This window comes from Lachnoclostridium sp. An118 (genome assembly GCF_002160985.1).
GTDB lineage: Bacteria > Bacillota > Clostridia > Lachnospirales > Lachnospiraceae > Claveliimonas > Claveliimonas stercoravium.
The window spans coordinates 1-56,503 of record NZ_NFLQ01000007.1; the positions used below are offsets into that span (position 1 = coordinate 1).

Genomic DNA, 56,503 nt, shown 5'->3' on the forward strand with positions numbered 1-56,503 from the left:
GGCGATAGACATTATACCAGAAAAGGGAGGTCAATGCTCTTTTTATTGAAGATTTCCCTAAAAATCAAGGTTTCTATAGAATTTAGATACAAAAAAACAGGTAGTATTTGACACTACCTAAACTTTTGAGGAGGTGAAGAAATGGAAAAACAAAGAAATACCATAGAATTTGAAGTGTATGGGGATTATGCGCTTTTTTCCGATCCCGTGACAAGGGTAGGAGGAGAGAAATCCAGCTATCATATACCGACATACGAAGCTCTGAAGGGGATCACAGAGAGCATCTACTGGAAACCAACGATCAAATGGATCGTGGATGCAGTTCGTGTGATGCGGCCAATCCAGACAGAGACAAAAGGTATGCGCCCTATCGGATACAACGGGGGAAATGAGCTTGCATACTATACCTATCTAAAAGACGTATGCTATCAGGTGCGGGCACATTTTGAGTTTAATCTCAATCATCCGGAGCTTGAAAAGGACCGAAATGAGAACAAGCACCACAATATTGCCAAACGGATGGTGGCAAGAGGCGGCAGGAGAGATGTGTTTTTAGGGACCAGAGAATGTCAGGCGTTTGTTGAACCGTGTGTGTTCGGCGAGGAGAAAAGCTATTACGATGACATGCCCGGAGAGGTGGCCTACGGCTTTATGTATCATGGTATCACCTATGCAGATGAAGCGGAACTTCCAGAGGAGAAGGATAAGATGACCGTGAATTTCTGGCGTCCGGTCATGCAAAAAGGCGGAATCATCGAATTCCTGCGTCCGGAACAATGCCCGGAAAAACGTTTTGTAAAAGAGATGAAGCGCACAGTATTCGGACAGGGAAATTTTACCGGACTTCAGGAATTTGAGGGAGAGGAGGTGACAGGTTGAGCTGGGAAGAGGAACTGATCCATTTATATGATAAAAATTATTCTGAGATTGGGCAAATCCGGCCCAAGACATTCCAGAAAAACGGGAAGACAGAGACGACTTTTTATGTGCTCCTGCCTCCTTTTCACACTACGGTGACCGCCCAGATTGAGGTGACGATTAATGCAGAGGGAGAATTTCTGGAGGCGGTGAAGGTGGGGAGTGAGGACAAGCTGACGATCATTCCGGTGACGGAGAAATCAGGCAGCAGGACTGCGGGAAAAGCGCCCCATCCTCTCTGTGACAACTTAAGATATCTGGCAGGTGATTATGGGGAATATGTGCAGGATAAAAAAGGGGACGTGGAAAGTTATCACGAATTGTACATGGAGGAGTTGGGAAAATGGCATCATTCCCCGTTTTCTCATGAAAAAGTGGATGCAATCTGGCTGTATCTGAAGAAAGGCACATTGATACGAGATTTACTACAGGAAAAAATCTTGCAGCAAAATGAAGAGGGATGGCTTTCCGATGAGGTTAAAATCGAGGGTGTTGCCCAAAACATGGCATTCATTCGGTTTATCGTAAGAGGAAGAAACGGGATGGATCACGGATTTGACGAGTGTTGGAAAGATTCTACCCTTTGGGATTGCTTTATCCGGTACTACCGTTCTGTGGAGGGAAAGAAAGATATGGATTATCTGACAGGAGAAATGCAGACCGTCTCCTATCTTCACTCCAAAAAGATCCGAAACGAGGGGGACGGGGCAAAACTGATTTCCTCCAATGATGAGGCTAACTTTACATTCCGCGGACGCTTTGCGACGAAGGAGCAGGCGTTTGCCATCGGAAATGAGACGTCCCAGAAAATGCATAATGCGCTCAAGTGGATCATCCGCAGACAGGGCAGGAGTTTTGACTCACTGACTATGGTTACATGGGAGTCCGATATGAAGCAAATGCCTCCGTGGGACGCGGACACAGAGGCGGTTAGTTCGGCAGCAGACGCGGACACTGTGATAGATGAAGGAACGGCAGAGTTTGGAGAGCTGTTCCGGGATGACCCTATGGATGGATGGGAAGAAAAAGAGGATTCCCTGGCATATGACGGTAATTTTATGACTGCACAGCAGTTTTACCGTGCGTTGGAAGGGTACAGAAGCCGGGTGGAGAATACTTCGCATATGATCCTGATGGCACTGGATGCGGCGACAACGGGCCGTTTGTCCGTGGCAGAGTTTAAGACGATGGACACGGCAAGATATCTGGACAATATACAAAAATGGCATGAGCAGTGCGGATGGCTGCAATCTAAATACAAAGAGGGACATAGGAAGATTTATTACGGTGTGCCAGGAGTGCGGGATATTGCAGAACTTCTATATGGCCTGGAGTCAAACGGCCGGATCATGATTGCTGATAAGAATGGGAAAAAGCTCTATGCGGAGCTTGGCCGGCGGCTTTTGCCCTGCATTTGGGATAACAGAAATCTTCCCTATGATCTGGTCATGACGGCTGTGAACCGGGCATCGATGCCGCAGGCATATAAAGAGCGTTATAATTGGGAGCGGGTATTGACGCTGGCCTGTTCATTTGTGAAAAAAAACAGATATGAAAGAGAGAAGGAGGAATGGGATGTGGCACTGAATAAGGAATGCAGAATCAGAGATTATCTGTACGGAAGACTTCTAGCGGTGGCAGACAGAGTCGAATACCGTACATTTGAGAAAGAAAAGGATACTTCGAGAGTGACAAATGCAAAGAGGTATATGAGTACCTTTTCCCAGAGGCCATTTGAGACATGGAAGATCATCGAAGAGAACCTTCAGCCATATTTTAATAAGCTTTCGATTGCGGAGAGAAGGTACTATGAAAACCTGATCGATAGTATCTGCCAGCTTTTTGACGTGGATGAGTTCCGAAAAAATGACAAGCTGGACGGGCTCTATCTGCTGGGATTCCACAGCCAGTCTTATGATCTGAAATATAATAGAAATAAAGAAAATGAGGGAGGAAATGATGATGAGTGAATTAAAAGGAAAAATTGATTTTACATTATTTGTGAGTGTATCTAATGCCAATCCAAACGGTGATCCTCTGAATGGGAATCGTCCCAGGATCAATCTGGACGGATACGGGGAGATTTCAGATGTATGTATCAAGAGAAAGATCAGGAACCGATTTCAGGATTTGGGGCTGAGAGTATTCGTACAGCCGGACGACAGGACAGATGACGGATTCCGCAGTTTAAAGGAACGCGCGGAAGGCTGTGAAGAACTGAACAAAGAAATCAGTAAGAAGAAAAAAGCAGACCGGGACCTCTGTGCCCGGATTGCATGTAAAGAATGGATTGATGTGAGAAGCTTTGGACAGGTATTTGCATTTAAAGGGGAAGATGTGTCCTTTGGCGTGCGCGGTCCTGTGTCCATCCATCAGGCGGTAAGTCTGTCTCCGGTGGACATCATCAGTATGCAGATTACCAAGAGTGTAAACAGTGAGGCGGGAAAAGAGAGCAAGGCGTCGGATACAATGGGAACCAAACACCGGATTGGGTATGCGGTTTATAAAATCATGGGAAGTGTCAATGTACAGCTTGCGGAAAAGACTGGATTTTCACAGGAAGATGCAGAGGTTCTGAAAGAAGCACTGAAAACATTATTTGAGAATGATGCTTCATCGGCGAGACCGGACGGAAGCATGGAAGTGCGCAGAATGTACTGGTGGCAGCACGGGGAAAAGATGCCGGCTGTCTCGAGCGGCAGGATACAGAGAAGTTTCAACATAAAGGAAGTGAGCAGACCGTCCAGGTTTGAAGACTATGATATTACGTGGGAGCTGGACGGGTGTGTGAAACCGGAGGTATTTGATTTTGTATGATGAAGAGGAGTTCCTGCAGCTTTCGGGTATCCAGCACTTTGCTTTCTGCCGGAGGCAGTGGGCTCTTGCTTACATTGAACTTCAGTGGCAGGAGAATGTAAGGACTGTGGAAGGACGGCTTCTCCATGAAAATGCTCATGATGCAGGGATAAAAGAGAAACGCGGTGACCTGCTCATTGTCAGAGCTATGCCGATACATTCAAGAGAACTGGGAGTCAGCGGCGAGTGTGATGTTGTAGAGTTCCACAGATCAGAGAGTGGTATCCCGATTTCCGGGCATGAGGGAAAATATACGGTAGTCCCGGTGGAATATAAGCGTGGAAGACCGAAAGCAAATGATGTGGATGCGCTGCAGGTGGCAGCGCAGGCCCTCTGTCTAGAAGAGATGTTGTGTTGTGATATCCCTTACGGGGCAGTTTATTATGGAGAAACACGCCACCGCGAGAAGATAGAGTTTACGAAGGAGCTGCGGTGCAAAGTGCAGGATATGTTTGCAGAGATGCACAAGTATTACAGACAAGGATATACGCCGAAAGTAAAATGGAGCAAAAGCTGTAATGCCTGTTCTCTGAAAGATATCTGTCTGCCTGTGCTGAATAAGAGCCTTTCTGTAAAAGACTATATTGACAGTAAAATGAAAGAGGAGGGGACGGAATGAAGCGATTATTAAATACCCTGTATGTGACAAGTGCAAACCGATACCTTTCTCTGGATGGGGAAAATGTAGTCGTGCTGGAAGACAGGGAAGAGATTGGACGGATTCCTCTGCATAATCTCCAGAGCATTGTGACCTTTGGATATACTGGAGCAAGTCCGGCTCTGATGGGGGAATGTGCCCGGAGAAATATCGACCTTACATTTATGTCCGGACACGGAAGATTTCTGGCGAGAGTGACAGGGGAAGTGAAAGGGAACGTTACCCTGAGGAAAGAGCAATATCGTGTCAGCGAGGACAGGGAGAAGAGTATCTGTATTGCACGAAATTTTGTTTTCGGGAAAGTATACAATGCAAGGTGGATTTTAGAGCGTGCAGCCCGTGACTATCCGATGCGGCTGGATGCAGACAAACTGAAAGAAAAATCAGCATTTCTCTATAACAGCCTCAGGGATATCAGAAACTGTGGGGACGCATCAAAGCTTCTGGGATTAGAAGGGGAAGCGGCGTCTGTGTATTTTTCTGTATTTGATCAGCTCATCTTACAACAGAAGGAGGACTTTTCTTTTCGAGAGCGCAGCAGAAGACCTCCGCTTGATCCTGTTAATGCGATGCTTTCCTTTGCCTACAGTCTTCTGGCTGGTATGTGTGGCTCAGCGTTGGAGGCTGTTGGACTTGACCCGTATGTGGGATTTTATCATACGGACAGACCCGGCAGGATATCGCTTGCGTTGGATGTGATGGAAGAGCTGCGCGGTGTCATGGCGGACCGGTTTGTTCTTACCCTGATCAATAAAAAAATCATGAAAAAGGAACATTTTATCCAAAAAGAAAACGGTGCGGTTCTGATGGACGACAGTGGCAGAAGGCATTTCCTGAGTGTATGGCAGGAGCGAAAACAGGATATGATAAAACATCCATTCCTAAACGAAAAGATTGAATGGGGGATGGTGCCCCATGCGCAGGCCATGCTTCTGGCCAGGTATCTGCGGGGAGATTTGGATGAATACCCTCCTTTTTTATGGAAGTAGGTGATTAGAATGCTTGTGCTTATCACATATGATGTGAACACGCAGACTGCTGCAGGCCGGAAACGCCTGCGGAAAGTGGCAAAGCAATGCGTAAATTATGGGCAGCGAGTGCAGAACTCCGTTTTTGAATGTCAGCTTGATGCGACAAAGTACCGGCAGGTAAAGGCAATCTTAGAGGATATCATTGACAAAGAGGCAGACAGCCTGCGGTTTTATAATTTGGGTGATAAATACAAAAGCAAAGTAGAACACATAGGAATTAAACCGAGCTTTGATGTAATGGAAACATTGATTTTCTAGTGCGGATGTGGAGTGCACAGAAAATACCAGGGGATTCGCACCGAAAAGGAAGGACATAAATAGTGAAGTGACAAGAAAATATCATTAAAAGGGAAAAACAGGGCCATTGTTTTGTGGATTATGAATAAAATATTTGCGTTTTTTCTTGAAAATTTTACGCAAATTTGCTGTCGACCTCCTTGTGAGGTCGTGAATTGAAAGTTGTCTGCTCCCCATATTGCACTGGATAGCCTCGTCGACCTCCTTGTGAGGTCGTGAATTGAAAGCGCTTTATGCGTGATTGTTTGGGGCGGATAATACCGTCGACCTCCTTGTGAGGTCGTGAATTGAAAGAAAGACAGCATGAAGGTGGCTGAAATGTTCATCGGTCGACCTCCTTGTGAGGTCGTGAATTGAAAGGTAAGAAAGCCAGATGGCGGAGGTGGCGGAACTGTCGACCTCCTTGTGAGGTCGTGAATTGAAAGCTATCCGGCGTACTCGGGGAATGTACGTGTTAACGTCGACCTCCTTGTGAGGTCGTGAATTGAAAGAACGCAGTACGCGGCAGGACGACAGGATACAGGCGGTCGACCTCCTTGTGAGGTCGTGAATTGAAAGATGTAATCGAAACCAGATATGCCTGCCGGAATTCGTCGACCTCCTTGTGAGGTCGTGAATTGAAAGCAATCCACCGCAGAACAATCCGCAACTGCATAGACGTCGACCTCCTTGTGAGGTCGTGAATTGAAAGGATGATGCGGTGGACTACATCAGGAATTGGATGCCGTCGACCTCCTTGTGAGGTCGTGAATTGAAAGAAACGGATATACCGATTTCGTAGACGTCCGGGAAGCGTCGACCTCCTTGTGAGGTCGTGAATTGAAAGATAATCTTCCAGCACCACACGTTCAAGAAGTTCGACGTCGACCTCCTTGTGAGGTCGTGAATTGAAAGGTGAAAACTCTCATCAGCTTTTCCAGGACCCGGGTCGACCTCCTTGTGAGGTCGTGAATTGAAAGGACTTATCCGACAACGAAATGCACATTGGGTATAGTCGACCTCCTTGTGAGGTCGTGAATTGAAAGGATACGAACGACTACGAGTTCGCTGACTGGGCAAGTCGACCTCCTTGTGAGGTCGTGAATTGAAAGACGCATGTTGCTGTAATTTCTATGTCGCTGGTAAGTCGACCTCCTTGTGAGGTCGTGAATTGAAAGGTCAAAACTCGCCGTTGTTTTGTAGTCGTTTCCGTCGACCTCCTTGTGAGGTCGTGAATTGAAAGATCACCAAGTTCTACAAGAGCGGTATCGGACAAGGGTCGACCTCCTTGTGAGGTCGTGAATTGAAAGACGAGAATACATTGGACATCGTAGTAGAACCGAGTCGACCTCCTTGTGAGGTCGTGAATTGAAAGGGCGTATCTCGTCCTGTGATAATGCCGGGGCTTGCGTCGACCTCCTTGTGAGGTCGTGAATTGAAAGTGAAATCAGGAAAAGCGACAGGGACTACAAGATTGGTCGACCTCCTTGTGAGGTCGTGAATTGAAAGGACACTCCTACCAATAAGCTAAAATTTAACAATGTCGACCTCCTTGTGAGGTCGTGAATTGAAAGAATGCATCTGGAATCGCCCAAAGAGATGCGGCAGGTCGACCTCCTTGTGAGGTCGTGAATTGAAAGACGATTGACATCCACCGAGGCACAGAGGGATATGTCGACCTCCTTGTGAGGTCGTGAATTGAAAGATCCCTGTGTGCAATTCCCTTCTTGAGGACACAGTCGACCTCCTTGTGAGGTCGTGAATTGAAAGATCGAAATCGGAAAGGCGATACATATTGACCTGGGTCGACCTCCTTGTGAGGTCGTGAATTGAAAGGCGAATATCATCAACGACAACTTCCCGGTTATCCGTCGACCTCCTTGTGAGGTCGTGAATTGAAAGATTTCTCGATATGGATTCCCCTGTAACCGGAAACGTGTCGACCTCCTTGTGAGGTCGTGAATTGAAAGATCAGTAACGCCACGGATGTGAGCATTTTCAACTCGTCGACCTCCTTGTGAGGTCGTGAATTGAAAGATCAGTGGAACAGCTATGATTACGTTTCACAGGACGTCGACCTCCTTGTGAGGTCGTGAATTGAAAGATTTTGAAAAGGAGAGATGAGACTATGAAATTAGTCGACCTCCTTGTGAGGTCGTGAATTGAAAGAACATCCTGACCGGTAAAGGCGAGAAGGGGCAGTGGTCGACCTCCTTGTGAGGTCGTGAATTGAAAGGTCGTATATCTCCTTCATGTTGTCTATGAACATCTCAGTCGACCTCCTTGTGAGGTCGTGAATTGAAAGGCATCTTGATAAAGTTATTAAAGTTAGGACAAATCGTCGACCTCCTTGTGAGGTCGTGAATTGAAAGATCACGTCACTCCCCGGAAAAGCAGTGGCGTGGGGTCGACCTCCTTGTGAGGTCGTGAATTGAAAGGTCCAAAAGAGGGTACAAGGATGCGGCTAATCAGTCGACCTCCTTGTGAGGTCGTGAATTGAAAGGTAATCCATTCAGCCAGGTCTCGGATAGTTGGTATGTCGACCTCCTTGTGAGGTCGTGAATTGAAAGTTCAAGGAGTGCGATGATCCGCAAAAGCTGCAGGGTCGACCTCCTTGTGAGGTCGTGAATTGAAAGAAAACGTACAGCAAATGTGCTATTATCATGTCATAGTCGACCTCCTTGTGAGGTCGTGAATTGAAAGGTCAAAAGGTCAAAGTTCATTACTCCTCACTCTGTCGACCTCCTTGTGAGGTCGTGAATTGAAAGACCTCAGATAACATTGACGACATTGTGATCTTCGTCGACCTCCTTGTGAGGTCGTGAATTGAAAGAAAACGTACAGCAAATGTGCTATTATCATGTCATAGTCGACCTCCTTGTGAGGTCGTGAATTGAAAGTTGCCGGGGTGATGTTCTGGGGAACGATGGGGGAACGTCGACCTCCTTGTGAGGTCGTGAATTGAAAGCATGCCATCCCCGCCACGTGCGGGTCATGTCGCTGTCGACCTCCTTGTGAGGTCGTGAATTGAAAGGTGTGTAAGGAGAGATTATTATCCCTCTATCTTGCGACGCCGATGCTACACTTCCCAGCCTCTGCATATACTGATAACAAAAAGGAATTTTTGCAATGCAATGTGAAGACGGATACAGAAAGAAGAACTGTCAGTGTTCAAAGAACTGCCCGTGCTGCCGTCCGGGCCCTCCCGGCCCACAGGGCCCGGCGGGGCCGCAGGGAGAACCCGGCCCACAGGGACCGGCAGGGCCGCAGGGAGAACCCGGTCCTCAGGGGCCGGCAGGAGGGACGGATAATCTTCTGAGCGCCTTTGCCACGCCCCCGCAGCTGGGAACTCCGGGGATGCCGCTTGTTTTTGACAGGAACGGTGCCGTCCTGGGCGATGCGGTCGTCCACGGGCAGAACAGCCCGGATATCACCATCCGGCAGCCGGGCACCTACTATGTCTCCTTTCACGGGGCAGTCACCCCGGGACCGGGCGCTGCCTTCCCCCTGAGCGTGAGATTGTTCCTCACTTCCCAGGGAACAGAGGTGGCCGGGGCTTCAGCCGTTCACACCTTTACCGCCCCGGGGACCACGGCCGGGATGTCATTTTCCCAGATCTTGGATGTATCTTCGGCCCCTGCGGTGCTTCAGGTGAACAGCGAAGGAGGAGGCTTCATTTACGGTGAAGTCAATATATGTGTGATAAAGCTTTATTAAAAGCACAGAAAGGAATTTGCTTATGATACACCTGTACTATACAGAAAAGGGCCAGGGCAAGCCCCTCATCCTCCTCCACGGAAACGGGGAGGACAGCAGCTATTTTGACCGCCAGATAGACTATTTCTCACAGACGCGGCGGGTCATTGCAGTGGATACCCGGGGGCATGGAAAATCTCCCCGGGGAACAGCGCCCTTTACCATCCGCCAGTTTGCCGAGGACCTGCGGGGATTTATGGAGGAGATGGGAATCGATAAGGCGGACCTCCTGGGATTTTCAGACGGGGGAAACATCGCTCTCATCTTTGCCCTGCGGTATCCGGGAAAAGTGGACCGCCTCATCCTGAACGGAGCCAACCTGTGGTCAGGGGGAGTGAAGCTGTCGGTCCAGATACCCATTATCCTGGGGTACTATATAGCCAACTTTTTCGGACATTTCAGCGGGAAGGCCAGAGCCAACGCGGAGCTGCTGCGGCTTATGGTGAAGGACCCCGATATAAAAGCGGAGGAGCTTCGGAGCATCCAGAGTCCCACTCTTGTGATCGCGGGAGAGAGGGATATGATACGGGAGGAGCATACCAGACTGATCGCGGCGGAGATACCGGGGGCAGAGCTTCGCATCATCCCGGGAGACCACTTTATCGCGGCCGGGAATCCGGAGGGCTTCAACCGGGAGGTGGACCGGTTCCTGCGGGAGACATTTTCATAGGAGAGCTTGCCTGTTTTTACAGCCCCTCCAGGTCAAAGGGAGGGGTGTACTCTTCCCTGGCGCTGGACCGCTCCTGCATATAGCCTGCGTCCAGCCCCAGCTCCAGGGCCGCCTCCAGCACCTTCCCGTACTCGTAGGAGGTGAGGCGGCGGTTGATCTCCGGGTGTTCCGATGCCTTGAAAAAGGGTGTGTACTGGCTCAGGAGGCTTAGGAGAAAGCTGTCTTTCGGAAGATTTTTCGCCATCCAGCCAAGCAGGCGGGTGGACTCCTCCCTCTGGCCCGGGAGGACCATGTGCCGTATGAGAGTGCCCCGGACTAATAGCCCGTTTTTGTCAAAGACAGGCTTTCCGGTCTGCCGGATCATTTCCCCCACAGCCTTGGAGGCGTGCCGGAAGTAATCCGGCGCGCCGGAATATTTTTTTGCCCTGTGGGAAGAAAAATATTTGAGGTCCGGCAGATATACGTCCACATATCCCTCCAGCATCCGCAGCGTCTCCATCTTCTCGTAGCCGCCGCAGTTGTAGATGATTGGAATGTGCAGCTTCGGGCGCACCCTGTCCAGGACCGGCAGGATGGAGGGAAGGAACTGGGTGGCGGTGATGAGGTCGATGTTTCCGGCACCTTTGTCCTGCAGCTCAAGAAAGATTTCTCCCAGCCGGTCCGGGGAGAGGACCTTCCCCACCTCCCCCTGGCTGATGGGATAGTTCTGGCAGTAGCAGCATTTCAGGGTGCAGCCGGAGAAGAAGACAGCGCCGCTTCCGCTTTCCCCGCTGATACAGGGCTCCTCCCAGAAGTGTAGGGCCGCGCGGGCGGCCCGGATTTCGGGGCCGCAGCCGCAGATGCCGGGATGGACATACCGGTCGGCATGACACATGCGGGGACAGAGGGTGCAGTCACGGTAAAGTTCACTGAGATCAGGGACGGAGGCCGCACCAGAGGAGGTCAGGGGACTACGCATGGCCGCCGTCCTCCTCCCAGAAGGTGATGCTGGCCTGGACTGCCAGTGTCCCGTCCTCCTTCACGCCTGCCAGGAGAAAATCTTCCTCCCTCCTTGCGCGCCAGATGGAGATGCGCTCCTTTTCAAAGCACTGCCGCAGATAGTGTATCTCGAAGTCCGTGATCTGTTTCCCTGTCTGGAAATCCAGGTCAAAGGCGTTGAGGAAGAGAGGGATGTACTTCTGGTTGTTCATGTGGCGGCTCTTGTCCAGGTCCGTGTAGCGGACGGTGTGGGTATAGCAGAGCTCCATGCCCTCCGCGGCTTTGGGAAAGCGCTGGAAGGGTGGGAGGTCAAGGGGAGTGCCCTCGTCGGCGTGGGCGGGATAGCCGATGTCCTGTGAGGTGCAGATCTTCCCTGCCTTCAGGTCGCACAGACAGCTTTCCATCCGCCCTTTGGCCAGGAGCTCATTGCCATTGGAGACAGTGAAGGCCTGGTGGAAACGGACTGAGGGGCGGGGATTTTCCACCCAGGAAGCCAGCTTAAGGGGGGAGTCGTAGTCTGCCCTCCTCTCGATGTGGAGCCTGTATTTTGTGAAGACCCAGCAGATGCCGTAGGTCTCAGGCAGGGTGTCGTTGCCTTTGCCAAGCGCATGCATGTAGGCGGTCACTGCGTCCTGGAAATATTCAAAATAGCCGTTTGCTCCTATAAGGCCGGTGTGGTCGGACTCACGGAACTGGGGAAAATATTCTTTTTCGTAGATCATGGAAGTGTCCTCCTTTTTTGAGCCGGCGGACCTTCTGTCCGCTTCTTTTTCAGCCCTTTATCCAGTCCTCTCTATTATAGCCCTTTGCGGGGCACAGAAAAAGCCATTTTTAAAGAGAAAGAACCATCTTGCGGTGAGGGAGAGGAAAGACATATAATGAGTACATAGCTCAAACGAAAAGGAGGCAGGGGAACATGGGAGAAGAAAAGGCCAAGATCTATTTTGACAATGGGAGCACTTCCTGGCCCAAGGCGCCGGGAGTGGCGGAGGCGGTGGGGCGCCTCCTCACAGAGGGAGCCTTCAATATCAACCGGGGAAACTATGAGGAAGCTTACGAGGTGGAAGCGGCGGTGCTGGACACAAGGGAACAGCTGGCACGGCTGTTCCATGCTCCGGACTCCCGGAGAGTCATCTTCACACCGGGTATCACCCACTCCCTGAACTATTTTATCCGGGGCTTTTTAAAGCGGGGAGACCATGTGCTGGTCACCGGGATGGAGCACAACGCGGTCATGCGCCCTCTGCGGTGTATGGAGAAGGAGGGAGTTACCTGGGAGTGCATCCCGACGGACAGAGCGGGAAATGTGCGCTCCGCTGACGTGGAGGGGATGATCCGGAAGAACACAAGGGCGGTCATTGTCCTCCATGCATCGAATGTATGCGGCACCATTGTCCCGGTGGAGGACATTGGGAGGATCTGCCGGGAGAGGGGTGTGTTCTTTGTGGTGGATACGGCCCAGAGCGCGGGAACCATCCCCCTGGATATGGAAGAGGCCTGCGTGGATTTCCTGGCTTTTACAGGTCACAAGGGGCTACTGGGTCCCCAGGGAGTGGGAGGATTTCTCATCTCCGACAGCCTGGATGAGCAGATGGAGCCCCTCATCGCAGGCGGCACGGGCAGCATCTCCGACAGTCTGGACATGCCCCGCACTCTGCCTGACAAGTATGAGAGCGGAACCATGAACCTGCCAGGCATCATCGGACTGCATGCTGCTCTGTCCTATTTAGAGAAGACAGGGGTGGAGGCGATCCGCAGGAGGAAGCTGGAGCTGACCGGCTATTTCCTGGAGGAGGTAAAGAAAATCCCCGGTGTCCGCATTGCGGGAAGACAGGGGACGGAAGGGAGAGTAGCTGTGGTGTCCCTGGATCTTGAGGGCAGGGACAATGCGGTGGCCGCCTTCCGGCTGGAGCAGGAGTACGGTATCATGACCCGGGTGGGCCTCCACTGCGCGCCCATGGCTCACAGGACTCTGGGCACATTTCCTCAGGGGACGGTGCGGTTTGCCTTCAGCGCCTCCAACACGGAGGAAGAGATAGACCGCTGTATCCGCGCTCTTCGCGGCATGCTGATAGAAAAAAACTATATATAAAAAGATACATTATAAAAATCAATAGCAAACCTCGCTCTTGCGATTGTCCGGAAATTCTAAACGTGTTACGGTTATAAAAGGACAATTCTGAAAATATTCAGATACGCAAGAGGAGGTTTTTTTATGGCAGATTACAGAAAAATGTGGGAAGAACTCGGTATGGATGTTGAGACGCACGACCAGCTCTGCGAGGTGCTGCCCCAGGCCTTTGGGGACGTCTATCTCTCCCAGGAGAACAGGCCGGAGTCCATGGATTACTATAATTTTGTGGTGGCGGAGATCCATGGCGTGCGCCCGGCGGAGCTCATCGAGCACCAGAAAAAGGGTGGAAAGGTCTTTGGTACCTTCTGCGTGTATGTGCCGGATGAGATCGTGTTTGCGGCGGATGCCATCGCCACGGGCCTGTGCGGCGGCTCCCAGTTCTGGGTGCCGGGAGGCGAGAAGGTCCTTCCCACCAACACCTGTCCCCTCATCAAGGCGTCTGTGGGCGCCAGGCTGGACCGGACCTGCCCCTTCTTCCGCATTGCGGATATGTACGTGGGCGAGACGACCTGCGACGGCAAGAAAAAAGCATGGGAGATCCTGGCAGAGGATGTACCGGTACATGTCATGGACCTGCCCCAGATGAAGAGAGAGAAGGATGTCTGTTCCTGGGCGGATGAGATCCGTACCTTCAAAAAAGTGGTGGAGGACTTCACAGGAAATGAGATCACTGCGGAGAAACTGGCAGCCAGCATCCATATGATCAACAACAAGAGAAAGGCACTGGAGAGACTCTACGCATTCAGAAAGAACGACAAACTGCCCATCAGCGGAAAGGACGTTCTCCTTATCTCCCAGATTGCCTTCTACGACGATCCCACGAGATTTACGGAGATGACAAACAAGCTCTGTGACGAGCTGGAGCAGAGAGTGGCAGACGGCGTCAGTGTCTTCCCGGAGGGAACAAAGAGGATCATGCTTACCGGCACACCGCTGGCCATCCCCAACTGGAAGATCCACAACCTGGTGGAGACAAGCGGCGGCGCTGTAGTCTGTGAGGAGATGTGCACAGGAACCCGGTACTTTGAGCGTCTGGTGGATGAGACAAAGACGACCGTGGACGAGCAGATCGATGCCCTGGCGGAGAGATATATGGGCATCAACTGCGCATGCTTTACACCGAACCACGGCAGGATCGACGATATCATCCGTCTGGCCAGGGAGTACAAGGTGGACGGCGTCATTGACGTGAACCTGAAGTTCTGCAGCCTCTACGATGTGGAGGGTTACACGGTGGAGAGAGAGCTCCAGAAGGCAGGTATCCCTGTCCTTGGCATAGAGACAGACTATGTGGACAGTGACGCACAGCAGCTCCGCACAAGGATCAGCGCTTTTATTGAGATGCTGGGGGCATAGGATATGAAAGAGGTACAGCACTATGTGCTTTTTCCCAACCATGACAATGGGATGAGGCTCTATAAGAAGCTGAAAGAAGAGGGGGTAGGCGCGGTCATTGCGCCTACCCCCAGAAGCGCCAGCAAATGCTGTGGGATTTCCCTCCTTGTGAGGGAGGAGGACCTGGACAGGGTCCGCCGGTGCGTGGAGGAGGACCGGATTGAGATCCTGGATATCGCGGCGGTGGAGAGGGATGTGGACCCGGGCAGGGACCGGTACTGCTGACCGGCCGGCACTGCGCGAAAAAAGACGGAAAGGATAACAGAAGCATGGATTACATAGGCATTGATATAGGCTCCACAGCTGCCAAGGTGGTGGCAAGGGGAGACCATGAGATGGCTTTCACACTCCCAACAGGGTGGAGCAGCAAGGAGACGGCCCGGGTCATCCGGGAACGGCTTGGCCGGGAAGGCGTTGACGTATCGGGAGAGACGACGAAAGTGGTGGCTACAGGCTACGGGCGCATCGCAGTGGAGTACGCCGACTACGTCATCACGGAGATCACCTGCCACGCAAGAGGAGGCCGGGAGATGGGAAGCGGTGACTGTGCGGTCATAGACGTGGGAGGACAGGATACCAAGGTCATCCTGCTGAAAGGAGGAATGGTACAGGACTTCCTCATGAACGACAAGTGCTCTGCAGGAACGGGAAAGTTCCTGGAGATCATGGCAAACCGGCTCGGGGTGGACCTTCAGGAGCTCTTTGACATGGCGGAGGGCGGTGAGACCCTGTCTATCAGCTCCCTGTGTACCGTGTTTGCGGAGTCCGAGGTCATCAACTATATCGGAGAGGGCCGGAAGCGGGAGGACATCGCCGCCGGAGTGGTGGATTCTGTGGCGGCCAAGGTGGCTCAGCTGGCCATGAGAAAGGATCTGCCCGACCAGATCATCCTGACAGGCGGGCTCTCGGACAGCCGGTACTTCACAAAAATCCTGTCCGAAAAGATAGGAAAGACCGTGTCCCCCACAGAAAAGGGAAGATACGCAGGAGCCCTGGGAGCGGCCCTGCTGGCTGAAGAGAAGACAAAGAGACGGAAGGAGAAATAAAATGGAACTGATCAGGGATTTGCCAGAGGTATTTGAAGAATTTGCAGAGCAGAGGAAGAATTCCTTCCTCGGGGTGAAAAAGCTGAAGGAGCAGGGCGTGCCCATCGTGGGGGCTTACTGCACCTACTTCCCCCAGGAGATCGCCATGGCCATGGGAGCAGCCACAGTGGGACTTTGCTCCACATCTGACGAGACTATACCGGACGCGGAGAGGGACCTGCCCAAGAATCTCTGTCCTCTTATCAAGTCCAGCTATGGATTTGCCAAGACAGAGAAATGTCCCTTCTTCTATTTCTCTGACGTGGTGGTGGGAGAGACTACCTGTGACGGGAAAAAGAAGATGTATGAGTATATGTCCAGATTTAAGGACGTGTTTATCATGGAGCTCCCCAACACCCAGAGGCCGGAGGCACTGCAGCTGTGGAAGGGAGAGATCATCCGTTTTAAAGAGTATCTGGAGGAAAAGTTCGATGTGACCATCACGGAGGAGGACATCCGGGAGGCTATCCGGGTCAACAATGCGGGCAGAAGGTCCCTGAAGCAGCTCTACGAAGTCATGCTGAACGATCCGGTGCCCATCACAGGACATGACCTATTCAAGGTCCTGTACGGGAGCACCTTCAAATTTGACAGAAAGGCCATCCCGGAAGAGGTGGACGCTCTTGTGGAGAAGATCAAAAAGGAGTATGCGGAAGGAAAGATGCTGGAGAAAAAGCCCCGCATCCTGATTACCGGCTGTCCCGTGGGTGGAGCCACAGAAAAGGTCATCGACGCGGTGGAGAACAACGGAGGCGTGGTGGTCACCTTTGAGAACTGCAGCGGAGCCAAATCCATCGACAAGCTGGTGGACGAGGAGGAGCCGGATGTATACGAGGCTCTGGCGAGGAGGTATCTGAATATCGGATGCTCCGTCATGACACCCAACCCCAACAGGCTGGAGCTACTGGGCCGCCTCATTGACGAGTACAAGGTGGACGGCGTGGTGGAGATGACCCTCCAGGCCTGCCACACCTACAATGTAGAGTCCTTTGATATCCGCAGGTTTGTCAACGAGGAGAAGGGCATTCCCTACATCAACGTGGAGACCGACTATTCCCAGGCGGATATCGGGCAGCTGAACACCCGCATCGCCGCCTTCATAGAGATGCTGTGATGCATATAGACAGCGTCTATAAATAGACCTATATATACTTCTTATCGATTGGACGGGCCCTGGACGAATGGATATAATAAGGGAGGACATACTACAGTCATAAGGAGGTATATTGTATTATGAAGAAGAGAGTGTTAGCGGCACTTTTATGTATGGCCATGACAACAGCTATGCTGGCAGGATGCGGCCAGGAGTCGTCCACGGAGGAGGACACTGCTCAGGAGTCCTCAGACGAGACAACCGACGAGGCGGCAGAGGATGTGGAGGCAGAGCCGGTGGAGACAAGGACCGTGTATGTGACACCCCAGTGGGTGCAGAGTGCGCTGAACGGTGACCAGGAGGGATACGAAGATATCCTGATCGCGGAGGTAGGCTACGGCGACGTGGCGGACTGCGTGTCCTACAATGAGGGACATGTCCCGGGCGCCATCTATGTAGATAACTGTGAGGTGGAAGACGCCACAGGAAGCGAGGAGGGTGCATACAACCTGCTGGCAGCGGACGAAGTAGTTTCAAATATGCTGGACCATGGTATCACAAAGGATACAAAGGTGGTCCTCTACGGAGCGGACGTCAGCGGTACGGCCAGACAGGCATTTGCCTATCTGTGGGCAGGCGTTGAGGATGTAAAGATCATCAACGGCGGCATTGACGCATGGACAGAGGCAGGATATGATACAGAGACAGATGTAAACGAAGGTGAGGCGGCAGATGACTTCGGCGTAGAAGCTCCCGCACATCCGGAGTACCGTCTGGACATTGCGGACGCAAAGGCGAAGCTGGAGAGTGGCGATGAGAACTTTAAGCTGGTCAGCATCCGCAGCGAGGAAGAGTGGCTTGGAGAGACAAGCGGATACAACTACATTGACAGAGCAGGCGAGCCGGAGGGCGCCGTTTGGGGCAAGGGCTCAGACTCCTCTACAGATGTGGACCAGTTCCTCAACGATGACGGGACAGTGAAGGACCTGGCAGGCTTTGAGGAGGTGTGGGCAGACTGTGACTTCACACTGGACAACGAGCTTTCCTTCTACTGCGGCACAGGCTGGAGAGCAAGTGTTCCCTTCCTTGTCCTTTACGAGAATGGCTACGACAGCATTTCCGTATATGACGGTGGATGGTATGAGTGGCAGATGCATGACGATTATCCGGTACAGGTAGGCGACCCTGCCAGTGATGACTGTGAGCACACGACAGTAGGCGAGCTGCCGACAGATAAAGCTGCTGAGTAAAAAGCTGCCGAATCATAATCTGCCGAATGATGAGCAGGATGTAAAAAGCGCTGCCGTTTAACCTGACGGCAGCGCTTTTTCTCTCGGAAAAACATCGTGACAAAAGCTGGAGGAGACAATGAAAAAGATAGCATATATCCTGGCGCTGGCCCTGGAGATCGCGGCCTTTGCCGGCGCCTGGATCATACATTATTTTGCGAGACGAAAGCTGGGGATGGTCAGATACCTGAACTACAAAAACATGTCCTGGGAGAGGGATTACCCTGTGGATGCGCTGAAGGCGGCGTGCGTGGCAGCGGCTGTGGTACTGACTGTCCTTGTGCTTCTTCTTTTCGTGAAAAAGAGGAAGGAGGCATCCAGGCTGACAGCTGCCATGAACGTATGCATGGTAATGCTGACAGCGCTGTACGCGGGATATACCCTGGGGTGCTCTGCGGAGGTTATGTCAGATTACTATTTTATCAGTATTCTCTTTCTCCTGGCAGCAGCGGTCCAGCTCCTCAAGACCGGGATTGCTGTGCTGATGTCCGGGAGAAAGAATGAGGGAACGTAAAGTGAAGAACAAAAAGCTCTGGATCTTTGCCGGCCTCATACTGCTGGTCCTGATCCTCGATCATGTGTTCAGATGGTCCGACTATCTGGGGGATACGGACAACCTGGCTTTTCTGAAAAATATGATACGGGATAATCTGGCAGGGGCCATTGCCATCTACATGGCGGTGACAGTTATAGGGAGTGTCGTCCTGGCCCTCCCTGGTGTCACCTTTGCCATACTGGCGGGACTCTTGTTCGGACCGGTGCTGGGCACGGTGCTGTGCGCCGTGGCCGCCACAGCCGGGGCGGTGCTGGCATTCCTGGCAGGGAGATTTTTCCTGCGGGACAGCATAAGGCCGGCGGCCATGAAGAACAGATACCTGAAAAAGTGGCTCTTTGACGAGTCCGGGAAGAACCAGATATTTGTCCTCATGGTCACCAGGCTTGTGCCAGTCTTCCCCTACAATCTCCAGAATTTTGCCTACGGCGTGACGGACATTGGCTTTGGCACCTACACGGTGGGATCCTTTGTGTTCATGATCCCCGGGACGGCCATGTACACGGTCGGCACGGCGGGGCTTGCGGATGCAGAAAACAGGATGCTGTACATAGGGGTTGCCCTGGCCATAGCGGTGGTGGTTGTTTTTGCCGGGATCATTTTAAAGAAAAAGTATATACAGGAGGAGCCGGATGAATCAGAATAAGAAGACAGCGGATCCATCTGCCTGCGTGCATTGCCATCTGTGTCAGAAAAGCTGCGTCTTTCTTGGAAAATACGGGATTGATATCGGTGACACGGAAAGGCTGCGGGAGCTGGCCATGCACTGCTTTCTCTGCGGAAAATGTACCCGGGTCTGCCCCAGGGGGATTGACGGCCGGGACGCGATCCTTGAGATGCGCCGGCAGGCGGCAGAGGAGAATAAGGGCAGGCCAAAGGAGAAGGGCTATGGCATGCTGCTCTGGGAAAAGAGGGACTACTGCTTTCGGAATTACAAAAACGCGGAGGGAAAAAGCGTGCTCTTTCCCGGCTGCAACTTCCCCTCCTTCTACCCGGAGACCACCAGGTACCTGGCCAGGCTGCTGCGTGAGAGAGCCGGCATGGGCACGGTCTTCGACTGCTGTGGGAAGCCGGTGGCCGAGCTGGGCATGCAGGCCGGGGAAGCGCGTATCCTGGCGGGAATAGATAAGCGTCTGGAGCAGGCAGGCGTGGAGGAGGTGGTCATGCTCTGCCCCAACTGCTACCATTTTCTTAAGGGGCGTCTGCGGGCCAAGGTGACGGATATCTACAGCAAGCTGCAGGAGCTGGGGCTGGGACAGAGGGTCCCCGGACATCTCAAGGTCTTTCCCCCCTGCCCGGACCGGAGGGACAAAGAGCTCCTGGGGAAGATACGCCCCTTCCTGGAGGAAGAACCCTTGGTGGAGGAGGATGTGCAGTGCTGCGGCCTCGGGGGATGCGCCAGTGTGAGAGAACCCCGTCTCGCGGCGGAACTGACAGAGCCTCTGGACAGAGAGGAGGCCGTCTGCACCTACTGTGCCTCCTGCAGCGGCGCGTTCACGAGAAAGGGATACAGGGCAGAGCATCTGCTCCTGAAGATACTGGGAAGGGAGGAGACGCCGGACACAAAGCGGTCCCTTCTCAACAGAGCAAGGTCAGCATATTGGAGGGAGAAAAAGAGATGAAACAGAAAAACTGGATAAAAAAGGTGATCATCCTTGTGGTCATCCTTGCGGGTGTGGCGGTCTACTTTCTTGTGCCGCCTGTGAAGAGCAGTATGAACCGGGTGTTTGGCATGTTCGCCAGCGGCGATTTTGACGTGGTCAGAGACTTCGTGGCATCCTACGGGGGCTGGGCGGCTCTGGTGTCCTTTATGCTCATGATCTTTCAGTCTGTGGCGGCTCCGCTGCCTGCCTTCCTGCTGACCCTGGCCAACGCCAATCTGTTTGGCTGGTGGCAGGGCGCCATCCTCTCCTGGAGCAGCGCTATGGCTGGGGCAGCGGTGTGCTTCTTCATTGCCAGGATCCTGGGCCGTGATGTGGCGGAGAGGCTGACCAGCAAGGCAGGGATTGTCCAGATAGACACATTTTTTGAGAAGTACGGGAGGAACACCATCCTGATCTGCCGCCTTCTTCCCTTTGTGTCGTTCGACATCGTGAGCTATGCGGCGGGACTTACATCCATGTCCTTTAAATCCTTTTTTATCGCCACTGGAATCGGACAGCTGCCAGCTACCCTTGTGTACTCCTACGTGGGAGGTATGCTGACGGGAGGCGCCCAGCTCCTGATGACGGGACTTTTGATCCTGTTTGCACTGTCGGCGCTGGTCGTGATGTTGCGAAAGATATATATGGACAGACAGAAAAGACAAAAAGGAGGAAATGAGTAATGGAAACCTATTACAACCCGGAGGATCTTGCGAAATTTGGCACTATTGGAGAGGAGGCCCCCCAGCTGGCGGAGAAATTCTTTGACTACTACGGCGCTGTGTTTGCGGAGGGAGCCCTGACAGCCAGGGAGAAATCCCTTATCGCCCTGGCGGTGGCCCATGCGGTGCAGTGTCCCTACTGCATCGACTCCTACACCAACGATTGCCTGAATAAGGGAGTCAGCGAGGAGCAGATGACAGAGGCCGTCCACGTGGCGGCGGCGATCCGCGGCGGAGCCACGCTGGTACACGGCGTGCAGATGAAAAATATCGTGAAGAAGCTGGAGTTATAAGAGTATGAGTCAGGCGCTGGAAGATTTAAGAGAACTGAAGAGCATCCCGGATTTTGAGGACAGAGTTGCCGGGGAGGAGTATAAGTACACGACAGATAAGCTGGAGGTCGTGCAGATCAATGTGGGAAAAGTGTGTAACCTGGCCTGCAGGCACTGCCATGTGGAGGCGGGCCCTGCAAGGACAGAAGTCATGGACCGGAAGGCGATGGAGGCCTGTCTTGCAGTGTGCAGGGAACAGAAGGTGGCGACCATCGATATCACCGGGGGAGCGCCGGAGATGAACCCGGATTTCGAGTGGCTTGTGGAGGAAGCCTGCAAAATATGCGGGCACGTCATCGTCCGCACTAACCTGGTCATCCTGCAGGAGGAAAAGTACAGGCATCTGCCGGAGTTTTACGCGGACCACAGGGTGGAGGTAGTCTGCTCCCTTCCCTACTACAGGGCCAAGGAGATGAACCGGGTCAGGGGAGAGGGTACCTTTGAGATGGCTATTGAGGTGATACGCAGGCTCAATGAGCTGGGCTACGGCAAAGAGAAGGACCTGGTACTGAACATGGTGTACAATCCTGCCGGGGCCTTTTTCCCGCCGGTGCAGGAGGCCATGGAAAAGGAGTACAAGGCAAAGCTGTGGAAGGACTACGGCATAGTGTTCAACCATCTTTTCACTATCACCAACAATCCCATGGGGCGCTTTGAGGCCTTTTTAAAGAGGAGCGGCAACCTGGAGAGCTATATGAAGAAGCTCTCAGATGCGTTCAACGATGCCACGCTGGCCGGCCTCATGTGCCGGTTCCAGATTTCCGTGGGCTACGACGGCCAGGTCTACGACTGTGACTTTAACCAGGCGGCGGACTTGCCGGTAGCGACAGGGGAGACCATCTTTGACATGGTGGGAAAGCCCTATAAGAAAAGGAAAATCTGCATGGCAAACCACTGCTACGGCTGCACAGCCGGGCAGGGCTCCAGCTGTGGCGGGGCCACAGAGCAGTAAGGAGGAAAAATGACAAAAGAGGAGATCAAAAATCTTTTTATGCAGGGCATCGACTGCTCCCAGGTGGTGACAGGAGCCTTTGCGGAAAAAATGGGCATGACGCAGGAGCAGGCAAGGAAGGTGTCCTCCTGCTTCGGGGGAGGCATGATGTGCGGGGAGACCTGCGGGGCGGTGACCGGTGCCCTCATGGTCATCGGCATGGTGTACGGCCACAGCCGGGAGGGAGACCAGTCCCAGAAGGAAATCATGGCGGCGAAGACAGGGGAATTTAAAAAGCTCTTTGGAGAGAAATATTCCTCCTGCATCTGCCGGGAGCTTCTGGGACACGATATATCAAAGCCGGGAGAGATGGAGAAGGTCCTGGAAAAAGGACTCATGTTTGACTTCTGTCCCCGGGTGGTAGAGGACACGATAGACATACTGGAGAAGATTTTATAGACATGAAAAGGGCAGTGATCATACTTACAAGAGTTCCCCGGCCGGGGCAGACAAAAACGCGGATGATGCCCCACCTGACAGGGGAACAGTGCGCCCGGCTCCACACCTGTTTCTTAAAGGATATAGCCGGACAGTGCCGGGACTGTGAGGCGGACATCTTTGTCAGCTACACCCCCGGGGAGGGGAGAGAAGAGCTGGAACAGGTCCTGGGCCCGGCGGAGGGCTGGTTCCCCCAGGAGGGGGACAGCCTGGGAGAGCGGATGTACAGAGCCATAGCACAGGCCTTGGGCCGGGGCTGTGGCTCCTGCCTTCTCATAGGGACAGATGTGCCGGAGCTTAAAAGAGAAAGCCTGGAGAAGGCGTTTGAGGTCCTGGAGGAGAAGGATGCGGTCTTTGGCAGGACGGTGGACGGTGGATACTATCTGGTGGGCATGAAGCGCCCCCTTCGGGAGGCATTTTCCCTGGACTCCTACGGACATGCAAACGTGCTGGAGGAGACCCTGGAAGAGATGAGGAGGGCCGGCCTTGCGGTGGGCTTTACAGATACTCTGGAGGACATGGACACGCCGGCAGACCTGCGGGGGTACAGGCGGCGGATGACAGAGGATCATGCCCTGAAGAAAAGCTTTACAGGGAGATATCTGGCAAGGAACAGCCGGATTTCCGTCATCGTCCCCATCTACAACGAGATCCGCACCATCGAGCAGCTGCAGAGACAGCTGCGGCCTCTCCTTGGCCGGTGCGAGATACTCCTCGTGGACGGAGGGAGCACGGACGGCACCCTGGAGAAGATAGACCCAGCGTTCCGGGTCATCCGCTCCCCCAAGGGGCGGGCCTTTCAGATGAACGAGGGGGCCAGGCGAAGCAGCGGGGATATCCTCTTTTTTCTCCACTGCGACAGCCAGCTGCCGGACCGCCCGCTGGAGAGGATACGGAGAGTCATGCGGGATCACCGCGCGGGGTGCTTTGGCATAGCCTTCCACTCAAAAAACTTTTTCATGTTCACCTGCCGGGTGATATCCAACCACCGGGTAAAGGACAGGAAGGTCATGTTCGGAGACCAGGGCATTTTTGTGGACAGAGACCTCTTCTTTGAGGCCGGCATGTTCCCGGAAATCCCCATTATGGAGGATTACCAGTTTTCTCTCACACTGAAGGAGATGGGGATAAAGCTGGGCATGGCGGACAGGCGCATCTACACCTCAGACAGGAGATTCCCGAAGGGAACCATCCCCAAGCTTAAGCTCATGTGGAAGATGAACCGTCTGAGAAAACTGTATCGGGACGGGATGGACACAGAGGACCTTGCCCGGATGTACCGGGATGTGAGGTAGGGGTCTGGAGCCCCCCAAAAGGATCAAAGGACAAAGGAGGAGAAGGCATGAGAGCGGACAGACAAAAAAATATGCCAGGGACAGTGGATCTGGACCGGACAAAGGGGCTGCAGGCCTATGTGGAGTCGGAGGACTACCGGAGAGCTCTTGGCCTGCCCGCAGCCAGAGAGGAGGAGTATCGTCTCCTGGCCCAGGGGGAGTACAACAGGAACTATCTGTTTACTCATCCGGTGACGGGGAAAAGGCTGGTGCTCCGGCTTAACTTTGGCAGTCAGATGCATCTGGAGCATCAGATCGAGTATGAGTACGAGGCTCTAAGGCTGCTGGAGGGCTCCGGCAGGACGCCTCGTCCCCTCTATGTGGACGGCAGCAGGGATGTCCTGCCATACGGGGTCATGGTCATGGAGTATCTGCCGGGGCATGCCCTGGACTATGAGGCAGAGCTCTTCAGGGCGGCAGACTGCCTGGCGGACATCCACAGCGTTCCGGTGCCATCGGGCCATCATCTGATCCGTCCGGAAAATCCGGTGCGGGCCATTCTGGAGGAGTGTGAGGAGATGGTCCGCACCTATATGGACAGCCCGCTGGGGGAGCCGGCTAAAAAGAAGAAGATACGGGAGCTCCTCGACCTGGTGTGGCGGGAGGCGGACAGCTTAAGTCCCGCGGAGTATCTCTGCTGCATCAACACGGAGCTGAACTCTACAAACTTCCTCATGAACAGCGGGGATGAAAGCGGAGATGAGGGCGGGGACGGGACAGACTATCTCATTGACTGGGAGAAGCCGCTTTTCGGGGAGCCGGCCCAGGACCTGGGACACTTCCTGGCTCCTACCACCACCTTCTGGAAGACCAATGTGATCCTGGATGAGGGGGAAATGCAGGCCTTCACAGAGAGGTACAAGGAGGCGGTGAAGGGCAGATTCAGAACGGACGGGCTGTGGGAGAGGGTGAGCGTCTACATGACGGTCACCTGCCTGAGGGGGATCACCTGGTGCGCCATGGCCTGGGTGGAATACCAGCAGCCGGAGCGTGAGCTGGTGAACGAGTCCACCTGGCGGAAGCTGGAGGCATACCTGGACGACAGTTTTCTTGAGATGATCAGAAGGTTTATCGAGAGATGAGAGTCAGAAAACGTTTATAGAAGGTATCTATATGGAATATTGTATAAATCTATAGACAATTCTGACAATTCACTTGAACGGCCAAAAAATACCTTTTATAATTGATATACATGATAAGACAAGGAGGATAAGGTATCATGAAAAAAAGAATAGCAGCAGTCCTGATGGCAGCAGCTATGGCAGCGACTATGGTTACAGCCTGCGGCTCCGGCGAGACAGAGGAGACAGGCACAGAGACAACGGAGAGCACAGACTCCGGCTCAGACAGTGAGAGCACAGACGGCGACTATCAGTTTGTTTCTCCCGCGGATGCGGTGAAGGCGGCTCAGGCAGGCGGCACCCACGTGCTGGATGTCCGTGAGTGGTCCAACTATGTGAGCGGAAGAGTGGTAAACTCTGAGTGGTGCCCCATCTTCCCGCTGGAGGATGACTCTCTCGTTGAGACAATGACCACCTATGCGGAAGAGAACTTCGGCGATGACGAGGACATCTATATCATCTGCAACAGCGGGCAGAAGGGCGCTCAGAAAGCCACAGGCGTTCTTGAGGATGCGGGGATCGACGCTTCCCGCATCTACACAGTAGAGGGCGGAGCAAAGGCCCTCGCCGAGGAGGACGGAGCTCTCACCACAAACCGCACAGAGGAGAGTATTGACTGGCAGTATGTATCAGGCGCTGAGGCTGTGGAAGCTGTGGGAAATGAGGATATCCAGATCCTGGACGTGAGGGATGATGACACATATGCACAGGGACATCTGGAGGGCTCCCTGCAGTGCGATCTGAAGGATGTGGAGAGTGCGGATGCACAGACAGCCCTCTATGAGCTGGCCACCTCAGAGATGGATGCAGAGAAGCCGGTTTACCTTCTGTGCTACAGCGGAAACAACTGTGCCAAGACAGGTATCTCTGTGCTGAAGGACGCAGGATTTGACGTGTCGGGCCTGTACATTATCGAAAACGGAGCAAAGGATGCTGACGTGGCAGCAGCCTTTGTGACAGACTGATCCTAACAGTTGCCATGAAAGAGAGGGGCTGCCTTGAGGCGGCCCCTCAGTCTTTTTGACAGTCTATAGAATTTCTGCTATCGCCCCTTCCGCACCGCCGACGGTGTCGTGCCGTAGAGCTCTTTGAAGGTGCGGTTGAAGAGCTTCTGATTGGTAAATCCATTTTTTTCCATAATATGGGAGATGGACTCCTCTGTATTGACCAGGTCCTGATAGATGTGGGTGACGCGGACCTCGTTCAGATACTGGAGGAAGGACATCCCTATATTTTTTTTGAAAAAACGGCAGAAGGCCTCCTTCCCAAGTCCAGTCCGGTCTGCGATGTCCCGGAGCGTGACAGGCTCCTGGTAATGTTCTTCCACATAGGAGATGATATCCCGCAGACGGTTGGCCGTGAGACGGTCGCCTTTTTTGTCCGGTGGCAGCACGCTGGTGGAAAAGTCCCGTATGAGGCGGGCCAGCACCTGCAGGGTAAGTCCCTCCGCTTCCAGATAGAAAGCAGTGGCATCCTGGATGTAGAGCCGGGTCATATTTTCAAGGAGCTGGCAGATCTCCAGGTAGGCAGAAAAATTTTCGTTGCTTATCAGGTCCGGCCTGCACAGGATGTGGTGGTCCTCAATGTCCGGCATGCAGTCCTGAAAGTGCTTTCTTGCTATATGGATGCACAGGAACATGGAGGTCTGGTCGTAGCAGAAGGTGCTGTGCACCTCCATGGACTCTATGGCCATGAGCTGCTTTTTGGGGAGAGAGAATTTTGTTCCCTCCACGGTGATGTCCGACAGGCCGTTCAGCGGGTACAGGATCTCCAGCTCCTCGTGCCAGTGGAGAGGCCGGTAGCCGCCGGGGGTTGTGTAGAAAGCCACGTTTATCCCTGAATTACCTATATTCTGAAATGTCTCATAATAGGGCTGCGCCATCTGTATCATCCTCCTTTTTCTGTTGCAGAATAGAATAGCAGAAAAAACAGAATAAATCAATATTGACTTAAAATATGTCAAAAAGATATCTGTTTCTTACCGGAAAAGAGCAGTATGATAATACACGTAAAGAGGAAACAACATCAATAACAGTTGAAAGGAGTGTATGACTTATGAAAACAACTGCATTGAATGGAAATATGGTAATAACAGATAATGGAGGTATGACAATCATGGAGAGAATTAAGAGATATTTTGCAGAGAACGCAGCAACAATCACAGGAGGCTTCCTTATGATGAACGGAGGCAACTTAAACGTGGCATACAGAATGCTGGGAAGATAATTTATAAATCACTTTACTTTCGTGGCAGGAGACAGCGGATGAGGTTCCGGATATACGGGACGGCATCCGCTGTCTTTTTTGGAAATGGCCTGTGCTATAATCACTTCACTGTAAAATACAGGGCCGAATAGGGGGACATATCAATCTGAAAGAGCTGATGCTCCCCTTTGATCTTTGCTCTTTTTTCTCTGGAAGCGCCGCCGTACATTTCCAGATTACTGGAAAACACAGGGATCAGCGCCTCTGCGCCTGGGACCTTCAGCACAAAATCATCCATCTTTTTGTCGGAGAAGTTGAAGACGGCCACAAGGCGCTCTTTGCGGCTGCGGCGCTCAAAGGCATAGATACATTTCTCCTCCTGGTGACAGTCCAGCCACTGGAAGCCGCCTTCCTCATAGTCCTGCTCCCAGAGTGGGGAATGTTCCAGGTAAAAGTGGTTCAGATCCGCCATGAAGTGAAAGAAGCCGTCGTGGGCCGGATAGGAGAGGAGGCACCAGTCCTGCTCCCGTTTTTCATCCCACTCCCGGAGCTGTCCGATTTCATTTCCCATGAAATTCAGTTTTTTCCCGGGATGGGCGTACATGTACATATAGAAAGCCCGCGCCTGGGGGAACTTTCCATCGTAATCCCCGTACATTTTCTGCATGATGGTGGCTTTTCCGTGGACTACCTCATCGTGAGAGAGAGGCAGGAGATACTGCTCCTGGTAATAATAGGCCATGGAGAACGTGAGCTTGTGGTATTCTGCTGTGCGGTAAGCTGGGGCTGTGCGGAAATAGTTCAGTGTATCGTTCATCCAGCCCATGTCCCACTTGTAGTCAAAGCCAAGGCCGCCCTCTTCGGCGGGCCGTGTGATATCCGGGAAGGAGGTGGAGTCCTCCGCCGCCAGAATGACATCGGGGTATCTTTTTTTCAGCCCCTGGTTCATATTTCGCAGGAAGTCCACCGCATTTCCATTGACGCCCCGGGCCGGATCTCCCTGCCAGTAGATGGCCCGGCTGATGGCATCCATGCGCAGGCCGTCTATATGGAACTCAGAAAGCCAGTAGTCTGCCGCGGACTGGAGAAAACTTCGCACCTCGCCCCGGGAGTGCATGAAATTGCAGCTTCCCCACTCGCTGTATCCCACGGCAGAGTGAGGGTACTCATAGAGGGCCGTGCCGTCATAGTGTGCAAGCGCATAGTCGTCCACCGCGAAATGGATCGGGACAAAATCCAGGATCACGCCGATACCGCTGCGGTGGCAGGCGTTGATAAAGGATTTGAACTGATCCATGGTGCCATACCTGGAGGTGGGGGAAAAAAAGCCGGTTCCCTGGTAGCCCCAGGAGTCGTCGCTGGGATACTCGGCCAGAGGCATGATCTCCAGATAGTTGTACCCGGCTTCCTTAAGATGGGGGATCAGCAGGTCTGCCAGCTCATCGTAGGTGTACCAGGCGTCCGGTTCATCGGAAGGTTTCCGGAAAGAGCCGAAGTGGATTTCGTAGATGTTCAGCGGCTTGTCCCGGCAGTCGGAACGCTTTTTCATCCAGGCCTGGTCCTGGAAATGAAAGCTGCCCCTGCTGCGTATGATGGAGGCGGTGGCAGGGCGCAGCTCCATGCCGTACCCGTAAGGATCGCAGTGGTCTATGCAGCGGCCGTCCCCGCCGTAGATCCGGTACTTGTACATCATACCCGGGAGGGCGTCCTTTACATGGACTTCCCAGAAATTTCCGTCGTGGACTTTCTCCATGGGGAGTTCCTGCCAGCCGTTAAATTCCCCGATGAGACTGACTCTGGAAGCGGAAGGGGCAAAGGTGCGGAACGTGGTTCCGTCATCCTGCATATGGGCGCCCAGGTATTCGTACGCATCAAAAATTTTCCCTGTATAAAATCCGTAAAAATCCATAACTGACCTCCGTAAATAATAGACACGAGTTGTTTTATATCTTATAATTATCACAGCGCAGCCAGGGAGTCCACCGACGATATTCGCGATCCGTCGGAAAAACAACTCTTTGGCGAAATGGTTGCTTAAAAGGGAAAATCCGGGAGGGCGGAAGATGGATTTAAGAACGGAAAAAACAGAGAAAGCGATCCGCAACGCATTTATGGAGCTGCGGGCACAGAAACCATTGGAAAAGATTACAGTGAAAGAGTTGTGCGCTCTGGCCTGTATCAACAAGTCCACGTTTTACGCCCACTACAGCGATATCTATGCGCTCTCGGAGACACTGGAGCAGGAGACGGTGCTCTCCATTGTAAACAGCATCCCGGATCTTAAGGGACATTCCGCGGAAAATCCGGATGTGTTCACACGGGCCCTCTGTCTTGCCTTCCTGTCCAATATCTCCCTCATCAAGGTACTGTTTGCGGGAAAGGAGCAGAACCACCTGGGAGTGCAGATGGAGAGGGAGCTTAAAAAGGTGATCTACCGGAAATATCCGGAGTACCAGAAAGATCCGGAAAAAGATATTCTTCTTTCCTACTGCATCCAGGGGGCGTATCACGCCTACTTAAACAATATGTCCGTGGATACACAGACATTTGTCCAGGTGGTAGAGCGGATCGTGAAGTGTCTGAAGCCGCTGTTCTGACAGATATTTTTTAGGGAACTGATATTAAGAGGAAATTTCCTCAGAGCGACAGGGCTGGTCCGCCAGGGACGAAATATTTCTTGTGCCGGACAGCCGTTCATAGAACAGATCCCGGTGCCGGACAGCGCGGATTCCTGTGTATGCAAGGAAGAAGAACCAGACTGTGTAACACAGAAAGGCCGGCAGAGGCGGAAGCAGGGAGAAGATCCGGGGCAGTGCAAAGAGAAAGAGGAGCAGACTGCCGCACCGCAGCGGGTACTGGTACCAGTGGGGCCTGCCGCCTGTTGCTGTGGCGCCGATGCGGATGCGCAGGATCCATTTTCCTGCGGTGCGCCCGCCTGTAAGCGCGGGAACAAAGGAGTAGTATAAAAAGGCAGGAATAAGCCAGAGGCTGCCTGGCATCTGGCGGCCGCCGGGAAGGGCAGCCCGAAGCGCTGCATCTGCCAGAAAGATAAGGAACAGATCGAAACAAAGAGCCAGTACGCGCCGGGGCAGGGACACCTCCATTCCCCGGCGTATGCTGGCTTTATCCATGTTTTCGCGGGATGGCAGAAGCCGCATGAAGGCCGGGGCGCACAGGTACCCGGCAATACCGCCGAGGGTATTGATCAGCAGGTCATCCACATCGAAAAGCCGGTATCCCCTGGGATAGAGAAAGTACAGCCCTGTGAGCTGGGTCAGCTCAAAGAACAGAGACAGAAGGAAGGAGAAAAGAAAGGTCCTTCTGAAACCGCACCGGAAATAATACCGCAGATAGATGCCAAAAGGGATGATCATAATGAAATTGAAAAACACCTGGAAAAACGCCATGTTTTTGATGAGGGTTATCCAGGTGGAGACATCCCGGAGGCGGAAATCAGACTCCTGGAAAATGTCCCGGATAAACATAAAAGGGACAGACTGTATCCTGGGACCTGTCATGCGGGCCACTTCATCGATGGAAGGCAAGGGCAGGATGACAAGAAAGTAGACACACAGCAGGTACAGGATAAAAGAGTACACGATCAGAATACGGAAGCTCAGGACAGAGCCGTATTTCCGGTAGTTGTAAATGATATAGGGGAAGGTAAATAAAAAGGCGATAAAGGGGAATGCGATTACCGCCGTCAGTATGGTCTGTACGTAGGAGCTCATAAAGCAGCCCTCCTTAAAATGGATTTCCTTTATGAGCCGTATTGTAGCACAGATTGTCGAAAAATCTGTGAAAATGACAGAAATGTAAGGTAAATGTAATGTGAGAGCAGGACTTGTAAAAAAGTATTATCTGTATTATGATATGTAATACAGATAATACTTTTTTGCTGCAATGTCCAAGCAGAGATATCCCAGGGAGAGGAGGCGGATTTTATGATCATTTCTCTTGATATGAGCAGTGATACGCCCATATACGTACAGCTCAGAAACCAGATTGTCAAAGGTATAGGAAGAGGCGAACTGCGGGCAGGGGAGACGCTGCCTTCGGTCCGGCAGATGGCCAGGGACGCAGGGATCAATACCATGACTGTGAACAAGACGTACCAGATACTGAAGACAGAAGGATTTATAGAGATTGACAGGAGAAAAGGAGCCACGGTTCTGCCTGCGGGGCAGGCGGAGGGACTCTTCCGGGAGAAGCTGGAGTCCGAACTGGAGCTTTTGTCAGCGGAGGCCTGTCTTAAAGGAATGAAAAAAGACGAATTTATGCGGATCTGCGAGGAGATGTTTACAAGCATGCATCCTGCGGAAAGTGAGGGGTAAGCGATGAATATTGCCATGTTTTTTATTTTCCTTATATCAAATCTGATCATTGTTCCTCTGTGCCGCTATTCCTACGGAAAAATGTGGGAGTACAGAGAGGGTATGGTTCTGGGAGTCCATATTCCGGCTACCTGCATCCATCACCCGGAAGTGGAAGAACTCTGTGAAAAATACCGGAGGAACTGGACGTTATTTCACCGGATCAATCTTGCGGTGGGGACCCTTTCCTGTTTCCTGTGTTTTGTGGATTACATCGTATTTATCATTGTATGGTCTCTGTGGCTGCTGGAATATGCGTGCGGCCTGGAGTATCTGATCATCGTCCCACACAGAAGGATGTACCGGCTGAAAGTAAAGAAAGGCTGGGTGGATGAGAGAAGTAAAAAGATTGTCCGCATTGACACAGCCGTCTCTGCTGCCTCGGAGAAGATGGCCCTGGACTGGAAATGGCATCTTCCCGTTCTGGCGCTGACAGCGGCTACGGTTTTCCTCGTCGTGGAAGGGGAGCGAAGGTTCCATGTCTCCTGGGCCGAGGCATGGCCCATCTGGCTGCTTTACGGCACCGGCGTAGGACTCTGCCTCCTTTTTCTTGGCATGCATCTTGCGGTGGTGCGGCGGCCCAACCGGGTGTACAGCAATCACACAGAGATCAACCTGGTCGCCAACCGTCTGATGAAACGGTCTTGGACAGAGGGATTTGTGTACGCGTCCTGGTTGAACGGAGCATCCTGGATCTGGATGGCTTTCTGGTATTTCCGCTGTGGTCCGGATCTGCCTGGGGCCGTCTACGGGATCTATACAGCCCTTCTCATTCTGGAGGCAGCGGCCCTGCTTTTCCCGCTTGCAAGGTCTGTGAGGAAACGGCGGGAGGTGCTGGAGGCGGACACCTCCGCCTGCTACATTGACGACGACGAGTACTGGAAGAAGGGCTGGTACAACAATCCAGGCGACCGGCATCTCCTCGTCCAGGGCAGGTTCAACAGCATGAACATGTCCATGAACTACGGGCGGCCGGCGGCGAAAGTAATAACGGCGGTCCTTGCGGCGGTGGTGGTGGGCATTGTCATCTGGACGGCCGTGCTGCTGGCAGATTTTATCAATGTGGAAGTCCTGTTTACACAGGAGGAAAATACCTTTACTTTTGAGGCGGCAGGGTACGACTGCTCTTTTGATAAAGAAGAGATCCGCTCCGTCACCCTTCTGGAAGATATGCCGGATGAGAACTTTACAAGGACAAACGGCGGCAGCACGGAAGAGTACAATGTGGGGCATTTCCGGGGAAAGGAGACAGGGAAATGTATGATGTTCCTGTATAGAGGATATACCCCTGTTCTTGAGATCCGGCTGGACGACATGACTGTGTTTGCCAACAGCCAGCAGGAGGAAACCACTCTTGAGTGGTATGAAAAGCTGGCAGAAGGAGCGGCGGAAGAATAGAAGAAAATACCGGAAAACAGGGAAGAGCAGGCAGTTCCACGATCCGTGGACTCCCGCTCTTCCCTGCGTATATTGCCAGATTTTCCCCGGCGGGGTATGATAAGAACGAAAACAGCGAAGGGAGAGGACGGCATGGATCACGAAAAGACAGGAAGATACATTGCAGCCTGCAGAAAAAAGAAGAAGATGACACAGAAAGACCTGGCGGACAGGCTGGGTGTGACAAACAAAGCTGTCTCCAAGTGGGAGACAGGCCAGGGGATGCCGGATATCAGCGTTCTGCTGGAGCTTGCCCGCGTACTGGACGTGCCGGTGGAGGCGATCCTGGAGGGCGGCCCGGCAGAAACGGAAACTGTACAGCCGGCTCTGCAGGAGTACACAACGCCCTCCGGCGTCATGGAACACCCGGAGAAAAAGGAGCGGTCCCGGTATATGCTGGAAGGAGTCGGGGGTATCCTGCTTGTGCTGGGTATCCTGTGTCTGGCTGTGCAGATCTGGTACATCCTTAACAGAGACGGGTATCAGATCGAGTATATGGCCAGGTGGATGTTCTTTGCCGTAAACGGGGCGGCCCTTTTGTTTCTGATGGCAGGCGGCCTCTGTATGAAAAAGCTGCGCCCCTTTTTCTTAAAACCGGCGGTGGTGCTGGGAGCTGTGCTCCTCTTCGCAGGCAATGGGGCAGCCGGCCTTCTGACCGATGATGGACAAAGAGAGATCCTCAGCTTTTCTCCCGGCTTTCCTTCAGACTGCATGGTTTTAAAAATACAGGAGGATAATGGCTCTGCCAGGCTTTACAGGCAGGCCGCGGGACCTTTTGTCCGCCAGGCGGAAACTTTTCCCTTTACCGTTGCCGGGGAAGTAAAGACCCAGTGGCTGGAAAAAGACGTGTGCGCTGTGACGTATGAGTCGGAAGAGGACGGAGGAGTACACCAGTATGTTGCCACTTACGGAGACCGCAGCGACGGGACTGCCTATTACTATGTGTCCAATGCCATCGCAGGCACATGGGTGGGGGAAGGCGGCTACATGCTGGATGTGCGCAACGGACAGATGGAACTGGAGACGCCCCGGGGAGTGGAAATCTACGAATATGATGCATACATGCAGTATGGAACCCTTTCCCTGGTTTTCCCCAAAAACGGCCCTGAGTGGACCCTTGTGCTGAATGCGGACTGCATCCTGGAGGGCGGGGAGAACACGGTGGAGGATGGCGGCACACTGACTCTGTGCAGGGTCAGCATGAAGAAGACCACCCCTGTCGTGCTGGAGCGGATCATGGATGGAGATATATAGGCGAGGCTATGGACAGACGATAACAGAAAGGGGAGAACAGACATGAAAAAGAGGGTCATCATTGCAATGGCCGCGGCCATCCTTGTGATGGCAGCGCTGGCGGCATTTATATTCAGCAGGTGGACGGTTAAGGAGAACACGCTGGAACAGGCGGGGCTTGCCGCCATTCTGGATAAGGTAAAAGAAACGGAAGAGTTTCCAGAGCATGGTGATATCGCCTATCTGGGAGCTTCCATTACAGAAAAAGGAGAGGTGACAGACTTTACGCTGACGGTGACAGGCTTCGATGACCAGGATCAGTATATCTCCCATGTGGGTTATACCTACGACAGCGGGACGCAGGAGCTTTCCTGCAGGGAGTACCAGGAAACAGCCCTTCCCACATACTACGATCCCAATGCGGATTTCACATACATAGATGAGCAGATCCGCAGGATCCCCTTTGAAGCACAGATCCGCCTTCTTGATTTCGACCGTTTCCAGGTGGAATTTCAGCCGGACATCCAGCTTGAAGCGGGGACACCGGTCCTGGATGGAAGCGGCGGGCAGGATTTCCCGGTGCTGACATGGGAAGAGTACCAGCAGGGGCAGGGCGGTGTCAGCGACGGCTCCTCTGCCCTGGTCATCTCCCTTACGGATGGAACCGGGGCCACTGGCAAAAGGTTGGAATATTACTGTGAGGCGGCAGATACGTCCGCCCTGTCCGGACACCCGGAGACCGTGGTGCAGATGGATTATCGGATCAATAACGGGGACCTCCTTCTGACCGGTGATGCGGGAGAAAGCTGGGTCTCCACAGGACTTTCCAGCCAGCAGGTAAGCGAGACCACGGACACCTACCAGAGGGGCGGCAGCCTTTTTGAGGACAGTTACTTTGCAGATGGAAACGGCGCCTACGCTGTGTTTTACGGGGAGATGCCCACTCTTCGCCTGTCCCGGGACAAAGGGGCCACCTGGCAGGACATTCCGTTTACAGACTATATGCCAAGACTCTGCACAAGAAGGATCGTCCGTTTCCTGGACAGTGAAAACGGGTACGCTGGTCTTGGCACAGACTGGACCATGGGGAGTGGCGGGGCTACTTACGTGTACTGGACCCATGACGGGGGAGAGACGTGGACATCTTCCACAGAGCTGTACGAGGAGGCAATGATGCTGGACGGACTGGCTTTTTCGGACACATCACATGGCGTGGCCAGCCTCCAGACAGTGAACGGCGACGAACAGTATCCGGCTCTCAGAGTGACCACCGATGGAGGCGCTTCCTTTACAGAGCTGGTCCTCCCCTGGGAGAGCCTTCCTTCCAGTGTATCCTTTCTGGACAAAGTGGACTCTCTGACAGCAGAGGGCGGCGTGTTTACACTGACCCTGGGGCAGGGGACGGCCGGCAATACAAAGGCCGTCTTTACAAGCACAGATCTGACCCAGGGGTGGACCTTTAAGGATAGTTTCCAGGGAACCATCCACACGGAAGGGTAGCAATACCCTTCTTTTTTTTCGCACCCTTATAAATTCCTTAGGTTTCTCTTTTATACTCTCAGATACAGGGCGGGATGCCTCTGGCGCCGCCGGTATACTATATAAAGGAGAGAAAAAGAATGAAATCTATTGTTTTAAAAACGAAAGCATTGACAAAGACATTCCGGGGAAACGACGAAAAGGCACTGGACCGGGTGTCCCTGCGCATTCCAGAAGGATGCGTCTACGGGCTGCTGGGGCCAAACGGGGCCGGAAAGTCCACCCTGCTGAAGATCATCACAGGAATGGTGCAGCCTGATGAAGGACAGGTGCTCTTTAAGGGGCAGCCGTGGAGCAGACAGGCGCTGGCAAAGACAGGAGTTCTCATAGAAACCCCTCCTCTCTACGGGAACTTAAGCGCCAGGGAAAATCTTCTGGTACGCACCACTGCCCTTGGGCTTCCCGAAAGCCGGATCAGCCAGGTGCTTGAGACTGTGGAGCTGACAGACACGGGAAAGAAGAAAGCCGGGAAATTTTCTCTGGGAATGAAACAGCGTCTTGGCATTGCGGCTGCCCTTTTGTCAGAACCGGAGCTCCTTATACTGGATGAGCCCACCAACGGACTGGATCCCTTCGGCATACAGAAGCTCCGTGCCATGCTGCGGGAGTTTGCATCTGGCGGCATGACAGTGCTGGTCTCCAGCCATATCCTGGGTGAGGTGGAGCAGATGGCAGATCATATCGGGATCCTGTCGGGAGGCGTCCTGGGCTACCAGGGCGGGATGCCGCAGAAGGGACATCTGGAGGAACTCTTCACAAAAGTGGTGGAGAAAAACAGGAAAGGAGAGTGGCAGGCATGAGTCAGGAAAAGACGTGTATGGGAAGATTGCTGCGGGCGGAAAAGATGAAGTACCGCCGCAGCGGAACGGACATGCTGTGGTATCTGCTGCCTGTCCTTACGCTGGCAGTGGCTTTTGTGCTGAGCACGACTTACGGCACGGTCAGCGCCTACAACTGGTGGTATGTGGGTATGTATCCGGCCATGACAGGGCTGCTGTGCTGTCTGGCGGCAGGAAAAGACGGAAAAATGGAGGACAGGGCCATCCTGTCCCTGCCTGTGCCCCTGGCGCGCCTCTGGGACGCCAAGGTGCTGACCTGTATCCTGTGGATGGTAAAAGCCAACATCCTGCTGGCGCTGGCTGTCTGGATCACGGGAAATCTTATTTTTCCACATCTGGGGATGTCCCAGACGCTGCAGGTATCCCTGCCCCAGGCCGGAGCTGCTGTCCTTGTCATGGTTGTGGCCGGAAGCTGGCAGGTGCCGCTTTGCCTGTCCCTCTGGCGGCGCCTGGGTATGCTGCCGGCTCTGCTGATCCAGATGGGTCTTACACTTACAGGCATTCTGGCCGCTGTGACGCCCTTCTGGATGGTGGATCCCTATGCCATCCTTCCTAGGATGATGTGTGTGGTCATCGGGGTGCTGCCCAACAATATGCCGGCCAGGCCGGGCAATCCTACTTTCTCTGCGGAGCTGCTGGATCCGGCCAGCCTGGCTCCGGGGCTGGCGATCAGCCTGGCGCTGCTTGTGCTTCTGTGGTGCCTGTCCAGGCGGTGGTATGAAAGAAAGGGGGCTGCGAGAGTATGAAAGGATTTGCAAGACTTCTGGCGGCGGAGATGAGAAAGTATGCCCATACGCCTGTTCTGAAGATCCATCTCGTTCTCCCTCTTGTGGGGATGGCAGTGTTTCTTCTATACTACAGCTTCTCTGGCTGGAGCAGTGCCGGAAAGGTGCAGGCTTACCTGGAGGTGGTGGCATGTATCTGGCCTTTTCTCACAGGACTTGTCTGCGGGATGGCAGCGGAAATGGAGGCGGAGGCGGGATATCAGATCCTCCTTCTCCTGCCGCCGGGCAGATGCAGGGGGATGGCGGCCAAGTGGCTGGGCCTTCTGATCATGGGGCTGGGAGCTGTCCTCCTGGCCATACTGGGATTTGGCGCCCTGTATCGCCTTCTCCCGGGCGGCGATGTGTTCTCTCTGGATCTGTATGTGCGGGAAGCCCTGGTGATCTGGCTTGGGCAGATGCCGGTGTATCTGATCCATCTTTTTCTTGCCCTCCGGCTGGGGAAGGCTGCATCCATAAGCGCCGGCGCGGGCGGGATGATCCTTGCCTGCCTTATGCTCACCGGCATGGGAGAGGGGATCTGGATGTACCTTCCCTGGGCTTTCAGTGGCAGGTGGTGTGATTATGTGTTAGTATATCACATGGGTGTCATGGCCCCCGGGGCAGTGGCGGAGCAGGCTTTCTGGCCCTTTTGTGTATGCGGGGGATTGTCCCTTCTGATCTTCGGGGCAGTACTTTTCTGGTACAGGAAAAAAGATTTTTAAGACTTTCGGGAGTGAAAAATAAAATGACAGGAAATATATTGGCGGTAGATGACGAGGAAGGGATCCTGCGGATCATAAAGAGAGCGCTGGAAAAGGACGGCTGCCAGGTGGATACAGTCAGCGATCCCCTCCTGCTTAAGAACTGGTTTCTGGGAAAATATGATCTGATCCTTCTGGATGTGATGATGCCGGGGGTGGACGGTTTTTCCCTCTGCAGGCGGATCCGCGGGGAGGTGGACTGTCCCATTCTCTTTCTCACGGCCCGGACCGGGGAGGAAGATATCATGACAGGTCTGGGACTGGGAGGGGACGATTATATCAGAAAGCCTTTTGGTATCGGGGAACTGCGGTCCAGGGTGCAGGCCCACATCCGCCGGGAGAGGCGCAGGAAGACCCATGCGGTCCTGGCAGGTGAGATGCGTTTCTATCTGGGAGAGAAACGGGCGGTATACAGGGAGACGGAGCTGCCTTTTACAAAGAGTGAATATGAAATCTGCGAGTATCTGGCCCTTCACCGGGGTCAGGTATTCTCCAGGGAACAGATCTATGAACACGTCTTTGGTTATGACGGTGAGAGCGACAGCTCCGCCATTACGGAGCATATAAAAAACATCCGGGCAAAATGCCGGGCGGCCGGCTGCGAGCCTGTGGAGACAGTGTGGGGGACAGGGTACAGATGGAAAAGCTGAGGAAACTGACAAAGCGGAAAAATCCGGGACAAAAAAGATTGCATGCTATTTTTTCCGGGTTCCTTCTTCTGTACGCTCTGCTGGCGGTAGGGACAGGCGTCATCATCTTTTTTTCCTACTTTGTCCTGGTGAGCCTGGGCATGATCCGGATCCCTTCCTATGAACAGACCCGGATCATGCAGGCTGCGGATGCCATCCGGACAGGGGGACAGGTGGAAGAGAAGCTGCTTCCGGATACATGTGTCTACGGGGTGTACGGGGAGGATGGCACCTGGCTGTACGGAAATATCCCGGCGGAGCAGCGAAAAGAAGTGTGGAGGCAGGCAGGTACACAGGAGACGACCAGTCTGTATGGAAGTTTCTGGCAGAGAATTGAAAAGGAAAACGGCAGTACAGCCATGATCCGGTACCAGGTGATGGCAAAGTTTGTCTCCCCTGCCCTGCGGGAGATTTTCCCCAATGCGGAGCTTGTGTTTCTGGGGGATTTCGTGCTGATCATAGTTATATTGACGGTCTGTATGCCCCGCCGCTTTGGAAGATATGTGGACCGGCGGCTTAAGGTCCTGTCGGAGACTGCCGCCAGAGTGGAGAGGGAGGATCTGGCCTTTGAGAGGGAACATTCTGACATAAAGGAGATAGACGAAGTCCTGGCTTCCCTCCATAAGATGAAGGAAGCCCTCCAGAAGTCCCTCAGGGAGCAGTGGAAACTGGAACAGAAAAAGGAACAGCAGGTCCGGGCCTTGGCTCACGACATCCGGACGCCTCTTACCATTATACGGGGAAATGCAGAACTTCTTGCCGAGACGGAGGATCTCCGCGAGATCCGTGAATGGGACGGAGAAATCCTGGATAATATAAAAGATATAGAGGAATATCTTGTGATCCTCCAGGAGACCATGAAAGGAGAGATAAGCCTGGAGGATGGCTGCGGACAGGCATATTTTCCGGCCCGCCCCTGGCTGGAGGAGATAAAGGAAAAGGCCGCGGCTCTGGGGAGGGCAGGAAAAGCAGAAATTCTCTGTCGCCTGGAACTGCCGGAGGCGTCTTCCGGTACCGGGGCGGGAGAGGCGTCTTCCTGCTTTCTGGCAGGAAACCGGACCAATGTAAGCCGTGCAGTTCTGAACGTCATTTCCAACGGGGTGGACTATACGCCTGCAGATGGGAAGGTGGAGATCCATGCCTCCATTGTCCGGCCGGGGGATGACGGCAGGGAGTGGCTTCGCATCACGGTGACAGACCAGGGGCCGGGATTTTCCGGGGAGGATCTGAAAAGGGGAACAGAGCGGTTCTACCAGGGGGATGGCAGCCGGGGGCACCGTCATTACGGCATGGGACTTTACATTGCCCGGACTTTCACAGAGGAGGCAGGCGGAAGGCTGACGCTCTCCAATGCAGAGACAGGAGGGGCGCAGGTGCGGATCGATCTGCCCCTTTATCAGGGAGCTTTCTTAAAAGATTGAAAAGAATGTGACCAGGTTACAGAAAAAAATCCGCAATGGTGTATAATAAAGACAGAAAACGAAAAAAGCAATCCCAAAAAGATCCTCCGGCAGACCGGACGGAATCAGTGGAAAGAAAGGAAGGAATAAATATGGCAGCATTACATTTCACAAAGGACAATTTTGAAAAAGAGGTATTACAGTCAGATGTACCGGTACTGGTGGATTTCTGGGCTACCTGGTGCGGACCGTGCCAGATGGTTCTGCCCATCATCGAGGAACTCTCCGAGGAGCTTACCGGCGTGAAGATCGGGAAAGTCAATGTGGATGAGGAGATGGAGCTGGCAAAGCAGTACAGGGTAATGTCTATTCCCACACTCATCGTGTTCAAGGACGGAAAGAAAGTAAACATGGCAGTCGGCGCCCAGGGCAAGGAAGAGATCAAAGCTCTGCTTGGCCTGTAGATATAAAAAACCTCTCACAGATTATGTTAAAGAAAGGCAGGGATATTTTGTCCCTGCTTTTTTGCGCAGAAATCTGTCCGGCCTGGTACCGGGAATGGTTTATGGAAAAAAACAATAAGTACAAAGAAATATAAAAAATTCCGATTGGCTTTTCGAAGACATAGAGAGTAAGATAAAACGGAATAAAAAGCTATGTCTGAACAAAGGAGGAGAGTTTTTATGAAAAAGACAGCATTATTCCTTGCACTGCTTCTGACCATGGGAATGGCAGGATGCGGCGCACAGGAAGAGGAGACCGGCAGCGACAGCGCCGGGGAGACAGCCCAGGAGACACAGGAGGAAACAGAGGCCCTTACAGTGGATGCTGAGTCGAAAACCATCACAGTGCAGGCTACAGCAACGGGAAATACTGAGTCTTCCATCCACCTGCTTGTGAATGACTCCGGAAGCAACGCCGAGAGCGCTTTCTTTACCACAGAGGCATCTACAATGGACTTCTATGATGCGATCGTGGAGCTGGGCGGCATTCCGGGAAATAATATACCAGTAGATGCCGAGAGCGGGACAATCCTTGGAAGCGGCCTGGATGTGTCCATCCAGGTAGACGGGACAGACTACGACACATATGACCTGATCACAGCCTCTGAGGAGAGGGAGATGGACATGCGTTTTGGCGGCAATGTGGCCCTCAACCAGGAGTATGCTACAGGGTGTCTGCTCTGTATGGAGAGCTGCTCAGTAGGTATCGCCAGCGATGCGGCTTACCAGTATAATGAGCCCATCGAGTTCACACCTTCAGATAATATGCCGGAGGAAGGAACGGAGGTAACTTTTACGATCACAGTGGATGACACAGCCATGGTAGTGAACGAGGAGGCAAAGGCTATTTCCATGAATATTCTGTCCACAGGATATGACGAGTCTACGATCCATGCCATCGTAAACGAGGAAGGATCCAACGCGGACAAGACTTTATTTACTACCACAGCAGCCACAAAGGATTTCTATGATGCGCTGAAACAGCTTGGAGCACAGGATGGAAACAATATTGCACTGGATGATCCGGATGGCATTATAGAAGGAACGGATCTGGATGTAAATGTAGAAATCGGTACAGAGACCTGCTCTTTTGCAGATCTGTTTACAGCCTCCGAGGAGAGAGAGATGGCTATGCGCTTCGGCGGCAACCTGGAGGTGAACCAGGAGTACGCTACAGGCTGCATTATGTGTCTGGAGAGCTGCCCGGCCGGTATCACAAGCAATGCAGCTTACCAGTACCAGGAGGAGATCACATTCGGACCTTCTGACAAAATGCCTGCCAAGGGAACGCATATCATCGCCACATTTACGGTTGCAGAATAATGGCACGGATCATTGGAGCTGTCTATAACGGACTGATCTGGGCCGGTGTGATTACGCTGCTCTGTGTCAATTCCGTTGTAATATGTATGCGGATCAATATGGGGACGCTGTTTCTTATATCATTTGTGGGAACAGCTGCCCTGCTGTGGATCATTTCATTTCTTAAAAAATGGAAGATCGGCGCTCTTTTCAGCATTCTCAACCTGGCAGTCTGCGGGCTGGCCATTACTGCGGCCTTTCGGCTGATCTACAACAAGGATCTTCTGACAAGGCCGGCTTTTATCCTGCAGCTTGCCCTTCACAGACAGGCACCTCCGCAGGAGCTGGTCAATGGAGTGATCCTGGCAGTGCTGGCAGGGGGATATCTGGTGGTACTGGCAGCAGACCTTGTGAAAAAAAGAAAAAGGACCAGTAAAAAAGACAGATAAAAACAACAGTAAAAAGCTGTTCTGCCAAAAGAGGATGAAAGATCCTCCCCGGCAGAGCGGCTTTTCTTTACATGTTTTCCTGTCCGTGGTATCCTGTTTTACAGGAATGATCCTGAAGGAATTTTACAGACAGCGCAGGAGGAATGCAGGGATGATAGAGAAAACAGCGATCATAGGAATGGGGGCGCTGGGCCTTCTCTACGCGGATCAGATCGCATCCGCAAAAGGACCGGAGAGTGTCTCCTTTGTCATGGACCGGGAGAGATACGAAAAATATGAGGGCACCGTGTTTGTCTGCAACGGGCAGGAGAAGACGTTTCGGATGGAGTGCTGCCAGGATGTTTCACCGGCAGATCTTGTCATTGTGGCAGTCAAGTACAATGGACTTGCAGGCGCTCTGGACACCATGAAAAACTGTGTGGGAAAGGACACGGTGATCCTCTCTGTGATGAACGGCATCAGCAGCGAGAAGATCATTGGAGAAAGGTACGGACATGACCACCTCATCGACACAGTGGCGCAGGGCATGGATGCCATGAAGTTCGGAAATAAGCTGACCTATACAAAGAAGGGTGAACTGCGCATCGGGGCGGAGGACGCCTGCCAGCAGGAAAATCTGGCTCGTGTGGCATCTTATTTTGATGAGATACAGATGCCATATACGCTGGAGGAGGATATCCTGCACCGTCTGTGGGGAAAATTCATGCTGAACGTGGGCGTGAACCAGACCTGTATGGCCTATGAGACCAACTATGGGGGCGCTCTTAGAGAGGGAAGCGAGGCAAATGAGACCATGCTGGCTGCCATGAGAGAGGTGATCGCCCTTGCAAACGCGGAGGGGATCCATCTGACTGAGACAGACCTTGACGAGTACATAGCCATTCTTCGCACGCTCTCTCCGGAGGGAATGCCCTCCATGCGCCAGGACGGTGTCTCCAGGCGTCCCTCGGAGGTGGAGATGTTTGCAGGGACTGTGATCCCCATGGCTGCCAGGCACGGGATACCTGTACCTGCCAATACATTTTTATATGAGAAGATCAAAAAAATAGAAGCGTCCTATTGAGGGAAAAGCTATATGTACAGGGGGTCTGACATGACAAGAGAAGAGGTAAAGATCGGATTTATTGGATTTGGAAATATGGGCCAGGCCATTGCGGACGGGTTTTTGTATACCCATACATTGAAGCCGTCCCAGATGTGTGCCTGCGCGGTGAACTATGAAAAATTGAAAAAGAACACAGAAAAACGAGGCATGAAAGCCTGCCGGGACAGCCAAGAGGTGGTGGAGCAGGCGGATATCGTGGTGCTGGCGGTGAAGCCCTGGATGGCCGGGGCTGTGCTGGAGCCCGTGAAGGGCCTTCTTGCGGGGAAAATCCTCTGGTCCGTGGCGGCAGGCGTCATGTTCGACGACTTTGAGGAGATGCTGGGGCCAGGCAACCACCACATCACGGCCATCCCAAGCACCCCGGCGGCAGTGGGGGAGGGGATTTACACCTGCGAGAAGAAGCATTCCCTCACAGAGGGGGAGCATGCGTTTTTCCTCTCCCTTCTGTCTGACATCGGCATGGCTGTAGAAGTGGAGACAGGGAAGGTCAATATCGCCAACACCATAAGCGGATGCGGCCCTGCCTTTGCCAGCATGTTTATCGAAGCGCTGGGAGATGCAGGAGTTATGTACGGGCTTACCAGGCCCCAGGCCTATGAGCTGGCTGCAGGCATGATCGCAGGGACCGGGAAACTGATGCTCCATCAGGGCAAACATCCGGGTCAGATGAAGGACGATGTGTGCTCCCCGGGCGGCACCACTATCCGGGGTGTGGTAGCTCTTGAGAAGGCGGGCTTCCGCACAGCGATCATCCAGGCTGTGGAGGCCGCTATGAAGACTTATGAATAGAAGAGGATAGGAAGATTTCCCGGAAGCAAAATGCCTGTTATGGCTGCGTATCTGCCAGTTTTCGGAGCGCTTTTTTGTCGAGAAGAGTGACGCATCCCCTTGAGAGAGCCACATAGCCCTCCTGAGAGAAATATTTCAGCATCCGGGTCACCACCTCGCGGGCGCTCCCCATCAGTTTCGCGATCTGCTCATGGGTGAGGGGGAGCCTGTCCGTGCCAAGGGAGGCGGACTCATCCAGGAGGAAGATGGCAAGGCGTCTGTCAAAGCTCATGAAGAGGATCTGCTGCATGGCCCACATGACGTCCGAGAAGCGCTCGGCTGCTGCCCTGTTGGCAAAGGCTTCCACGTAGATGTTGTCGTGCATCAGCAGGGAGATGACAGAGGAGCTGACCTGGAGCACCTGGCTGTCCTCCACTGCGTCAATATACACGTCAAAAGTGATGGAGGAGAGAACGCAGGAGGCGGACAGGATGCACAGCTCGCCGGGATAGATCCGGTAAAGCGTGATCTCCCGGCCGTCCTCGGACATGATGTAGACCCGGAGAGAGCCGCTCTTTACAAGGAGCAGCCCCAGGCATTTGTAGTCGGCCCGGTGGATGGATGATTCTTTTTTATAGGAGACAGCTGCCGTATTCTGCAGGAGCAGATTTTTCTCTGCAGAAGAAAGATGGGGGAAAAACGAGAGGGCACTTTCAAGGAATGCCTGGTCCGTCTGATTTGACATATCAATGATACCTCCTGTGATCAATGCTGGTATCATTTTAGTACATCTGCAGAGAAAGAACAAGTTTACAGTTACTGACTTTGTGTTTGCATTATATTTTACGAAAGAGGTTTGTTATGGTTGAAAAAGGAGTTGTAAACGCGAGATTCCAGATCCCGCATCTGAAGCATATTGAGTATATCCTGGCCGCGAAGATGCGCTGCCAGAAACTGTATATCGGGATCACCAACCCGGACCCCTCCTGTGTCCGGGAGTCGGTCAACGACGAGATACGCTCCACGCCGGCGGCCAATCCGCTGACCTATCTGGAGCGCTATGAGATGATACAGGGAGCCATGGAGGAGTTCAACGTGCCCCTGACTGCCTACGAGATCGTCCCGTTTCCCATCCACCGCCCCGAGTACATCACCCAGTACACGCCCTCCGACGGAGTCTACTATCTGGGCATCTGCGACGGCTGGGACGAGGAAAAGCTGAAGATCCTGAAGGGGCTCGACCTGAAGACGGAAGTGCTGTGGCGCCGCAGCAAAGAAGAGTGCGGTGTCACGGGAACCTGGATCCGCAGCTGCATTGCCACGGGCCAGGAGTGGGAACATCTGGTCCCCAAGTATGTGTACCAGTACATAACAGAACACGGCATCGAAGAGAGGATCCGCCGGTTGTATAATTTGGGACGTAATACTTTTTAAAAGTATTACGTCCCAAATTGCGTTTTTTTATTAGTCTGCAAAATGAATTTTTATGGAAAATTATTAAAAAAGGATAAATATTTATCTTTGTATGTTGACTTTATATAGGCATATCTCTAAAATATCCGTTAGACAACTAACGAAAAGTGAGGTGTTGATATTTGGATGGCAGAAACATGCCTCTTCAGATGCTTATGATGAGGAGTGCGCATTTGCTGAAATACCAGACGATTTCTCTTCTGGAACGATTTGACATGAACATGGGCCAGGCGGCGATCCTGTTTATCCTGAGCCGGTACGGCAATCTGACCCAGCGTCAGCTCTCGGGACGGGCCGGCATCACGCCGCCCTCTATGAATGTGGCCCTCCGGAAGATGGAGGAGAAGGGGCTGGTCAAAAAGGAACCTGATCCGAACGACCAGAGAAAGACCCGTATCCATCTGACGGACACAGGAAGGAGCCGCATAGAAGACCTGAAGCAGCTCTTCCGCAAGACCGAGGAGATCATGCTCCAGGACTTCCGGGAGGAGGAGAAGCTTCTCCTCCGTCGGTTCCTCATGCAGATCGAGGAGAACGTCATGGAGTCAAAAGAATTGAAGGATATGGACTTGAGTGAGGTCCTGCGCCGGTTACATCCGGAAAAGAATTTTTAGCCCAGAGCAGAAAAGGAGTGACAAATATTTATGGGAAAGCTAATAAAATTTCTGAAGCCCCACGCAGGCGCCGTGCTGGCTATCCTGTGTGTGCTGATCGTGCAGGCCTGGTGTGACCTGTCCCTTCCGACCTACACGTCGGATATCGTAAATGTGGGAATCCAGCAGGGAGGCGTGGATGAGAGCGTGCCGGAGCAGATCGCCTCGGATGAGTTTGAGCGTCTGCTTCTTTTTATTCCCTCTGACGACCAGGAGACCGTGAGAGAGGCCTACCAGGAGGCAGATGGGAAGGACTATGACTATAGCGGCACAGTCCTTGAACTTAAAGAAAGTATAAAAGACAGCACAGAGGAGCTGGAAGACCTGTCAGATATCATGGGAAAACCCATGCTGCTGGCTTCCGGATTCGAGAGCGGCAGCGACGCCTCCAGGGCCATGGAGGAGACCATGCGCCAGCAGATGGAAGCCCAGATGCAGCAGGCGCAGCAGCAGATGGCGCCTCAGGCCACCCGGGACCAGGCCGGCGGCGCGGATGCCGGGACAATGCCCGATGCCATGGCCGGTGCGGATCTGTCGGATATGACCATATTTGATATGCTGGGAATGATGGACGACAGCGCAAGGGACCAGGTGATCGCCCAGATGGATGAGGGCATGGACAGCATGCCCGACACCATGGTGGAGCAGGCGGCCACTCTGTACATCCAGTCTGCCTATGAAGAGCTGGGCATGGATATGGATGCCATGCAGACGAATTATATCCTTGTCACAGGAGGAAAAATGCTGGCGCTGGCAGCCCTCGGTATGCTGGCCAGCATCACGGTAGGCCTTATGGCATCCCGCGTGGCGGCCAGTGTGGGCCGGGAAGCCAGAGGAAAAGTATTCCAGAAAGTGGTGGGATTTTCCAATGGGGAATTCGATAAATTTTCCACAGCCTCCCTCATTACCAGGAGCACAAACGATATCCAGCAGATCCAGATGCTGACAGTTATGATCCTCAGGATGGTGCTGTACGCCCCCATCATGGCAGTGGGAGGAATCTGGAAAGTGCTGCATACAAATGTGTCCATGACCTGGATCATTGCCCTTGGAGTGGCGCTGATCCTCATGGTAGTGATCGTGCTCTTCCTTGTCGTTATGCCGAAATTCAAGATCGTTCAGAAAATGGTGGACCGTCTGAACCTTGTGTCCAGAGAGATCCTGACAGGCCTGCAGGTTATCCGGGCTTTCGGCACCGAGAAATACGAGGAGGAACGGTTTGACAAGGCCAACAAGGACCTGACCAGGCTGAACTTGTTTGTCAACCGGGCCATGACCTTTATGATGCCTGTCATGATGCTTGTGATGAACGGTATCTCCGTGCTGATCGTCTGGACAGGTGCCCACAGCGTCAATGATGGTGCCATGCAGGTTGGAGACATGATGGCCTTTATCCAGTACACGATGCAGATCATCATGGCCTTCCTTATGATCTGTATGATCTCTGTCATGCTGCCAAGAGCGGCTGTCTCTGCAGAGCGTGTAGATGAAGTGCTGCGCAGCTCCACAGCGATCAATGACCCGGAACAGCCGGAGAAGCTGGAAGACTGCAGAGGCGAGATCTGCTTTGATCACGTTTCCTTCCGGTACCCGGGAGCAGAGGAGGATGTGCTCCAGGATCTGAACTTTACCGCAAAGCCGGGTCAGACCACAGCGATCATAGGAAGCACAGGAAGCGGAAAATCCACCCTGGTGAACCTGATCCCCAGGTTCTATGACGTGACGGAGGGCAAGATCACCCTGGACGGCCATGACATCCGCAGTCTTACCCAGCATGACCTCCGGGCCCAGCTCGGCTACGTGCCCCAGAAGGGTGTGCTGTTCTCCGGCGATATAGCCTCCAACATCCTCTACGGCAATCCGGAAGGATCCAGGGAGGAAATGGAAGAGGCGGCTCAGATCGCCCAGGCTACAGAATTTATTGACAATAAGAAAAAGAGATATGAAAGTCCCATCTCCCAGGGCGGATCCAATGTGTCCGGCGGACAGAAGCAGAGGCTTTCCATTGCGAGAGCCATCGCAAAACATCCCAGAGTCTTCATTTTTGACGACAGCTTTTCTGCGCTGGATTACAAGACTGACGCGGCTGTCCGGGCGGCCCTTGCCAGGAAGACAAAAGAGGCGGCGGTCATCATCGTGGCCCAGAGGATCAGCACGATCCTCCATGCGGAGCAGATCATTGTCCTGGATGACGGAAAGATCGCGGGCATAGGAACACACAGGGAGCTTCTGAAAAACTGTGAGGCGTACTACCAGATCACGTCCTCCCAGCTTTCGGAGGAAGAACTGGAACGAGACATGAAGGAGGCGGTCTGATATGGCAGAGACAAGACAGACAAAAAGACACGGACATATGGGCGGCGGAAGACACATGATGCCGGGAGAGAAGGCAAAAGACTTTAAAGGCACTATGAAGAAGCTGATGGCGTATATGGGAAGCTATAAGATCGCGATCCTCTTTGTCATGCTCTTTGCGGTGGGAGGAACAGCCTTCAACATTATCGGACCAAAGATACTGGGAAATGCCACTACAGAGATCTTCAACGGCCTTGTGAGCCGCGTGTCCGGCGGAGACGGCATTGATTTTGGAAAGGTGGGACGGATCCTTTTAAGCGCGCTGTCTCTCTATGTAGTCAGCGCAGCGCTCTCCTTCATACAGGGGTACATTATGACAGGGATCTCCCAGAAAATGACGTACCGGCTGCGGAAAGAAATTTCTGAGAAGATAAACCGCATGCCTGTGAAATATTTTGACACAATGACCCACGGCGAGATCCTCTCCCGCATCACCAACGATGTGGACACACTGGGGCAGAGCCTGAACCAGAGCGCCACCCAGGTGATCACCTCAGTGACCACCATCATAGGCGTCCTTGTGATGATGCTCAGCATCAGCCCTCTGATGACGGTCATTGCCCTTTTGATCCTTCCCCTGTCCATGTGCCTGATCTCTGTGATCGTGAAGCATTCACAGCGGTACTTCAAAGATCAGCAGGAGTATCTGGGCCATATCAACGGCCAGGTGGAGGAAGTGTACAGCGGACACAATATTGTCAAGGCATTTAATAAAGAAGAGGACATTATCAAGACATTCAATGATACAAATGCAGTCCTCTACCAGTCAGCCTGGAAATCCCAGTTTTTCTCCGGCATGATGATGCCCATCATGCAGTTCGTGGGCAACCTGGGGTATGTGGCAGTGTCCATCCTGGGCGGATATCTGGTGATCAGAAATGCTATCCAGGTAGGAGATATCCAGTCCTTTATCCAGTATGTGCGCCAGTTTACACAGCCCATCCAGCAGGTGGCTCAGGTGGCCAACATGCTCCAGTCCACAGCGGCGGCCTCCGAGAGGGTCTTTGAGTTCCTGGATGAAGAGGAAGAAGAGCAGACCGTGGCGGATCCAGTGACCACAGACAATCTGGAGGGGCGGGTGGAATTTGAGCATGTACACTTTGGCTACAACCCGGATCACATTATCATCAATGACTTCAACGCAAAGGTAGAGCCGGGACAGAAGATCGCCATCGTGGGACCCACTGGTGCCGGGAAGACAACTATGGTGAAGCTGCTTATGCGCTTCTATGATGTGAACAGCGGATCCATCAAGATAGACGGACACGACCTCCGGGAGTTCAACCGGGCGGATCTTCGCAGTATGTTTGGCATGGTGCTCCAGGATACCTGGCTTTTCAACGGCTCCATCGAGGAGAATATCCGTTACGGCAAACTGGACGCTACCCACGAGGAGGTGGTGGAGGCGGCGAAAGCAGCCTATGTGCACCGTTTTGTGCAGACACTTCCGGGAGGTTATGACATGGTGCTCAACGAGGAGGCGAGCAATGTGTCCCAGGGACAGAAGCAGCTCCTCACCATTGCCAGAGCCATCCTGGCTGATCCGAAGATCCTCATCCTGGATGAGGCCACGAGTTCGGTGGATACCAGGACAGAAGTGCGGATCCAGAAAGCCATGGACAATCTCATGCAGGGAAGGACCAGCTTTATCATAGCTCACAGACTGTCTACGATCCGGGACGCTGACCTGATCCTTGTTATGAAAGACGGGGATATCATTGAGCAGGGAAGTCATGAAGAACTCCTTGCCAAGAACGGTTTCTATGCGGAACTGTACAATTCACAGTTTGAAAAAAGTGCCTAATCGACACAAAATGACGCATTTCGCGAAACCTACTTGTGCGACATAAAGCCTTATGTTAATATTTCTTATGTCGACAGCACATCTAAACGCATCTGCAGATGTCACATCTGGAAAAGAACTGAAAAAAGGACACAGCCGGCGCTGCCATATCCTGGCAGAAGCCGGCTGTGTCCTTTTTTAATATCAAAGAAGATCCTCATATAAAAAGTGAGAAAATGACGGTGATGATGCCGCAGATTCCGATGGCAAGTCCGCTCATGGCTCCTTCCGTCTCCCCTATCTCCAGAGCCTTTGATGTACCCACTGCGTGGCTGCAGGCCCCGATGGCAAGCCCTGCTTCCAGGGGATCCTTCACCCGGAAGAGACGGACAAAGAAGGGTGCCAGTATGCTTCCCAGTGTGCCGGTGATGAGAACGGCCACCACTGTAACAGGGACCACGCCGGAGAACCGCTCTGTGATGCTGACGGCAATGGGGGTGGTAACTGACTTGGACAGCAGTGACAGCGTGATCTTCTCGTCCAGGTGGAAGAGTGTGCACATCAGGTAAATGCTTCCCATGGAAGCCAGGGAGCCGCAGGTGCAGCCTACCAGGATAGGGAGCCAGTGCTTCTTCAGCAGCCTGATCCTTGTGTAAATGGACACAGCCAGGCAGGCTGTGGCCGGCGCCAGAAACATGTTGATGATCTGCCCGCCCTCATTGTAGGCCTCATAGGGTATGTCAAAGAGAAGGAGAACACCGATGATCAGCACAATGGCTACAAGCAGCGGGCTGCAGGCAGTCAGCTTTGTCTTCTTCTGCAATTTTTCTCCGGCCCAGAAGGCCAGGATGCTTAAGGAAATGCCAAAAAACGGGGAGGAAAATATTTCTTTCATGATCCTTTCCTCCTGTTCATCAGCCGCATGGTCAGCCGGATGCTCCAGGCTGTCACAGCGAACGTGATAAAGGTGGACGCCACGCAGATGACAAGGATGGGCAGCAGGCTGCTCTTTAACAGATCCAGATAGTTGATGATACTGACTCCGGCAGGCACAAAGAAAAAGGCCATGTTGGACAGGAGAAAATCTGATTTTTCCTGTATATGCTCAATCTTTAAGATACCAAAGAGCAGACAGACAAAAAGGAGGATCATTCCGATGATGCTGGCAGGAAAAGAAAAAGGAAGAGCCGCCTCAATGACCAGGCCCAGCCAGCAGATCAGAAAAATGATCCCCACCTGTTTGATGATTTTCATAGAATCCCTTCTTTCGTAGTTGATCAGTTTTTTCATTATACAGGAAAGCTGCGCAGGCCGCAAGGGCGGAGAAAAAGAGATATTTTGTGGCAGATATTTTTGCGGATCTTTTGGGCATGACGGGCAGAATATGGTACAATAACCACATCGCAGCCCTTACAGATGGCCGCCAAGACAGGAAGGAGGAACGTACAGTATGCGTTTTTTTCATATATCCGATCTTCATATCGGGAAACACCTGCATTATTATGATCTGAAAGAAGACCAGAGATACATCCTCTCACGGATCGCTGACGCGGCGGAAGAACAGAGGCCGGATGCCATTGTCATTGCCGGGGACATCTATGACCGGTCTGTTCCCTCCGCTGAGGCAGTCTCCCTCTTTGACTGGTTCCTCACCAGACTGGCGGACATCCGGCCAGCCATCCCGGTGCTGGCCATTGCCGGGAACCATGACTCGGCGGAGCGCCTGGACTATGCCAGTGCCATCCTTGGAAGGCAGCACATCCACGTGGCCGGCATGCCCCCTGCCAGGGAGGAAGAACGGATGAAAAAGGTGACGCTGCAGGATGCCTACGGAGAAGTGTGCTTCTACCTTCTCCCCTTCGTAAAGCCCGGTTATGTGCGCCCTGCCTTTCCCCAGGGCCAGGCGCCGGAAGACTACGACGGGGCGGTCCGGGGACTTGTGGAGAGGGAGCAGATCGACACTTCGGTGAGAAATGTCATTGTCACCCACCAGTTCTATACAGCGGCAGGGGTTCCTCCTCTGGCTGCCGGGTCGGAGAGTGTCCGTGTGGGAGGATTGGACAATGTGGATATCTCGGCTCTGGCGGACTTTGACTACTGCGCCCTGGGGCATATCCACAGAAGGCAGCAGGTGGGGGAAGGGCCTGCCTGGTACTGCGGGACGCCTCTGAAATACTCTGTGTCTGAGAGTAGAGATCAGAAGACGCTGACCATAGTGGAGCTGAAAGAGAAGGGCACGCCCCCTGTGCGCACAGAGATCCCACTCGAGCCCCTGCATGAGGTGCGGGAGATTAAGGGGACGCTTGAGGAGGTCCTTGCCGGCGCCGGGGAGGAGATCCGTCAGGACTATGTGAGCGTCACGCTGACAGATGAGAAGGCTCTCTATGAGCCGGCAGACCAGCTGGAGTGCATTTTTCCAAGGCTGCTCCAGGTGCGGATGGAAAGTCTCCGGGCCCGGCTGAATGGGGAGGAGGGGACACAGGAGCCGGATTTAGACCTTGCGGATCCTCTGGAAGTGTTTGGACAGTTCTTTGAGGAGATGCAGGGCCGCCCTATGGACAGGGAGGAAGAATCGATCATGAGAGAGATGTTTAAGGAGGGGATAGAATGATTCCACAGCGGCTGGTTATGTCGGCTTTCGGCTCCTATGCGGGGAGAGAAGAGATTGACTTTTCACAGGCAGGGCCAGGTATCTTTCTTGTGACCGGGGACACGGGAGCCGGGAAGACCACCATTTTTGATGCCATCACCTACGCGCTCTACGACCAGACAAGCGGAGGGCGAAGGGATGGACGGATGATGCGCAGCCAGTATGCGGCGGAGGACACCCCCACTTTTGTGGAATTTTCCTTTCAGTACAAGGGGCAGGACTATAGGATCATGCGGAGTCCGGAATACGAGAGGGCAAGCAAAAGAAGGGGGAAAGATGGAGAGAGAAAACGGACTCTGGAGCGGTCAGCGGTCACCCTTTTTCTGCCTGACGGCACGGAATATCCGGGGAAAAAGGCGGAGACCAACCGGAAGATCGTGGAGATCATCGGCCTGGACGCGGGACAGTTCACCCAGACGGTTATGATCGCCCAGGGAGAGTTCCTGAAACTTCTGTCTGCCCGCTCCGATGAGAGGAAGGAGATCTTCTCCAGGATCTTTCAGACAGATCTTTACGCCCGGATGCAGCAAAGGCTCCGTGAGGAGGCCGGCGATCTCGGGGGACAGATGAAGGATATGGAGAGGCAGGAGGATCAGGAGATGGCCCGCCTCTTCTGCCCGGAAGAAGAGAGCCTGCTTGGCAGGCTGGAGAGCGCGGCCCTGCCGGAGGAGAGACTGGAGGCGGTCCGGCTGATCCTGCAATACGGGAAATCCCGGGAGGAGGCTGCCAAGAGGCAGATCGGGGAACTTGACAAGGAGCTGGAGAAGGTGAACCGGGACCTGGCGGTGGCTCAGGAGCTGAACAGACGGTTTGACTATCTGGAGGAAGCAAGAAAAGGGCGCGCCGCTCTTTTGGAAAATGCCTCTGCCGTGGAGGAGCGGCAGCGTCGGCTGGAGCGCAGCCGGGAGGCCCGCCTGGTCTGCGAGACTTTCAAAAAGCGGGAAGAGGCAGGCCGGCAGAAAGCACTGCTGGAAAAAGAGATCCGGGAGACGGCGGAGAAGATCCGCCAGGCAGGCCAGCAGAAAAAAGAGCTGGTAAAGAGCCGGGAGACAGCCCTTTTGGAAGAGCAGCGCTGCCGGAAGGAGTACCAGGTCCTGACCGGGCAGATCACTCAGGTGACAGACCAGGCGGCCCGGCTTGCCGGAAGCCGCGCTGCACTCCAGAAGTGGGAGAGCCAGGAAGAAGCGGCAAAAGACAGAAAGAAGAGTCTGGAGGAGCTGAGGAAAAGGCTGCCGCTCCTTCGGGAGGAGGAGACAAAAAGGGATATCTGCGCACAGGCTTTTGAGAAGAGCAGGAGGGACTACCAGCAGGCTGCCGACGCCTACCTGGCCTGCAACGACGCGTTCCTTCAGGCCCAGGCAGGTATTCTGGCAAAGGACCTGCGGGAGGGAGTTGCCTGCCCTGTGTGCGGATCTTTCAACCATCCTGCCCCCGCTCCTCTGCCGGACCGTGCACCGGATCAGGCGGAGGTGAAGGCGGCCAGGAAGCGAAGGGACGAGGCGGAAAAGGAGAAAGACAGAAGACAGCAGCAGCTTCTGGAGGCGGGACAGCACTGCGCCGCCTGCCTGCAGGGGCTCCTCACAGAAGGGAAAAATGTGGTGGGGGAGGCGTTTTCATTTGAGGGAGAGGGGCCGGAGCCCATCCTGGACAGAGAAGAAACCATAAGAGAGAGGGAGCTGCAGGAATGCCGGAGGAAAAAGGAGGAGGCCAGGGAGCAGGTCAGACAGTGGGAGGAGCTGGAAAAGAAGAGGCAGTCCCTCACGGAAGAGCAGGCCGCCTGCTACGCCCGGCAGGAGGAGCAGCAAAAGAAAGCGGCCCTTGCCGGTGACAGGCTGCGCCTGTTGGAACAGGCGGTCAGCCAGGCGGAAGGAGAAAAGAAAGCCCGGCAGGCACAGAAGGAACAGGCGGAAGCACAGGAGGAAGCGCTTGCCCTGGAGGCGCAGAAGGCTCTGGCAGTCTCTTCTTTTGAGACGGAAGACCAGTGCCGGGGCAGTCTTCTTGCGGAGGAAGAAAAGGAAGAGCTGGAGAAAAGTCAGGAGGCGTACCGGCAGAAATGCATAGAGGCCGATGCCCGGGTCAAGACCCTGGAAGAACAGCTGGAGGGGAAACGGCCTGTGGAGACCCAGGGACTGACAGAGCAAAAAGCTGGCCTGGATGAGAGAAGGCAGGCCGCAGAGCAGGAGCAGAGAAGATGGTACAGCAAAAATGAGAACAACAAGGATGTGCGGGAGCATCTGAAAAAAATCTACGAAAAGAACAGAAAGCTCAAAGAGCGCTGCGCAAGGCTGCGCCTCCTGGACCAGACCGCAGGGGGCTCCCTCCCCGGACGGCCCAAGATCGATTTCGAATCGTATGTACAGCGCCGCTATTTCCAGCAGATCATTACCTTTGCCAACCGGAGGCTGGAAGCCATGACAGGCGGGAACTTTATCCTGCGGTGCCGCTCCATGGAGCAGCTTGGCAACCGTGGCAGCGTGGGGCTGGATCTGGACGTGTACAGTCTGGACACAGGGAAGATCCGGGATGTGCGCACCCTCTCCGGAGGGGAGTCGTTTATGGCCGCGCTGGCCATGGCGCTTGGCATGGCGGACGTCATATCACGCAGCGCCGGGGGCATCCAGATGAAGGCCATGTTCGTGGACGAGGGCTTTGGCTCTCTGGATGATTATTCCAGGGAGCAGGCTATAGGAGTGCTCAGTGAGCTGGCAGGCTCAGACCGGATGATCGGCATCATCTCCCACGTGACAGAGCTGAAAGAGAGCATTGACAGGCAGCTTGTAGTCACCAAGACAAAAAAGGGCAGTCATGTGCGCTGGAAGCACTAAAATCTTTTGCTTATCCTCTCCGTGTGAAGTATAATAAAGACAGAAGATAAAGAAAGGAGCTGATCCATATGACAGACCATACCATCATAACCATCGGACGTCAGTTTGGGAGCGGCGGCCATGA

General features: G+C 53.4%; 56 protein-coding genes and 1 CRISPR repeat array (1 of these 57 cut by a window edge). Of the genes, 48 read left to right on the forward strand and 8 right to left on the reverse strand.

The genetic code is table 11. The features are described 5' to 3' along the window. Window positions 1–141 precede the first annotated feature (141 nt). The 9 genes from cas5c to B5E62_RS07635 all read left to right on the forward strand — a co-directional run bounded on the left by cas5c (window position 142) and on the right by B5E62_RS07635 (window position 10,165). On the forward strand, window positions 142–879 hold the full coding sequence (gene cas5c / locus B5E62_RS07600) for a type I-C CRISPR-associated protein Cas5c (protein WP_087174028.1): 738 nt from the start codon (window positions 142–144) through the stop codon (window positions 877–879). Next, window positions 876–2,888, forward strand: coding sequence for a type I-C CRISPR-associated protein Cas8c/Csd1 (cas8c, locus tag B5E62_RS07605; RefSeq protein ID WP_087174029.1), 2,013 nt, complete (start codon window positions 876–878; stop codon window positions 2,886–2,888). Before cas5c ends, cas8c begins: the two co-directional genes overlap by 4 nt. Further along, the gene (gene cas7c / locus B5E62_RS07610) at window positions 2,881–3,735 is read left to right on the forward strand and encodes a type I-C CRISPR-associated protein Cas7/Csd2 (protein ID WP_087174030.1); all 855 of its coding nucleotides are present in this window, start codon (window positions 2,881–2,883) and stop codon (window positions 3,733–3,735) included. Before cas8c ends, cas7c begins: the two co-directional genes overlap by 8 nt. Continuing rightward, the gene (cas4, locus tag B5E62_RS07615; RefSeq protein WP_330398059.1) at window positions 3,728–4,393 is read left to right on the forward strand and encodes a CRISPR-associated protein Cas4; all 666 of its coding nucleotides are present in this window, start codon (window positions 3,728–3,730) and stop codon (window positions 4,391–4,393) included. The genes cas7c and cas4 overlap by 8 nt, the downstream gene beginning before the upstream one ends. Beyond that, window positions 4,390–5,421 (forward strand): type I-C CRISPR-associated endonuclease Cas1c, encoded by a 1,032-nt coding sequence (gene cas1c / locus B5E62_RS07620; protein WP_087174031.1) that lies wholly within the window; start codon window positions 4,390–4,392, stop codon window positions 5,419–5,421. Before cas4 ends, cas1c begins: the two co-directional genes overlap by 4 nt. Window positions 5,422–5,430: 9 nt before the next feature. Continuing rightward, window positions 5,431–5,721: a CRISPR-associated endonuclease Cas2 gene (gene cas2 / locus B5E62_RS07625; RefSeq protein ID WP_087174032.1), complete on the forward strand. Its 291-nt coding sequence runs from the start codon at window positions 5,431–5,433 to the stop codon at window positions 5,719–5,721. A gap of 169 nt (window positions 5,722–5,890) precedes the next feature. Next, a CRISPR array of direct repeats spans window positions 5,891–8,773; the repeat unit is 32 nt; unit sequence GTCGACCTCCTTGTGAGGTCGTGAATTGAAAG. A 102-nt stretch (window positions 8,774–8,875) separates the two neighbouring features. Then, complete coding sequence (locus B5E62_RS17130) at window positions 8,876–9,058, forward strand: hypothetical protein (RefSeq protein ID WP_162610276.1); 183 nt, start codon at window positions 8,876–8,878, stop codon at window positions 9,056–9,058. 38 nt (window positions 9,059–9,096) lie between these two features. Further along, the gene (locus B5E62_RS07630; protein ID WP_087174033.1) at window positions 9,097–9,456 is read left to right on the forward strand and encodes a hypothetical protein; all 360 of its coding nucleotides are present in this window, start codon (window positions 9,097–9,099) and stop codon (window positions 9,454–9,456) included. A 22-nt stretch (window positions 9,457–9,478) separates the two neighbouring features. Then, entirely contained in the window at window positions 9,479–10,165 is a 687-nt protein-coding gene (locus tag B5E62_RS07635; protein ID WP_087174034.1) for an alpha/beta fold hydrolase, read from the forward strand. Window positions 10,166–10,181: 16 nt separating this feature from the next. Here B5E62_RS07635 and B5E62_RS07640 read toward each other — a convergent pair whose 3' ends face one another. Together B5E62_RS07640 and B5E62_RS07645 are read right to left on the reverse strand one after the other, a co-directional pair. Continuing rightward, window positions 10,182–11,123: a radical SAM protein gene (locus tag B5E62_RS07640; protein ID WP_087174035.1), complete on the reverse strand. Its 942-nt coding sequence runs from the start codon at window positions 11,121–11,123 to the stop codon at window positions 10,182–10,184. After that, window positions 11,116–11,865 carry an acyl-[acyl-carrier-protein] thioesterase gene (locus B5E62_RS07645; RefSeq protein ID WP_087174036.1) on the reverse strand — a complete coding sequence of 250 codons (750 nt, stop codon included), beginning with the start codon at window positions 11,863–11,865 and terminating at the stop codon, window positions 11,116–11,118. The genes B5E62_RS07640 and B5E62_RS07645 overlap by 8 nt, the downstream gene beginning before the upstream one ends. 194 nt (window positions 11,866–12,059) lie before the next feature. Here B5E62_RS07645 and B5E62_RS07650 point away from each other — a divergent pair, with 194 nt between their 5' ends. From B5E62_RS07650 to B5E62_RS07725, 16 genes are all read left to right on the forward strand, one after another. Then, on the forward strand, window positions 12,060–13,235 hold the full coding sequence (locus B5E62_RS07650; RefSeq protein ID WP_087174037.1) for an aminotransferase class V-fold PLP-dependent enzyme: 1,176 nt from the start codon (window positions 12,060–12,062) through the stop codon (window positions 13,233–13,235). Between the two features lie 123 nt (window positions 13,236–13,358). Further along, complete coding sequence (locus tag B5E62_RS07655) at window positions 13,359–14,633, forward strand: double-cubane-cluster-containing anaerobic reductase (RefSeq protein ID WP_087174038.1); 1,275 nt, start codon at window positions 13,359–13,361, stop codon at window positions 14,631–14,633. Between the two features lie 3 nt (window positions 14,634–14,636). After that, entirely contained in the window at window positions 14,637–14,897 is a 261-nt protein-coding gene (locus B5E62_RS07660; protein ID WP_087174039.1) for a DUF3343 domain-containing protein, read from the forward strand. A 44-nt stretch (window positions 14,898–14,941) separates the two neighbouring features. Beyond that, entirely contained in the window at window positions 14,942–15,718 is a 777-nt protein-coding gene (locus B5E62_RS07665; RefSeq protein ID WP_087174040.1) for an acyl-CoA dehydratase activase, read from the forward strand. 1 nt (window position 15,719) lies between these two features. Continuing rightward, window positions 15,720–16,871, forward strand: coding sequence for a double-cubane-cluster-containing anaerobic reductase (locus tag B5E62_RS07670; protein ID WP_087174041.1), 1,152 nt, complete (start codon window positions 15,720–15,722; stop codon window positions 16,869–16,871). A gap of 119 nt (window positions 16,872–16,990) precedes the next feature. Continuing rightward, window positions 16,991–18,100 carry a sulfurtransferase gene (locus tag B5E62_RS07675; protein ID WP_087174042.1) on the forward strand — a complete coding sequence of 370 codons (1,110 nt, stop codon included), beginning with the start codon at window positions 16,991–16,993 and terminating at the stop codon, window positions 18,098–18,100. Between the two features lie 118 nt (window positions 18,101–18,218). Then, window positions 18,219–18,653, forward strand: coding sequence for a hypothetical protein (locus B5E62_RS07680; RefSeq protein WP_087174043.1), 435 nt, complete (start codon window positions 18,219–18,221; stop codon window positions 18,651–18,653). Continuing rightward, window positions 18,640–19,338 carry a TVP38/TMEM64 family protein gene (locus tag B5E62_RS07685; protein ID WP_087174044.1) on the forward strand — a complete coding sequence of 233 codons (699 nt, stop codon included), beginning with the start codon at window positions 18,640–18,642 and terminating at the stop codon, window positions 19,336–19,338. Before B5E62_RS07680 ends, B5E62_RS07685 begins: the two co-directional genes overlap by 14 nt. Continuing rightward, complete coding sequence (locus B5E62_RS07690) at window positions 19,325–20,314, forward strand: (Fe-S)-binding protein (RefSeq protein WP_087174045.1); 990 nt, start codon at window positions 19,325–19,327, stop codon at window positions 20,312–20,314. The genes B5E62_RS07685 and B5E62_RS07690 overlap by 14 nt, the downstream gene beginning before the upstream one ends. Next, window positions 20,311–21,018, forward strand: a complete 708-nt coding sequence (locus tag B5E62_RS07695) for a TVP38/TMEM64 family protein (RefSeq protein WP_087174046.1) — start codon at window positions 20,311–20,313, stop codon at window positions 21,016–21,018. The genes B5E62_RS07690 and B5E62_RS07695 overlap by 4 nt, the downstream gene beginning before the upstream one ends. Next, window positions 21,018–21,350 (forward strand): arsenosugar biosynthesis-associated peroxidase-like protein, encoded by a 333-nt coding sequence (locus B5E62_RS07700; RefSeq protein ID WP_087174047.1) that lies wholly within the window; start codon window positions 21,018–21,020, stop codon window positions 21,348–21,350. Before B5E62_RS07695 ends, B5E62_RS07700 begins: the two co-directional genes overlap by 1 nt. A 4-nt stretch (window positions 21,351–21,354) precedes the next feature. After that, window positions 21,355–22,341, forward strand: a complete 987-nt coding sequence (arsS, locus tag B5E62_RS07705; protein WP_087174048.1) for an arsenosugar biosynthesis radical SAM (seleno)protein ArsS — start codon at window positions 21,355–21,357, stop codon at window positions 22,339–22,341. A 9-nt stretch (window positions 22,342–22,350) separates the two neighbouring features. After that, complete coding sequence (locus tag B5E62_RS07710; RefSeq protein ID WP_087174049.1) at window positions 22,351–22,779, forward strand: C-GCAxxG-C-C family protein; 429 nt, start codon at window positions 22,351–22,353, stop codon at window positions 22,777–22,779. Window positions 22,780–22,781: 2 nt separating this feature from the next. After that, the gene (locus tag B5E62_RS07715; protein ID WP_087174050.1) at window positions 22,782–24,113 is read left to right on the forward strand and encodes a TIGR04283 family arsenosugar biosynthesis glycosyltransferase; all 1,332 of its coding nucleotides are present in this window, start codon (window positions 22,782–22,784) and stop codon (window positions 24,111–24,113) included. 89 nt (window positions 24,114–24,202) lie between these two features. Further along, complete coding sequence (locus B5E62_RS07720; protein ID WP_087174143.1) at window positions 24,203–25,234, forward strand: phosphotransferase family protein; 1,032 nt, start codon at window positions 24,203–24,205, stop codon at window positions 25,232–25,234. A 137-nt stretch (window positions 25,235–25,371) separates the two neighbouring features. Next, window positions 25,372–26,238: a rhodanese-like domain-containing protein gene (locus B5E62_RS07725; RefSeq protein ID WP_087174051.1), complete on the forward strand. Its 867-nt coding sequence runs from the start codon at window positions 25,372–25,374 to the stop codon at window positions 26,236–26,238. A gap of 77 nt (window positions 26,239–26,315) precedes the next feature. On the opposite strand, the gene B5E62_RS07730 is transcribed toward B5E62_RS07725, so the two are convergent. Continuing rightward, window positions 26,316–27,155 carry a helix-turn-helix transcriptional regulator gene (locus tag B5E62_RS07730; RefSeq protein ID WP_087174052.1) on the reverse strand — a complete coding sequence of 280 codons (840 nt, stop codon included), beginning with the start codon at window positions 27,153–27,155 and terminating at the stop codon, window positions 26,316–26,318. A 173-nt stretch (window positions 27,156–27,328) separates the two neighbouring features. On the opposite strand from B5E62_RS07730, the gene B5E62_RS17060 reads away from it, so the two are divergent. Further along, entirely contained in the window at window positions 27,329–27,499 is a 171-nt protein-coding gene (locus tag B5E62_RS17060; RefSeq protein ID WP_164488605.1) for a hypothetical protein, read from the forward strand. 100 nt (window positions 27,500–27,599) lie between these two features. Here the strand turns inward: B5E62_RS17060 and glgB are convergent, their stop codons facing one another. After that, window positions 27,600–29,387: a 1,4-alpha-glucan branching protein GlgB gene (gene glgB / locus B5E62_RS07735; RefSeq protein ID WP_087174053.1), complete on the reverse strand. Its 1,788-nt coding sequence runs from the start codon at window positions 29,385–29,387 to the stop codon at window positions 27,600–27,602. Between the two features lie 154 nt (window positions 29,388–29,541). On the opposite strand from glgB, the gene B5E62_RS07740 reads away from it, so the two are divergent. Beyond that, window positions 29,542–30,075 (forward strand): TetR/AcrR family transcriptional regulator, encoded by a 534-nt coding sequence (locus tag B5E62_RS07740; protein WP_087174054.1) that lies wholly within the window; start codon window positions 29,542–29,544, stop codon window positions 30,073–30,075. 24 nt (window positions 30,076–30,099) lie between these two features. Here the strand turns inward: B5E62_RS07740 and B5E62_RS07745 are convergent, their stop codons facing one another. After that, window positions 30,100–31,209 (reverse strand): VanZ family protein, encoded by a 1,110-nt coding sequence (locus tag B5E62_RS07745; protein ID WP_087174055.1) that lies wholly within the window; start codon window positions 31,207–31,209, stop codon window positions 30,100–30,102. A gap of 213 nt (window positions 31,210–31,422) precedes the next feature. Between B5E62_RS07745 and B5E62_RS07750 the strand changes: the two genes are divergently transcribed. The 14 genes from B5E62_RS07750 to proC all read left to right on the forward strand — a co-directional run bounded on the left by B5E62_RS07750 (window position 31,423) and on the right by proC (window position 44,661). Beyond that, complete coding sequence (locus B5E62_RS07750; RefSeq protein ID WP_076776677.1) at window positions 31,423–31,812, forward strand: GntR family transcriptional regulator; 390 nt, start codon at window positions 31,423–31,425, stop codon at window positions 31,810–31,812. Between the two features lie 15 nt (window positions 31,813–31,827). Further along, window positions 31,828–33,249, forward strand: coding sequence for a hypothetical protein (locus B5E62_RS07755; protein WP_143468823.1), 1,422 nt, complete (start codon window positions 31,828–31,830; stop codon window positions 33,247–33,249). 132 nt (window positions 33,250–33,381) lie between these two features. After that, window positions 33,382–34,542 carry a helix-turn-helix domain-containing protein gene (locus tag B5E62_RS07760; protein WP_162610277.1) on the forward strand — a complete coding sequence of 387 codons (1,161 nt, stop codon included), beginning with the start codon at window positions 33,382–33,384 and terminating at the stop codon, window positions 34,540–34,542. Between the two features lie 42 nt (window positions 34,543–34,584). Next, a complete protein-coding gene (locus B5E62_RS07765) occupies window positions 34,585–36,021 on the forward strand; it encodes a WD40/YVTN/BNR-like repeat-containing protein (protein ID WP_087174058.1) in 1,437 nt (478 codons plus the stop codon). A 119-nt stretch (window positions 36,022–36,140) separates the two neighbouring features. Further along, window positions 36,141–36,860 (forward strand): lantibiotic protection ABC transporter ATP-binding protein, encoded by a 720-nt coding sequence (locus B5E62_RS07770; protein WP_087174059.1) that lies wholly within the window; start codon window positions 36,141–36,143, stop codon window positions 36,858–36,860. Between the two features lie 17 nt (window positions 36,861–36,877). Continuing rightward, complete coding sequence (locus B5E62_RS07775; protein WP_162610278.1) at window positions 36,878–37,645, forward strand: lantibiotic immunity ABC transporter MutE/EpiE family permease subunit; 768 nt, start codon at window positions 36,878–36,880, stop codon at window positions 37,643–37,645. Beyond that, on the forward strand, window positions 37,642–38,385 hold the full coding sequence (locus tag B5E62_RS07780) for a lantibiotic immunity ABC transporter MutG family permease subunit (protein WP_087174061.1): 744 nt from the start codon (window positions 37,642–37,644) through the stop codon (window positions 38,383–38,385). The genes B5E62_RS07775 and B5E62_RS07780 overlap by 4 nt, the downstream gene beginning before the upstream one ends. A 23-nt stretch (window positions 38,386–38,408) precedes the next feature. Next, window positions 38,409–39,074, forward strand: coding sequence for a response regulator transcription factor (locus tag B5E62_RS07785; RefSeq protein ID WP_087174062.1), 666 nt, complete (start codon window positions 38,409–38,411; stop codon window positions 39,072–39,074). Window positions 39,075–39,112: 38 nt separating this feature from the next. Next, window positions 39,113–40,534, forward strand: a complete 1,422-nt coding sequence (locus B5E62_RS07790) for a sensor histidine kinase (protein ID WP_162610279.1) — start codon at window positions 39,113–39,115, stop codon at window positions 40,532–40,534. A 131-nt stretch (window positions 40,535–40,665) separates the two neighbouring features. Further along, a complete protein-coding gene (gene trxA / locus B5E62_RS07795; RefSeq protein WP_076780742.1) occupies window positions 40,666–40,977 on the forward strand; it encodes a thioredoxin in 312 nt (103 codons plus the stop codon). Between the two features lie 219 nt (window positions 40,978–41,196). Further along, window positions 41,197–42,339: a YdjY domain-containing protein gene (locus B5E62_RS07800; RefSeq protein ID WP_087174064.1), complete on the forward strand. Its 1,143-nt coding sequence runs from the start codon at window positions 41,197–41,199 to the stop codon at window positions 42,337–42,339. Then, window positions 42,339–42,767: a hypothetical protein gene (locus B5E62_RS07805; RefSeq protein ID WP_087174065.1), complete on the forward strand. Its 429-nt coding sequence runs from the start codon at window positions 42,339–42,341 to the stop codon at window positions 42,765–42,767. The genes B5E62_RS07800 and B5E62_RS07805 overlap by 1 nt, the downstream gene beginning before the upstream one ends. A gap of 151 nt (window positions 42,768–42,918) precedes the next feature. Further along, on the forward strand, window positions 42,919–43,830 hold the full coding sequence (locus B5E62_RS07810; RefSeq protein ID WP_087174144.1) for a ketopantoate reductase family protein: 912 nt from the start codon (window positions 42,919–42,921) through the stop codon (window positions 43,828–43,830). 30 nt (window positions 43,831–43,860) lie between these two features. Continuing rightward, window positions 43,861–44,661 (forward strand): pyrroline-5-carboxylate reductase, encoded by an 801-nt coding sequence (gene proC, locus B5E62_RS07815; protein WP_087174145.1) that lies wholly within the window; start codon window positions 43,861–43,863, stop codon window positions 44,659–44,661. Between the two features lie 37 nt (window positions 44,662–44,698). Here the strand turns inward: proC and B5E62_RS07820 are convergent, their stop codons facing one another. Next, window positions 44,699–45,385, reverse strand: coding sequence for a Crp/Fnr family transcriptional regulator (locus B5E62_RS07820; RefSeq protein ID WP_087174066.1), 687 nt, complete (start codon window positions 45,383–45,385; stop codon window positions 44,699–44,701). 116 nt (window positions 45,386–45,501) lie between these two features. Between B5E62_RS07820 and B5E62_RS07825 the strand changes: the two genes are divergently transcribed. The 4 genes from B5E62_RS07825 to B5E62_RS07840 all read left to right on the forward strand — a co-directional run bounded on the left by B5E62_RS07825 (window position 45,502) and on the right by B5E62_RS07840 (window position 50,925). After that, window positions 45,502–46,074, forward strand: a complete 573-nt coding sequence (locus B5E62_RS07825) for a nicotinate-nucleotide adenylyltransferase (protein WP_087174067.1) — start codon at window positions 45,502–45,504, stop codon at window positions 46,072–46,074. 212 nt (window positions 46,075–46,286) lie between these two features. Next, complete coding sequence (locus B5E62_RS07830) at window positions 46,287–46,727, forward strand: MarR family winged helix-turn-helix transcriptional regulator (protein ID WP_157888390.1); 441 nt, start codon at window positions 46,287–46,289, stop codon at window positions 46,725–46,727. A gap of 30 nt (window positions 46,728–46,757) precedes the next feature. Next, complete coding sequence (locus B5E62_RS07835) at window positions 46,758–49,082, forward strand: ABC transporter ATP-binding protein (protein WP_087174069.1); 2,325 nt, start codon at window positions 46,758–46,760, stop codon at window positions 49,080–49,082. 1 nt (window position 49,083) lies between these two features. Next, entirely contained in the window at window positions 49,084–50,925 is a 1,842-nt protein-coding gene (locus B5E62_RS07840) for an ABC transporter ATP-binding protein (RefSeq protein WP_087174070.1), read from the forward strand. A gap of 196 nt (window positions 50,926–51,121) precedes the next feature. Here the strand turns inward: B5E62_RS07840 and B5E62_RS07845 are convergent, their stop codons facing one another. Continuing rightward, window positions 51,122–51,799 carry an LrgB family protein gene (locus B5E62_RS07845; RefSeq protein WP_087174071.1) on the reverse strand — a complete coding sequence of 226 codons (678 nt, stop codon included), beginning with the start codon at window positions 51,797–51,799 and terminating at the stop codon, window positions 51,122–51,124. After that, window positions 51,796–52,158 carry a CidA/LrgA family protein gene (locus tag B5E62_RS07850; protein ID WP_076776714.1) on the reverse strand — a complete coding sequence of 121 codons (363 nt, stop codon included), beginning with the start codon at window positions 52,156–52,158 and terminating at the stop codon, window positions 51,796–51,798. The genes B5E62_RS07845 and B5E62_RS07850 overlap by 4 nt, the downstream gene beginning before the upstream one ends. A 196-nt stretch (window positions 52,159–52,354) precedes the next feature. Between B5E62_RS07850 and B5E62_RS07855 the strand changes: the two genes are divergently transcribed. From B5E62_RS07855 to B5E62_RS07865, 3 genes are all read left to right on the forward strand, one after another. After that, on the forward strand, window positions 52,355–53,515 hold the full coding sequence (locus B5E62_RS07855) for an exonuclease SbcCD subunit D (RefSeq protein ID WP_087174072.1): 1,161 nt from the start codon (window positions 52,355–52,357) through the stop codon (window positions 53,513–53,515). Continuing rightward, a complete protein-coding gene (locus B5E62_RS07860) occupies window positions 53,512–56,379 on the forward strand; it encodes an AAA family ATPase (RefSeq protein WP_087174073.1) in 2,868 nt (955 codons plus the stop codon). Before B5E62_RS07855 ends, B5E62_RS07860 begins: the two co-directional genes overlap by 4 nt. Window positions 56,380–56,447: 68 nt before the next feature. After that, window positions 56,448–56,503, forward strand: partial view of a cytidylate kinase-like family protein gene (locus B5E62_RS07865; RefSeq protein ID WP_087174074.1) — the start only. 568 nt of this gene lie beyond the right edge of the window; the window shows 56 of its 624 coding nt (coding positions 1–56); the start codon lies at window positions 56,448–56,450; its stop codon lies off the right edge, out of view.

What these genes read in the sequence shown, in the direction of transcription:
- cas5c (WP_087174028.1), top strand. Translation starts at nt 142, where the DNA reads ATGGAAAAACAAAGAAATACCATAGAATTTGAAGTGTATGGGGATTAT.
- cas7c (WP_087174030.1), top strand. Translation starts at nt 2,881, where the DNA reads ATGAGTGAATTAAAAGGAAAAATTGATTTTACATTATTTGTGAGTGTA.
- cas1c (WP_087174031.1), top strand. Translation starts at nt 4,390, where the DNA reads ATGAAGCGATTATTAAATACCCTGTATGTGACAAGTGCAAACCGATAC.
- cas2 (WP_087174032.1), top strand. Translation starts at nt 5,431, where the DNA reads ATGCTTGTGCTTATCACATATGATGTGAACACGCAGACTGCTGCAGGC.
- B5E62_RS07630 (WP_087174033.1), top strand. Translation starts at nt 9,097, where the DNA reads ATGCCGCTTGTTTTTGACAGGAACGGTGCCGTCCTGGGCGATGCGGTC.
- B5E62_RS07635 (WP_087174034.1), top strand. Translation starts at nt 9,479, where the DNA reads ATGATACACCTGTACTATACAGAAAAGGGCCAGGGCAAGCCCCTCATC.
- B5E62_RS07640 (WP_087174035.1), bottom strand. Translation starts at nt 11,123, where the DNA reads ATGCGTAGTCCCCTGACCTCCTCTGGTGCGGCCTCCGTCCCTGATCTC.
- B5E62_RS07645 (WP_087174036.1), bottom strand. Translation starts at nt 11,865, where the DNA reads ATGATCTACGAAAAAGAATATTTTCCCCAGTTCCGTGAGTCCGACCAC.
- B5E62_RS07650 (WP_087174037.1), top strand. Translation starts at nt 12,060, where the DNA reads ATGGGAGAAGAAAAGGCCAAGATCTATTTTGACAATGGGAGCACTTCC.
- B5E62_RS07655 (WP_087174038.1), top strand. Translation starts at nt 13,359, where the DNA reads ATGGCAGATTACAGAAAAATGTGGGAAGAACTCGGTATGGATGTTGAG.
- B5E62_RS07660 (WP_087174039.1), top strand. Translation starts at nt 14,637, where the DNA reads ATGAAAGAGGTACAGCACTATGTGCTTTTTCCCAACCATGACAATGGG.
- B5E62_RS07665 (WP_087174040.1), top strand. Translation starts at nt 14,942, where the DNA reads ATGGATTACATAGGCATTGATATAGGCTCCACAGCTGCCAAGGTGGTG.
- B5E62_RS07670 (WP_087174041.1), top strand. Translation starts at nt 15,720, where the DNA reads ATGGAACTGATCAGGGATTTGCCAGAGGTATTTGAAGAATTTGCAGAG.
- B5E62_RS07675 (WP_087174042.1), top strand. Translation starts at nt 16,991, where the DNA reads ATGAAGAAGAGAGTGTTAGCGGCACTTTTATGTATGGCCATGACAACA.
- B5E62_RS07680 (WP_087174043.1), top strand. Translation starts at nt 18,219, where the DNA reads ATGAAAAAGATAGCATATATCCTGGCGCTGGCCCTGGAGATCGCGGCC.
- B5E62_RS07685 (WP_087174044.1), top strand. Translation starts at nt 18,640, where the DNA reads ATGAGGGAACGTAAAGTGAAGAACAAAAAGCTCTGGATCTTTGCCGGC.
- B5E62_RS07690 (WP_087174045.1), top strand. Translation starts at nt 19,325, where the DNA reads ATGAATCAGAATAAGAAGACAGCGGATCCATCTGCCTGCGTGCATTGC.
- B5E62_RS07695 (WP_087174046.1), top strand. Translation starts at nt 20,311, where the DNA reads ATGAAACAGAAAAACTGGATAAAAAAGGTGATCATCCTTGTGGTCATC.
- B5E62_RS07700 (WP_087174047.1), top strand. Translation starts at nt 21,018, where the DNA reads ATGGAAACCTATTACAACCCGGAGGATCTTGCGAAATTTGGCACTATT.
- arsS (WP_087174048.1), top strand. Translation starts at nt 21,355, where the DNA reads ATGAGTCAGGCGCTGGAAGATTTAAGAGAACTGAAGAGCATCCCGGAT.
- B5E62_RS07710 (WP_087174049.1), top strand. Translation starts at nt 22,351, where the DNA reads ATGACAAAAGAGGAGATCAAAAATCTTTTTATGCAGGGCATCGACTGC.
- B5E62_RS07715 (WP_087174050.1), top strand. Translation starts at nt 22,782, where the DNA reads ATGAAAAGGGCAGTGATCATACTTACAAGAGTTCCCCGGCCGGGGCAG.
- B5E62_RS07725 (WP_087174051.1), top strand. Translation starts at nt 25,372, where the DNA reads ATGAAAAAAAGAATAGCAGCAGTCCTGATGGCAGCAGCTATGGCAGCG.
- B5E62_RS07730 (WP_087174052.1), bottom strand. Translation starts at nt 27,155, where the DNA reads ATGGCGCAGCCCTATTATGAGACATTTCAGAATATAGGTAATTCAGGG.
- B5E62_RS17060 (WP_164488605.1), top strand. Translation starts at nt 27,329, where the DNA reads ATGAAAACAACTGCATTGAATGGAAATATGGTAATAACAGATAATGGA.
- glgB (WP_087174053.1), bottom strand. Translation starts at nt 29,387, where the DNA reads ATGGATTTTTACGGATTTTATACAGGGAAAATTTTTGATGCGTACGAA.
- B5E62_RS07740 (WP_087174054.1), top strand. Translation starts at nt 29,542, where the DNA reads ATGGATTTAAGAACGGAAAAAACAGAGAAAGCGATCCGCAACGCATTT.
- B5E62_RS07745 (WP_087174055.1), bottom strand. Translation starts at nt 31,209, where the DNA reads ATGAGCTCCTACGTACAGACCATACTGACGGCGGTAATCGCATTCCCC.
- B5E62_RS07750 (WP_076776677.1), top strand. Translation starts at nt 31,423, where the DNA reads ATGATCATTTCTCTTGATATGAGCAGTGATACGCCCATATACGTACAG.
- B5E62_RS07755 (WP_143468823.1), top strand. Translation starts at nt 31,828, where the DNA reads ATGTTTTTTATTTTCCTTATATCAAATCTGATCATTGTTCCTCTGTGC.
- B5E62_RS07760 (WP_162610277.1), top strand. Translation starts at nt 33,382, where the DNA reads ATGGATCACGAAAAGACAGGAAGATACATTGCAGCCTGCAGAAAAAAG.
- B5E62_RS07765 (WP_087174058.1), top strand. Translation starts at nt 34,585, where the DNA reads ATGAAAAAGAGGGTCATCATTGCAATGGCCGCGGCCATCCTTGTGATG.
- B5E62_RS07770 (WP_087174059.1), top strand. Translation starts at nt 36,141, where the DNA reads ATGAAATCTATTGTTTTAAAAACGAAAGCATTGACAAAGACATTCCGG.
- B5E62_RS07775 (WP_162610278.1), top strand. Translation starts at nt 36,878, where the DNA reads ATGGGAAGATTGCTGCGGGCGGAAAAGATGAAGTACCGCCGCAGCGGA.
- B5E62_RS07780 (WP_087174061.1), top strand. Translation starts at nt 37,642, where the DNA reads ATGAAAGGATTTGCAAGACTTCTGGCGGCGGAGATGAGAAAGTATGCC.
- B5E62_RS07785 (WP_087174062.1), top strand. Translation starts at nt 38,409, where the DNA reads ATGACAGGAAATATATTGGCGGTAGATGACGAGGAAGGGATCCTGCGG.
- trxA (WP_076780742.1), top strand. Translation starts at nt 40,666, where the DNA reads ATGGCAGCATTACATTTCACAAAGGACAATTTTGAAAAAGAGGTATTA.
- B5E62_RS07800 (WP_087174064.1), top strand. Translation starts at nt 41,197, where the DNA reads ATGAAAAAGACAGCATTATTCCTTGCACTGCTTCTGACCATGGGAATG.
- B5E62_RS07805 (WP_087174065.1), top strand. Translation starts at nt 42,339, where the DNA reads ATGGCACGGATCATTGGAGCTGTCTATAACGGACTGATCTGGGCCGGT.
- B5E62_RS07810 (WP_087174144.1), top strand. Translation starts at nt 42,919, where the DNA reads ATGATAGAGAAAACAGCGATCATAGGAATGGGGGCGCTGGGCCTTCTC.
- proC (WP_087174145.1), top strand. Translation starts at nt 43,861, where the DNA reads ATGACAAGAGAAGAGGTAAAGATCGGATTTATTGGATTTGGAAATATG.
- B5E62_RS07820 (WP_087174066.1), bottom strand. Translation starts at nt 45,385, where the DNA reads ATGTCAAATCAGACGGACCAGGCATTCCTTGAAAGTGCCCTCTCGTTT.
- B5E62_RS07825 (WP_087174067.1), top strand. Translation starts at nt 45,502, where the DNA reads ATGGTTGAAAAAGGAGTTGTAAACGCGAGATTCCAGATCCCGCATCTG.
- B5E62_RS07835 (WP_087174069.1), top strand. Translation starts at nt 46,758, where the DNA reads ATGGGAAAGCTAATAAAATTTCTGAAGCCCCACGCAGGCGCCGTGCTG.
- B5E62_RS07840 (WP_087174070.1), top strand. Translation starts at nt 49,084, where the DNA reads ATGGCAGAGACAAGACAGACAAAAAGACACGGACATATGGGCGGCGGA.
- B5E62_RS07845 (WP_087174071.1), bottom strand. Translation starts at nt 51,799, where the DNA reads ATGAAAGAAATATTTTCCTCCCCGTTTTTTGGCATTTCCTTAAGCATC.
- B5E62_RS07850 (WP_076776714.1), bottom strand. Translation starts at nt 52,158, where the DNA reads ATGAAAATCATCAAACAGGTGGGGATCATTTTTCTGATCTGCTGGCTG.
- B5E62_RS07855 (WP_087174072.1), top strand. Translation starts at nt 52,355, where the DNA reads ATGCGTTTTTTTCATATATCCGATCTTCATATCGGGAAACACCTGCAT.
- B5E62_RS07860 (WP_087174073.1), top strand. Translation starts at nt 53,512, where the DNA reads ATGATTCCACAGCGGCTGGTTATGTCGGCTTTCGGCTCCTATGCGGGG.